This window comes from Polynucleobacter rarus, from assembly GCF_003072505.1.
In the GTDB taxonomy this organism is placed as follows: Bacteria; Pseudomonadota; Gammaproteobacteria; order Burkholderiales; family Burkholderiaceae; genus Polynucleobacter; species Polynucleobacter rarus.
Genome location: NZ_NTGB01000001.1, coordinates 1,534,574 through 1,592,244, shown reverse-complemented (window position 1 = coordinate 1,592,244; position 57,671 = coordinate 1,534,574). Strand labels below are relative to the sequence as shown.

48 protein-coding genes and 3 tRNA genes (1 of these 51 cut by a window edge) are annotated in these 57,671 nt (G+C 38.4%); 32 read left to right on the top strand and 19 right to left on the bottom strand.

The features are described from left to right. Positions 1-304, bottom strand: partial view of an LLM class flavin-dependent oxidoreductase gene (locus tag AOC35_RS07505; protein WP_108646497.1) — the start only. It extends 824 nt beyond the left edge of the window; 304 of the gene's 1,128 nt are visible here — the first part of the coding sequence; its start codon is at positions 302-304; its stop codon lies beyond the left edge, outside the window. A gap of 159 nt (positions 305-463) precedes the next feature. Here AOC35_RS07505 and AOC35_RS07500 point away from each other — a divergent pair, with 159 nt between their 5' ends. The 4 genes from AOC35_RS07500 to ftsB are packed head-to-tail and all read left to right on the top strand — an operon-like array spanning position 464 to position 4,643. After that, positions 464-2,131: a CTP synthase gene (locus tag AOC35_RS07500; protein WP_108646496.1), complete on the top strand. Its 1,668-nt coding sequence runs from the start codon at positions 464-466 to the stop codon at positions 2,129-2,131. Then, positions 2,128-2,982 (top strand): 3-deoxy-8-phosphooctulonate synthase, encoded by an 855-nt coding sequence (kdsA, locus tag AOC35_RS07495; protein ID WP_108646495.1) that lies wholly within the window; start codon positions 2,128-2,130, stop codon positions 2,980-2,982. The genes AOC35_RS07500 and kdsA overlap by 4 nt, the downstream gene beginning before the upstream one ends. A gap of 56 nt (positions 2,983-3,038) precedes the next feature. After that, the gene (gene eno / locus AOC35_RS07490; protein WP_108646494.1) at positions 3,039-4,325 is read left to right on the top strand and encodes a phosphopyruvate hydratase; all 1,287 of its coding nucleotides are present in this window, start codon (positions 3,039-3,041) and stop codon (positions 4,323-4,325) included. A 9-nt stretch (positions 4,326-4,334) separates the two neighbouring features. Next, on the top strand, positions 4,335-4,643 hold the full coding sequence (gene ftsB, locus AOC35_RS07485) for a cell division protein FtsB (protein WP_108646493.1): 309 nt from the start codon (positions 4,335-4,337) through the stop codon (positions 4,641-4,643). Positions 4,644-4,683: 40 nt separating this feature from the next. Here ftsB and hslO read toward each other — a convergent pair whose 3' ends face one another. Further along, positions 4,684-5,700: an Hsp33 family molecular chaperone HslO gene (gene hslO / locus AOC35_RS07480; RefSeq protein ID WP_108646492.1), complete on the bottom strand. Its 1,017-nt coding sequence runs from the start codon at positions 5,698-5,700 to the stop codon at positions 4,684-4,686. Positions 5,701-5,734: 34 nt separating this feature from the next. Here hslO and AOC35_RS07475 point away from each other — a divergent pair, with 34 nt between their 5' ends. The 5 genes from AOC35_RS07475 (at position 5,735) to AOC35_RS07455 (ending at position 9,126) form a co-directional block, all read left to right on the top strand. Then, positions 5,735-7,108 carry a YbfB/YjiJ family MFS transporter gene (locus AOC35_RS07475; RefSeq protein WP_108646491.1) on the top strand — a complete coding sequence of 458 codons (1,374 nt, stop codon included), beginning with the start codon at positions 5,735-5,737 and terminating at the stop codon, positions 7,106-7,108. 8 nt (positions 7,109-7,116) lie between these two features. Beyond that, positions 7,117-8,562, top strand: coding sequence for a glutamate--tRNA ligase (gene gltX, locus AOC35_RS07470; protein ID WP_108646490.1), 1,446 nt, complete (start codon positions 7,117-7,119; stop codon positions 8,560-8,562). A gap of 287 nt (positions 8,563-8,849) precedes the next feature. Further along, positions 8,850-8,925 (top strand) — tRNA-Ala (locus tag AOC35_RS07465). A gap of 36 nt (positions 8,926-8,961) precedes the next feature. Beyond that, positions 8,962-9,037 (top strand) — tRNA-Glu (locus AOC35_RS07460). A 12-nt stretch (positions 9,038-9,049) separates the two neighbouring features. Further along, positions 9,050-9,126 (top strand) — tRNA-Asp (locus tag AOC35_RS07455). A gap of 141 nt (positions 9,127-9,267) precedes the next feature. Here the strand turns inward: AOC35_RS07455 and AOC35_RS07450 are convergent. Beyond that, complete coding sequence (locus tag AOC35_RS07450; protein ID WP_108645456.1) at positions 9,268-10,458, bottom strand: ISL3 family transposase; 1,191 nt, start codon at positions 10,456-10,458, stop codon at positions 9,268-9,270. A 214-nt stretch (positions 10,459-10,672) separates the two neighbouring features. Here AOC35_RS07450 and AOC35_RS07445 point away from each other — a divergent pair, with 214 nt between their 5' ends. The 4 genes from AOC35_RS07445 (at position 10,673) to AOC35_RS15745 (ending at position 12,849) form a co-directional block, all read left to right on the top strand. Next, positions 10,673-11,650: a Bug family tripartite tricarboxylate transporter substrate binding protein gene (locus AOC35_RS07445; RefSeq protein WP_108646489.1), complete on the top strand. Its 978-nt coding sequence runs from the start codon at positions 10,673-10,675 to the stop codon at positions 11,648-11,650. Between the two features lie 294 nt (positions 11,651-11,944). Then, positions 11,945-12,199, top strand: coding sequence for a type II toxin-antitoxin system Phd/YefM family antitoxin (locus AOC35_RS07440; RefSeq protein ID WP_108646488.1), 255 nt, complete (start codon positions 11,945-11,947; stop codon positions 12,197-12,199). Continuing rightward, complete coding sequence (locus AOC35_RS07435) at positions 12,192-12,455, top strand: Txe/YoeB family addiction module toxin (RefSeq protein WP_108646487.1); 264 nt, start codon at positions 12,192-12,194, stop codon at positions 12,453-12,455. Before AOC35_RS07440 ends, AOC35_RS07435 begins: the two co-directional genes overlap by 8 nt. Before the next feature lie 160 nt (positions 12,456-12,615). Continuing rightward, positions 12,616-12,849 (top strand): CopG family antitoxin, encoded by a 234-nt coding sequence (locus AOC35_RS15745; protein ID WP_245898453.1) that lies wholly within the window; start codon positions 12,616-12,618, stop codon positions 12,847-12,849. Between the two features lie 254 nt (positions 12,850-13,103). On the opposite strand, the gene AOC35_RS07425 is transcribed toward AOC35_RS15745, so the two are convergent. Beyond that, complete coding sequence (locus tag AOC35_RS07425; protein ID WP_108646486.1) at positions 13,104-13,598, bottom strand: MOSC domain-containing protein; 495 nt, start codon at positions 13,596-13,598, stop codon at positions 13,104-13,106. Positions 13,599-13,926: 328 nt separating this feature from the next. On the opposite strand from AOC35_RS07425, the gene AOC35_RS07420 reads away from it, so the two are divergent. Then, entirely contained in the window at positions 13,927-14,361 is a 435-nt protein-coding gene (locus tag AOC35_RS07420) for a hypothetical protein (protein WP_108646485.1), read from the top strand. Positions 14,362-14,464: 103 nt separating this feature from the next. Here AOC35_RS07420 and AOC35_RS07415 read toward each other — a convergent pair whose 3' ends face one another. Next, positions 14,465-15,421 (bottom strand): MBL fold metallo-hydrolase, encoded by a 957-nt coding sequence (locus tag AOC35_RS07415; RefSeq protein ID WP_108646484.1) that lies wholly within the window; start codon positions 15,419-15,421, stop codon positions 14,465-14,467. A gap of 239 nt (positions 15,422-15,660) precedes the next feature. On the opposite strand from AOC35_RS07415, the gene AOC35_RS07410 reads away from it, so the two are divergent. Beyond that, positions 15,661-17,334, top strand: a complete 1,674-nt coding sequence (locus AOC35_RS07410; RefSeq protein ID WP_108646483.1) for a formate--tetrahydrofolate ligase — start codon at positions 15,661-15,663, stop codon at positions 17,332-17,334. Between the two features lie 48 nt (positions 17,335-17,382). Beyond that, a complete protein-coding gene (locus tag AOC35_RS07405; RefSeq protein ID WP_108646482.1) occupies positions 17,383-18,135 on the top strand; it encodes an outer membrane protein in 753 nt (250 codons plus the stop codon). Positions 18,136-18,188: 53 nt separating this feature from the next. On the opposite strand, the gene AOC35_RS07400 is transcribed toward AOC35_RS07405, so the two are convergent. Together AOC35_RS07400 and AOC35_RS07395 are read right to left on the bottom strand one after the other, a co-directional pair. Then, positions 18,189-18,962: a nucleotidyl transferase AbiEii/AbiGii toxin family protein gene (locus tag AOC35_RS07400; RefSeq protein ID WP_159077519.1), complete on the bottom strand. Its 774-nt coding sequence runs from the start codon at positions 18,960-18,962 to the stop codon at positions 18,189-18,191. Continuing rightward, positions 18,949-19,755, bottom strand: coding sequence for a DUF6088 family protein (locus AOC35_RS07395; protein WP_108646480.1), 807 nt, complete (start codon positions 19,753-19,755; stop codon positions 18,949-18,951). Before AOC35_RS07395 ends, AOC35_RS07400 begins: the two co-directional genes overlap by 14 nt. 566 nt (positions 19,756-20,321) lie before the next feature. Here AOC35_RS07395 and AOC35_RS07390 point away from each other — a divergent pair. Beyond that, positions 20,322-20,696, top strand: coding sequence for a type II toxin-antitoxin system RelE/ParE family toxin (locus AOC35_RS07390; RefSeq protein WP_108646479.1), 375 nt, complete (start codon positions 20,322-20,324; stop codon positions 20,694-20,696). Positions 20,697-20,699: 3 nt separating this feature from the next. Next, a complete protein-coding gene (locus AOC35_RS07385; RefSeq protein ID WP_108646478.1) occupies positions 20,700-21,032 on the top strand; it encodes a helix-turn-helix domain-containing protein in 333 nt (110 codons plus the stop codon). 154 nt (positions 21,033-21,186) lie between these two features. Here AOC35_RS07385 and AOC35_RS07380 read toward each other — a convergent pair whose 3' ends face one another. From AOC35_RS07380 to AOC35_RS07350, 7 genes are read right to left on the bottom strand one after another with little or no spacing between them, the layout of a single operon-like run. After that, positions 21,187-21,966, bottom strand: coding sequence for an SDR family oxidoreductase (locus tag AOC35_RS07380; RefSeq protein WP_108646477.1), 780 nt, complete (start codon positions 21,964-21,966; stop codon positions 21,187-21,189). Positions 21,967-21,980: 14 nt separating this feature from the next. Next, positions 21,981-22,955 carry a Bug family tripartite tricarboxylate transporter substrate binding protein gene (locus tag AOC35_RS07375; protein ID WP_108646476.1) on the bottom strand — a complete coding sequence of 325 codons (975 nt, stop codon included), beginning with the start codon at positions 22,953-22,955 and terminating at the stop codon, positions 21,981-21,983. A gap of 15 nt (positions 22,956-22,970) precedes the next feature. Beyond that, complete coding sequence (locus AOC35_RS07370) at positions 22,971-23,852, bottom strand: polysaccharide deacetylase family protein (protein ID WP_108646475.1); 882 nt, start codon at positions 23,850-23,852, stop codon at positions 22,971-22,973. Positions 23,853-23,884: 32 nt separating this feature from the next. Beyond that, on the bottom strand, positions 23,885-24,283 hold the full coding sequence (locus tag AOC35_RS07365) for a VOC family protein (RefSeq protein ID WP_108646474.1): 399 nt from the start codon (positions 24,281-24,283) through the stop codon (positions 23,885-23,887). Between the two features lie 12 nt (positions 24,284-24,295). Continuing rightward, a complete protein-coding gene (locus AOC35_RS07360; protein ID WP_108646473.1) occupies positions 24,296-25,183 on the bottom strand; it encodes a fumarylacetoacetate hydrolase family protein in 888 nt (295 codons plus the stop codon). A gap of 52 nt (positions 25,184-25,235) precedes the next feature. Further along, positions 25,236-25,784 (bottom strand): VOC family protein, encoded by a 549-nt coding sequence (locus tag AOC35_RS07355; RefSeq protein ID WP_108646472.1) that lies wholly within the window; start codon positions 25,782-25,784, stop codon positions 25,236-25,238. 5 nt (positions 25,785-25,789) lie between these two features. Continuing rightward, complete coding sequence (locus AOC35_RS07350; protein WP_108646471.1) at positions 25,790-26,764, bottom strand: Bug family tripartite tricarboxylate transporter substrate binding protein; 975 nt, start codon at positions 26,762-26,764, stop codon at positions 25,790-25,792. A gap of 700 nt (positions 26,765-27,464) precedes the next feature. Between AOC35_RS07350 and AOC35_RS07345 the strand changes: the two genes are divergently transcribed. Continuing rightward, positions 27,465-29,147, top strand: coding sequence for a caspase family protein (locus AOC35_RS07345; RefSeq protein WP_108646470.1), 1,683 nt, complete (start codon positions 27,465-27,467; stop codon positions 29,145-29,147). A gap of 64 nt (positions 29,148-29,211) precedes the next feature. Here the strand turns inward: AOC35_RS07345 and AOC35_RS07340 are convergent, their stop codons facing one another. After that, positions 29,212-29,709 (bottom strand): hypothetical protein, encoded by a 498-nt coding sequence (locus tag AOC35_RS07340; protein ID WP_108646469.1) that lies wholly within the window; start codon positions 29,707-29,709, stop codon positions 29,212-29,214. Positions 29,710-30,019: 310 nt separating this feature from the next. On the opposite strand from AOC35_RS07340, the gene AOC35_RS07335 reads away from it, so the two are divergent. The 7 genes from AOC35_RS07335 (at position 30,020) to AOC35_RS07305 (ending at position 43,042) form a co-directional block, all read left to right on the top strand. Next, on the top strand, positions 30,020-30,367 hold the full coding sequence (locus AOC35_RS07335) for a hypothetical protein (RefSeq protein WP_108646468.1): 348 nt from the start codon (positions 30,020-30,022) through the stop codon (positions 30,365-30,367). Between the two features lie 22 nt (positions 30,368-30,389). Further along, the gene (locus AOC35_RS07330; RefSeq protein WP_108646467.1) at positions 30,390-30,785 is read left to right on the top strand and encodes a CFI-box-CTERM domain-containing protein; all 396 of its coding nucleotides are present in this window, start codon (positions 30,390-30,392) and stop codon (positions 30,783-30,785) included. A 102-nt stretch (positions 30,786-30,887) separates the two neighbouring features. Continuing rightward, a complete protein-coding gene (locus tag AOC35_RS07325; protein WP_108646466.1) occupies positions 30,888-34,271 on the top strand; it encodes a toll/interleukin-1 receptor domain-containing protein in 3,384 nt (1,127 codons plus the stop codon). A gap of 115 nt (positions 34,272-34,386) precedes the next feature. Continuing rightward, positions 34,387-34,863, top strand: coding sequence for a hypothetical protein (locus tag AOC35_RS07320; RefSeq protein ID WP_108646465.1), 477 nt, complete (start codon positions 34,387-34,389; stop codon positions 34,861-34,863). 81 nt (positions 34,864-34,944) lie between these two features. Continuing rightward, the gene (locus AOC35_RS07315) at positions 34,945-35,979 is read left to right on the top strand and encodes a toll/interleukin-1 receptor domain-containing protein (protein ID WP_108646464.1); all 1,035 of its coding nucleotides are present in this window, start codon (positions 34,945-34,947) and stop codon (positions 35,977-35,979) included. A 5-nt stretch (positions 35,980-35,984) separates the two neighbouring features. Beyond that, positions 35,985-39,764, top strand: coding sequence for a tetratricopeptide repeat protein (locus AOC35_RS07310; protein ID WP_108646463.1), 3,780 nt, complete (start codon positions 35,985-35,987; stop codon positions 39,762-39,764). A gap of 92 nt (positions 39,765-39,856) precedes the next feature. Continuing rightward, the gene (locus tag AOC35_RS07305) at positions 39,857-43,042 is read left to right on the top strand and encodes a tetratricopeptide repeat protein (protein ID WP_108646462.1); all 3,186 of its coding nucleotides are present in this window, start codon (positions 39,857-39,859) and stop codon (positions 43,040-43,042) included. A 185-nt stretch (positions 43,043-43,227) separates the two neighbouring features. Here AOC35_RS07305 and AOC35_RS07300 read toward each other — a convergent pair. Next, a protein-coding gene (locus AOC35_RS07300) for an IS3 family transposase (protein WP_425440622.1) occupies positions 43,228-44,435 on the bottom strand; the annotation gives its coding sequence in 2 pieces (ribosomal slippage) (positions 43,228-44,126 and positions 44,126-44,435; 1,209 coding nt in all). A 448-nt stretch (positions 44,436-44,883) separates the two neighbouring features. Here AOC35_RS07300 and AOC35_RS07295 point away from each other — a divergent pair. From AOC35_RS07295 to AOC35_RS07280, 4 genes are all read left to right on the top strand, one after another. Continuing rightward, positions 44,884-45,324, top strand: a complete 441-nt coding sequence (locus AOC35_RS07295; protein ID WP_108646460.1) for a hypothetical protein — start codon at positions 44,884-44,886, stop codon at positions 45,322-45,324. Between the two features lie 31 nt (positions 45,325-45,355). Then, the gene (locus AOC35_RS07290) at positions 45,356-46,195 is read left to right on the top strand and encodes an SIR2 family NAD-dependent protein deacylase (RefSeq protein ID WP_108646459.1); all 840 of its coding nucleotides are present in this window, start codon (positions 45,356-45,358) and stop codon (positions 46,193-46,195) included. A gap of 734 nt (positions 46,196-46,929) precedes the next feature. Next, positions 46,930-48,756 carry a hypothetical protein gene (locus tag AOC35_RS07285; RefSeq protein ID WP_108646458.1) on the top strand — a complete coding sequence of 609 codons (1,827 nt, stop codon included), beginning with the start codon at positions 46,930-46,932 and terminating at the stop codon, positions 48,754-48,756. A 300-nt stretch (positions 48,757-49,056) separates the two neighbouring features. After that, positions 49,057-49,620, top strand: a complete 564-nt coding sequence (locus AOC35_RS07280; protein WP_108646457.1) for a hypothetical protein — start codon at positions 49,057-49,059, stop codon at positions 49,618-49,620. 434 nt (positions 49,621-50,054) lie between these two features. Here the strand turns inward: AOC35_RS07280 and AOC35_RS07270 are convergent, their stop codons facing one another. Both AOC35_RS07270 and AOC35_RS07265 read right to left on the bottom strand, forming a co-directional pair. Next, entirely contained in the window at positions 50,055-52,955 is a 2,901-nt protein-coding gene (locus AOC35_RS07270; protein ID WP_108646455.1) for a tetratricopeptide repeat protein, read from the bottom strand. A gap of 35 nt (positions 52,956-52,990) precedes the next feature. Further along, positions 52,991-53,524 carry a TPM domain-containing protein gene (locus AOC35_RS07265; RefSeq protein ID WP_159077518.1) on the bottom strand — a complete coding sequence of 178 codons (534 nt, stop codon included), beginning with the start codon at positions 53,522-53,524 and terminating at the stop codon, positions 52,991-52,993. 214 nt (positions 53,525-53,738) lie between these two features. Here AOC35_RS07265 and AOC35_RS07260 point away from each other — a divergent pair, with 214 nt between their 5' ends. Continuing rightward, the gene (locus AOC35_RS07260) at positions 53,739-54,737 is read left to right on the top strand and encodes a ligand-gated ion channel (protein WP_108646453.1); all 999 of its coding nucleotides are present in this window, start codon (positions 53,739-53,741) and stop codon (positions 54,735-54,737) included. Positions 54,738-54,779: 42 nt separating this feature from the next. Here the strand turns inward: AOC35_RS07260 and AOC35_RS07255 are convergent, their stop codons facing one another. Further along, positions 54,780-56,768, bottom strand: coding sequence for a hypothetical protein (locus tag AOC35_RS07255; RefSeq protein WP_159077517.1), 1,989 nt, complete (start codon positions 56,766-56,768; stop codon positions 54,780-54,782). Between the two features lie 39 nt (positions 56,769-56,807). Here AOC35_RS07255 and AOC35_RS07250 point away from each other — a divergent pair. Beyond that, positions 56,808-57,671 (top strand): hypothetical protein (locus AOC35_RS07250; RefSeq protein WP_159077516.1); only part of this gene is annotated, 864 nt, incomplete at its 3' end.

Here is a 57,671-nt window from a genome sequence, read left to right as displayed (position 1 = left end):
TAAAACGACCTTTTGCCAATCGATCAAACATTGCTGCTTGGGCTGCAATTAAAGTAGGGTGGGCATGGGATAAGTTGGAAGTACCAGTACCTAATTTGATATTTTTCGTTTCAAAAATCAGGGTTGCCAAGAAAATCATACTATTGGTGACATTTTCAGCCTGATCGGTTAAATGTTCACCCACGAACGCGTCGTAAAAGCCTAGTTGGTCTGCAAAAATAATCGTTTGACGATCCTCGTGAAGTGTTTCAGTGCCATCTCGCTCTAACGGATGCAAAGGCATCGTGAAATAACCTAGTCTCATTGTAAGTCCCTAATTTAATATTTAGTTTATTTTATATCAGTAGAAAATTTCTTGAATTTTTTATTGTTGTATCGCATTCTAATGAAAGATCTTGAATTATTTTTAAGTGTTTTTGTTGAGTCGAGTATATAATTCAATATTCATACTAGAGTGTTTTCGATGACCAAATTTGTCTTCGTTACGGGTGGTGTGGTTTCTTCCCTCGGGAAAGGAATTGCAGCCGCTTCATTAGCCGCGATACTTGAGTCTCGCGGCCTAAAAGTCACCCTCCTAAAATTAGACCCTTACATCAACGTTGATCCTGGAACAATGAGTCCATTTCAACATGGAGAGGTTTTTGTTACAGAAGATGGTGCAGAAACTGATCTTGACTTGGGTCATTATGAGCGGTTTATTACAGCCAAAATGCGTAAAAGCAATAATTTCACCACAGGACAAATTTATGATTCGGTGATTCGTAAAGAACGCCGTGGTGAATATCTAGGCAAAACTGTACAAGTGATCCCCCATATCACCAATGAAATTCAGACTTTCATTGAACGCGGTGCCGCTGCTTGCTTTGGTGGTCAAACGGACGTTGCCATTTGCGAAATTGGTGGTACTGTCGGTGATATTGAGTCTTTACCGTTCTTAGAGGCCGCGCGCCAAATGAGTTTGCGCAAGCCTCGGAACGATACTGCCTTTATTCATTTGACTTTAGTGCCATACATTGCAAGTGCTGGTGAGTTAAAAACCAAACCTACGCAACACTCTGTTCAAAAGTTACGTGAAATCGGTATTATTCCGACCGCTTTATTATGTCGAGCTGATCGTTTGATACCTGCAGAAGAGATTTCCAAGATTTCATTATTTGCAAATATGCGCGAAGATGCGGTGATTTCTGTATGGGACGCCGATACGATTTATAAAATTCCTCAGATGCTTCATGAGCAGGGCTTAGATGAGATCATTTGTAATGAACTGAACTTGAACCCGCCACCAGCAGATTTATCAGTCTGGAGTAACTTGGTATATCGCATGGAAAATCCAAAGTACCACATCAATATTGGTATGGTTGGTAAATACATGGATTTAACTGAGTCCTACAAATCTCTAATTGAAGCACTACGTCATGCTGGTATTCACAATGAAACTCAGGTGAATATTCGTTATGTTGATTCTGAACTCTTAGAGCATGGAGATATTGCGAGTATCGAAGGCTTAGATGCTATTTTGGTTCCTGGTGGGTTTGGGGTTAGGGGTACTGAAGGAAAAATTGCAGCAATTTCACATGCCCGTCAACAGAGAATTCCTTATTTGGGAATTTGTTTGGGAATGCAATTAGCTGTCATAGAATTTGCTAGAAATGTAGCAGGCTTTAGAGAGGCAAACAGTACCGAATTTAATTCTGATGTAGAGCATAAGGTGGTTGCCCTGATCACTGAATGGAAAAATAGTGATGGGAAAGTCCAGTTACGTGATGATCAATCTGATCTAGGCGGTACCATGCGCCTTGGTTCTCAAAAGTGCCCCGTGAGCCCGGGTACTTTAGCTAGTGAGATCTATGGCGCAGAAGTGAATGAGCGCCATCGCCATCGCTACGAAGTAAATAATGAATACGTACCCCAGTTAGAAGCGGCAGGCATGATTATTTCTGCTAGAACGCCAACTGAAAATCTGCCCGAGATGATGGAGTTACCTCAATCTCTGCATCCTTGGTTTTTTGGTGTACAGTTTCACCCAGAGTTTACGTCTACTCCGCGCGATGGTCATCCTTTGTTTAGTGCCTTTGTGAAAGCGGCAAAGGCTTATTCGTTTCAAAAAAATCTCAACAAGGAATCGGTATGAAGCTTTGTGGTTTCCCCGTTGGTCTAGAACATCCTTTCTTCTTAATAGCTGGCCCCTGTGTAATTGAGTCCGAACAAATGGCCCTTGAAACGGCTCAAGAACTCAAGCAAATTACTGCTGAGCTCGGTATCCCCTTTATTTACAAATCATCTTTTGACAAAGCAAATCGATCCTCCGGATCATCTTTTCGCGGTCTAGGCATGAGTAAAGGCTTAGATATCCTAGCTTTAGTTAAAGAGAAAATAGGTGTGCCAGTCTTAACTGATGTGCACGAGATGTCTGAAATAACACCTGTTTCGCAAGTGGTTGATGTGTTACAGACACCAGCATTTCTTTGTCGTCAAACTGATTTTATTCATGCTTGTGCAACCAGTGGTAAGCCTGTGAATATCAAAAAAGGGCAATTTTTAGCACCTCACGATATGCTAAATGTGATGAATAAGGCAAGAGCTGCAGCCAAAGCTGCAGGCCTTAGTGAAGATCAATTTATGGCTTGCGAGCGTGGCGTTAGTTTTGGTTATAACAACTTGGTTTCTGATATGCGAAGTTTGGCAATTATGCGCGAGACTAAAGCTCCCGTGGTTTTTGATGCAACACACTCAGTTCAATTACCAGGTGGGCAAGGTACAACGAGTGGCGGACAAAGAGAGTTTGTACCCGTCCTAGCAAGAGCAGCAATGGCTGTAGGTATTAGTGGAATTTTTATGGAAACACACCCTGATCCAGCCAAAGCGATGTCAGATGGCCCTAATGCGGTGCCATTGCATCAAATGAAAACTTTACTTACCGGCCTAAAAGCCATTGATGATTTAGTAAAGCAGTCAAATATGTTTTTAGAAAACGAATTTTAATTAGAGAATGATCTAATTAAATTATGAAGATTTTAATTTAATATAGAGAGCAAATAATGAGTGCAATTGTTGATATTATCGGTCGTGAAATCTTAGACTCCCGTGGCAATCCCACGGTGGAGTGTGATGTCCTTTTAGAGTCTGGTGTTATGGGACGTGCTGCCGTGCCAAGTGGAGCTTCTACTGGTTCAAGAGAAGCGATTGAACTGCGTGATGGTGAACATGGTAGATACCTTGGTAAAGGTGTTCTGAAAGCCGTTGATAACATCAATACAGAAATTGCGGAGTCAATTATGGGCTTAGATGCTTCTGAGCAAGCCTTTTTAGACCGTACTTTAATTGATTTAGACGGTACCGATAATAAAGCAAGACTAGGAGCTAATGCTACCCTAGCCGTTTCAATGGCAGTTGCTAGAGCCTCTGCTGAAGAAGCAGGTTTACCTCTTTATCGTTATTTTGGCGGATCTGGCGCAATGCAAATGCCTGTGCCAATGATGAACATCGTCAACGGTGGTGCGCACGCAAATAATAGTTTAGATATTCAAGAATTTATGATCATGCCAGTTAGCATGACCAACTTTAAAGAAGCTTTGCGTTGTGGTGCTGAAGTGTTTCATAGCCTCAAGAAAATTTTGCATGATAAAAATATGCCAACTTCAGTCGGCGATGAAGGTGGATTTGCGCCAAATTTTGCAAGTAACGAAGAGTGTTTAAATACAGTTCTACAAGCCATTGAAAAAGCTGGCTATCGTCCTGGTGAAGACGTATTACTTGCATTGGACTGTGCAGCTAGTGAATTTTACAAAGACGGCAAATACCATTTAAGCGGTGAAGGTTTACAACTCACCTCATCTGAATTTGCTGACTATTTAGGTAATTTAGCGGACAAATTTCCGATCGTATCAATTGAAGATGGTATGCACGAAGCGGATTGGGATGGATGGTCAACCCTGACGCAAAAACTCGGTAAGAAAATTCAGTTAGTAGGTGATGATCTTTTTGTGACCAATACCAAGATTTTGAAAGAAGGTATTCAAAAAGGAATTGCGAACTCCATCCTCATAAAGATTAATCAAATTGGTACTTTGACGGAAACCTTTGCTGCGATTGAAATGGCGAAGCGCGCCAATTACACCTCGGTAATCTCGCATCGTTCTGGTGAGACTGAAGACAGTACGATTGCTGATATCGCAGTGGGTTTAAATGCAGGTCAAATCAAGACGGGTTCTCTGTCACGTTCTGATCGTATTGCTAAGTACAATCAGTTGATTCGCATTGAAGAAGATTTGGGTGACATTGCTTCCTATCCAGGTCGTTCCGCTTTTTATAATTTAGGTTATTAAGCAAGCTGCATGCGCTATATTGTTTATGGGCTATTTATCTTATTAGTAGCCATTCAATATCCTCTTTGGATTGGTAAAGGTGGTTGGCTGTACGTTTATCAGTTGGACAAAGAGGTAAAGGTGCTTGCAGATTCAAATAAAGAGCTAGAGATTCGTAATGCGAAAATCTCTGGTGATGTGCAAGATTTAAAGCAAGGCACTAAAGGGGTTGAGGAACGTGCCCGTTTAGAGCATGGGATGGTCAAAGACAATGAAATTTTGGTGAAAGTCCTCAAGCCAGATGAGTCTTTACCCCAACCCAATAAAACTGGCAAATAAACTTCATTTAATATCCCTGTTAAGTTAGTCTTAAAAGGGATTAGTGCTTTCCTTGTGGCGGCCTCATTTTATCTACCAGGTTTTCAGCAGCAAATAATTGCTGGCAATCTACCAAATCAAATAGATAAACTTGACCACAAAAATCACAAGTCGTTTCGACTTGTTGTTGTTCTGCCAAAATTTCAGCGACCTCATCTTTACCAAGCATCAACATCATGTTGCCTACTTTTTCACGAGAACATTGGCATGCAAAGTGAACGTGACGAAGTGGAAATCCTCTGACCCCTTGATAATTAGCTTCATCTAGGAACAGGCGTTGCATTAAAACTGTTGGGGGAGTTGATAGCAGCTCTTCATCTTTGACGGTATTGACCATCATCATGACCCGATTCCAGTCTTCTGATAACTCGTCATGATCTATCGGAGTGCTACTTGTTTTACCACCAATATTCGGTAATTTTTGAATCAAAATACCGCCGGCGTGGGTATCGTTACTACTTAACAGAATATGGGTTTCGAGCTGTTCTGAGTAATTCATATAGGCCGTGACAGCTTGTGCAATGGAGGTAATCGGTTTACCCCCAAGCATTAAGGGGACAATCCCTTGATAAGCTTGTTGACCATCTTGTCGGTTTTTTGGATCCAGCGTGATAGCTAATTTACCCTGACCATCGGGGTTGATAAGTTCTGAGAGGGTGGAGTCATCATAAATCATCGCAGGGTCGATATCTTTAGCTAATTTGACGGTAGCGCGGATATCTAAATTCATATTGCATTCGACTACTATTAGACGCACGAGGCCAGTACCTTGTGCCTGAATAATGAGGGTGCCATCAAATTTGAGTGTGGCGCTTAATAAAGCCCCTGCAGCAACCATTTCACCTAAATGTTTTTGAATAATCGGAGGATAGCTTTTACGCTCTAGGATGGTTTGCCAGGCGGTATCTAAAAGTACAATTTCGCCGCGGATTTGGCTTTTTTCAAATAAAAATGTTTGTAAAGTATCAAATTGATCAGAGGCTTTGTTGTTGGCAGTTAATTCAGAGGATGAGGTCATATAAAACGATTCGTGATTTTTAGAAGGTGAATTGATGAACCTTTCATTTCTATCCAGAAAAAGCCAAGGTCAGAAATGTGGGATTCCATTCGCAATATTTGTTATTGTATTGGTAATGCATTTATTCGATCAAAACTCGCCAAAAAATCGCCAAGGTATTCATTCTTATCCCGAAGAACATCCATTACTTACTGCCATCGCATTAGCATTGGGTGCTGCAATCACTCTGGGGATTTCTAGATTTGCCTATGCCCTATTTTTACCCTTAATGCGTTCAGACTTGCACTGGTCTTATTTGACAGCCGGCAACATGAATACTGGTAATGCCATTGGCTACTTTATTGGAGCGATGAGCTCGGCTTGGGCATTTTCTAAAGTAGGGCTGCGACGACCTTTTATCGTGATGTTGTTTTTTTCTATCGTGGTGATGTTTTTGACGGGCTTTGTTGAAAATGCAATAGTTATTTTTATCTTTCGGTTTTTATTAGGTTTTTGTAGCGGCTATATTTTTATCGCCGGCGGGGTACTCGCAACACAATTGAGTAGTCAACATCCTCATCAATCGGGTCTGATTTTAGGGATTTATTATGGAGGGGTAGGCGGCGGTATTCTCCTTTCAAGCCTGCTAGTCAACCCATTTCATGACTGGGCACAAAGCCAGGGATATGTCCATCCTTGGCAGATAGCCTGGATAGGGATGGCCGTCATTAGTTTGATCTTATTTACCCTTTTGATCAAGCCAGTTATTGCAATGTTAGAAGCACCTGAGGTAAGTGTTCTTTCTAAAGAACAAATTCATCCGAGAAGAAGTTTTTGGATTGGTAGTGGTTACTTCTTGTATGGTATTGGGCATGTGGGATACATGACTTTTGTAATCGCAATGCTGAGGGAAATGGGTTTTACTGGCAGTCTCATTAATATGTTTTATGGCTTAATTGGGTTATCGATGATGCTGTCGTCTCGCATATGGGCGAAGATGTTAGAGCGATCAAGGGGTGGGGAGGCGATGGGACTAGTGAATTTAATATTAACGATTGCTTGTTTCATACCAACGATCATGGCATTTTTAGAAAAAAATATTATTGAGAGCGTAGCGCCAAGTTTTTGGAGTCTAATTCTTGTTATGTCTTCTTCGATGTTATTTGGGTCCAGTTTTGTTGTAGCCGTCGCCAGTACAACCGCCTTTGTAAAGCATAATTATCCAAGAAATCAATGGTCGATCGGGATACGATTTTTTACCATCTTATTTGCTACTGGTCAGATTATTGGCCCATTCTTAATAGGCTTTATTGCCGATCATCTTGGTGGATTACGGGTGGGGCTGCTAGTTTCTACAATCATTTTGTTGACAGCTAGTCTTTTGGCATATCGTCAAAAATCATTTGCTAGTAAAAAGAGCATGGGATAATACAAGTTATGACAAATACTACCAATTCAAATCGTGTACGCACCCGTTTTGCACCAAGTCCAACGGGTTTTATTCATTTAGGTAACCTCAGAAGTGCCCTGTATCCTTGGGCTTTTGCAAGGTCACAGCAAGGTGATTTCGTGCTCCGCATTGAAGATACCGATCAAGAGCGCTCTTCCTTAGAAGCGGTTGAAGTGATTATTGAAGGGATGAGTTGGTTGGGTCTTGATGTCGATGAAGGCCCTATTTATCAAATGCAACGGATTGATCGTTACCGTCAAGTGATTAACGAGATGCTTGAAAATGGCCTTGCTTATTATTGTTATATGAGTGAAGCAGAGTTAGATGCCATGCGTGAAAAGCAAATGACGCAAAAACAAAAGCCTCGCTATGATGGTACTTGGCGTCCAGAGCCAGGAAAAACTTTACCGCCTATACCAAGTGACGTGCGTCCTGTTATTCGGTTTAAAAACCCCATAGATGGATCTGTAATTTGGAAAGATGCGGTCAAGGGCGTGATTGAAATTTCGAATCAAGAATTAGATGATCTCGTCATTGCCAGACCAGACGGTACACCGACCTATAATTTTTGCGTCGTCATTGATGATATGGATATGAATATTACCCATGTAATTCGCGGCGATGATCATGTCAACAATACTCCACGGCAAATCAATATCATGCAGGCTCTAGGCGGCACATTACCTATTTACGCTCATTTACCCACAGTACTAAATGAACTTGGTGAAAAAATGAGTAAGCGCAATGGTGCGATGAGTGTGAGAGATTTTCAGAAGGCAGGGTATATGCCCGAAGCAATTTTGAATTATCTGGCGAGATTAGGTTGGTCTCATGGTGATGCGGAGATTTTTACAAAAGAACAATTTATTGCATGGTTTGATTTGGATAGCCTAGGAAAATCTCCAGCCCAGTTCAGCCCTGAAAAACTGATTTGGTTAAATCATCATTACATTGCCCATACAGAGAGTGCTGAATTAGCAAAACGAGTCAAACCTTTTGCAATACTTGAGGGTATTGAGTTTGAAGAGAGCGCAGAGTGTGCAACCAAATCAGGTCCTGACTTTATCAAAGTGGTTGACTTGCTAAAAGGTCGTGCCAATACTCTGGTTGAGATTGCGCAGGGGGCAAAAATGTTTTACGCATCAGCTCCTGTTCATCAATTAGACGGTGAAGAATTCTTGAAAAATGTTCCAGCTACTGTGCATCAGTGCATCAATGATTTAATCGAGCTAATCAAAGCTGGCGATGGTAGTAAAGAGCAAATCGCAGCAGTCATGAAAGAGGTTTTAACTAAACATGGTATTAAAATGCCAATGCTGGCAATGCCGGTACGTTATCTCATGTTTGCAACTACGCAGACCCCTGCGATTGACGCTGTTCTGTCTATCATGGGAATTGAGGAAGTTCAAAAGCGTCTAGGAGTTTTGGCTTAATTGACCTATGGCTTGTTTTGAAAGGATAGGTGGTGTCTACATTACACCTGTTTGAAAAAACTTCAGTATTTTAATAATTTCATTTGCTAATACTCTGCAAAATGGTATAGAATATGAGACTATTCTGAAAGCAGTTAATTAGATTAATGAATTAAAAACGCAGTCTTAATAATTTAGTTTGATGGTGACAAATCAAATTGAAAGTAAAATAAGATTGTGTTGCTAGAAAAATAGCAAAGATTTTGGTTTTAGCCTGTATTGATTTATTTCAGTACTTTTAGAATTACGGGGCTATAGCTCAGCTGGGAGAGCGCTTGCATGGCATGCAAGAGGTCAGCGGTTCGATCCCGCTTAGCTCCACCAGTAGTTGAAAAGATTTTGCAGTACCGTAGTATCTGGGTCCCCATCGTCTAGAGGCCTAGGACATCACCCTTTCACGGTGAGTACGGGGGTTCGAATCCCCCTGGGGACGCCAAGAAGTACAATTGGAGTGGTAGTTCAGTTGGTTAGAATATCGGCCTGTCACGCCGAGGGTCGCGGGTTCGAGTCCCGTCCGCTCCGCCAATTTTTTAATTAAGCCCTTGTAAATCAAGGGCTTTTTTATTGTCTTGAGATTTGACCCTCAACTAGATCCACAAATTCCTTACCAGGCAGATGGAATAAAACTCTTCTGGCTCTTCACCATAATCGGGGGATGAGCATTTATTAAACACGATTAATCACTCCACTCCAACCACACAAAGCCAAGACTCTGAGTCGGTAGTTTTGGAAATTTCTAAAACCAAAAGCTCTTCTAGAAATCATTTCCATTTTAGTATGGAAGCCTTCAGTAATGCCATTGGATTTAGAAAACCGCCACATTCGAACAATAGGTTCTAACCAAGATCGAATGGTGTGTGCAATGACTTTCGCTGGACTTTGTTCAAACTGATCCAGTAATTGAAGGAGTTGTGGCAGGAACTTTTTGGCATGTTTTGCTCGAACGTTTTTGATCAGAAGTAGCGAGTTGAGCTTTTGTTTGGCTTGGTAAAGTGCTTTGAGTATGGGGAATTGTTCGAGGTATCGACGGAGATTGAGCTGCTGTTCTGGGCTGAGATTCCAGTGATGTCTACGCATGAGACTCAGGAGCCCTCGATTTTTTCGACCAACCGGGTCTTGTTGGTTCCAGACTTGCAAGAAATGCTGATTGACGAGTCGGATGACATGAAAACGGTCAGCAACAATCTTGGCTTGAGGAAAGTATTGTTGGACGATCTTACGATAGGTTTCGGAGAGATCCATCACGACGAACTGAACGCGATCGCGGCCCGTTAATTGGCTTAAATAGCGGCGTAAACTGGCTTCTGAGCGACCGAGAACCACATCAAAGACTTTGTGGTTCTTCAAGTCAACGAACGTCGTGGCAAAGCCCTTTTTACGACTAAAGAAATGTTCATCAATCCCCAGAATCCTAGGGCAGTCACGCCCAGATAGCTCTGAGACTCTTCGTTGAATATGGTGTTGGTACCAGCGCTCGACAGTCGCACTGCCGATGTTGTGGGTTAAGGTCAGTTTACGTTGACTAACGCCACCATCATGGGCTTCAAAGACCTCCAGTCGATAAGACTCGGTCGCTCGCAGGCGTGGCCGGATCCCCCGTAGAGGATGCCGAAAATAGTGATTGCACTCTGGGCAATGGTATTTTGGTAGGGCCAAGTGCAGAATCATCAATTGGTTTCCTTGTCGGGTGTGCTTCAACACTCGGTGGTGTGTTGACTTAATCCTTACAGGATGATGTTCACAATAAATACAAGCTGGGCGCATCTTCGGTCGACACCAAACCTCAACATGTTCACTACGTTTGACTTGTTCGATTGAAAGATCAGGCAGACCTAAGATAGAATCTATTTGGGACATGGGTATTACCTCTATTAAAAAAGTTCTTCGAAAAAACTAGTTTAATAAATACCTTTGTCCCCCGTTTATGATGAAGAGCCACTCTTCTTACCTTTTAAGAGCCAAAGGTGTGGGCAAACAAATGAGGTCAGGTCAAAATCTCCATCACTACTAATGAGATAATAATTTAAACAAAATTAAAAAATTAATTAAAAATTAACTTAGGAGAAATCGCATGACTAAAGTCTGCAAACGTAATCTAATGATGTTCTTTTGTATCTTATTTGCGTGTTGTTCTTTAAATGTTTTTGCGCAAACTTTCCCATCGAAGCCAGTACGTTTTATTGTTACATACCCAGCAGGTGGTAGTTCTGATTTAATGGGACGCTTAATGGCCAAGAAATTAAATGATCTTTGGGGTCAACCTATTATTGTTGAAAACAAGAGTGGTGCGGCAGGTTCTATTGGTATGGAATACGCAGCACGTCAACCAGCGGATGGGTATGCTTTTGTACTCGGCAATATTGGACCGGCATTAATTAATCCTTTAATCAGCAAAGTTACCTACAACATGGATAAGGACTTTATTCCAATTGCAATGATTTCTTCGGGTCCTAATGTATTAGTTGTGCCGGCTAATTCACCATATAAAACACTTCAAGATTTGCTCAATGCAGCAAAAGCGAAACCTGATACTTTAAATTTTGGTACAAGTGGACCAGGTAGTATGTCGCATATTGCAACAGAAATGATGATGCGTGAAGCAAATCTTAAAATGACTCATGTGCCCTATAAAGGGGGTGGATTAGCATTGATTGATTTAATGGGTGGGCAAATTGACTTTATCGTTTCAGATGCATTACCTGCAGCAGAGCACATCAAATCAGGGAAAATCCGCCCATTAGCGATTACAAGTACTGCTAGAACTCCATTAGTACCGGGAGTACCAACCTTTTCTGAAGCAGGCTTACCTGGATTTGCCGCCTTATCATGGTGGGGAGTATATCTGCCAACTGGCACACCAAAAGATATTCAGGATAAATACCATGCTGCTTTGGTAAAAATTATGGGTGATCCAGAAATCAAAGAGAGATTTGCGGCTTTAGGTGTTCAAGCGCAAGCAACTAGTATGGATGAATTTAAGTCTTTTCTCAGTGCAGAAAATACTAAGTATTCAAAATTAATTACTGAAAATAAAATCAAGGCTGACTAATAGATTGATTGCTTTTGCTATGTTATCTCCAGTCTGACTAACAACCTAACTCACAAAATACGGTTAGGTTTAAATCGATTAGCAAAGGCAATGGAGTCCTCTATATAAAGGTTATTAAAAGATTTTTTTGGTTTTGGATGTTCTAGCTCCTTACGAGGGGCTTTTTTATTACTTAAATTCTCCCAAAACGTTAGCTCTTCACCATAATCGGGGTGGGGGTTTGCATCAAGTGCGTTTCAACAAGTAAGATACAATGTATACTTGTGCAATATATAAGACAAGTAGGAGCGCTTGATGAGAGTAATTAATTTTTCTGATGCTAGAAACCAATTTAAACAAGTGATAGATCAGGTGGTTGCTGATTGTGATGTAACTATTATTTCTAGAAGAGATGCTGATGACGCTGTTGTCATGTCCTTAGATACTTATAACAGCATGATGGAAACAGTTCATTTGTTAAAGTCTCCAGCAAATGTAAGGCATTTAGAGAAATCCTTAGGCCAATATCGCAAAGGTCAAATTAAAACGAAGGCCTTGGTTGATGCGTAGTAAGTTAGTTTGGACGAATGCTGCCTGGTCAGATTATCTTTACTGGCAAGTGCAAGATAAGAAAACACTCAAACGAATTAATTTACTGATCAAAGATGCAATGAGAGATCCAGAAGATGGGATTGGAAAACCTGAAGCCCTAAAAGAAAATTTATCTGGTTTATGGTCTAGGCGTATTGATGATGTGAATCGATTGATTTATGCAATTGAAATAGATCAATTAGTTATTATTGCATGCCGTTATCATTATGAATAACTTGATAGATGAATATGATTTTTTAACATGGTATTCAAATTCATGAGTAAGCTCATAAAATCTGAGACTTAAGAATAGAGTCTTAAAGCCTAGTATTGGTTTTTTGAACCTGTACTTATTCACGTAGAAAAAATAAATTATCTTTTTTAAAGGAAATACTTTGCATAATAAATATGACTCCACCAATTTTCGTGATAACACCAATGCCTCTAACTTGCAAAGTTCCAAAACAAAAGACAGAAATTTAAAACCAATTCCCAAATTCAATAATGAGGAAAGTGAACGTCAGTTTTGGGAAAGCCCCGAAAATGATGCGACAGAATATTTTGAAGTTGCAAAAATGGTGGTTGTTAATTTCTCGAATTTAAAACCTTCCACGACAAGTATTTCATAACGATCATTTGATAGTTTGTTAGAGGGTATACGACAACGGGCCAACAAAGTTGAAGTGTCATACCAATTATTGATGAAAATCTGGTTGACCGAGAAACTTGGTGAAAGTCTCCGAAACTAAATGTGCCTTATTTTTATTCAGGCATATAAGTGTTTTAGGATCTTATTTTTTGAGCAATTCAGCTGGCAATTATCAAGAACCTAAAAAGGTCACTTGTTGCACTTCTTTTGTTTAGTAACTAGTTTTGGAGACAATCACAGAGTCTCAAGAATGTCTCCAATTGCTATTTCTCCATCGTCCATTATTTGTGCTCTGATACCGCCATTATTTTCATAAGCAATTTGAAAACTCTTTTTGTTAGCTAATTTAGATGGGCGCTCGCAAGGATCACAAAGTTCTACTCCTTTAAATTTGAGCCTACCTAGAAAAAATACTTTACCTACCAAGGCATTTAGTTCATCAGGCAATAAATTCTCAATCACAATATTTCTTCGAGTTTCACTAATATCAAACTCAAGCAAGCCATTTAATTTCAAGTAATGATTAGCAGTATCGATACCCATCTTGGTTATTAAAGTGATATCTCTAATCTTTGGAGGATTCGATTTAGAAAAGGCGCCTAAACGCAATGCATACCTATCACCTTCAATTCCAATCCCTTCAAGTACCTTTACTCTCTCCAATGGCTTCATTGGCAAGCCAGCATTTGGGCAAATATAGATGCGATGGATATAGGGTTTATTTTCCATTTTTTTTAATGATTAGTTATCTGTTAAGTTCACTATAGTCTAAAACTATCTAAAAAAGATTTATCAGTCTCTAAGCTTGTTGCTTCAGTGTGGGGCTTCAAATTCAATTAGTCTTCATGGGTGCTTTCGGACCAAAAAGATGCTCAATAGCATTCACTTTCCAAGACTTCAGATCTAAGTAAACGCTCCCATATTCCACAAAAATCAACAACCAAATATTGCTTAAATTTTCATCAACTATCCCATAGAGAGTGAAGAACGTATTTATCTTCATTTACCTAGGTAATTAGGATATGCTAAATTCAATATTATTTTAGACAAATCAAAAATGGCACAATTTCTCTTTCATGATTACGTTTTCTATCTTTTATATGCTTTAGTGATTTCCCCTAGAGTTAGCCCTTGGGTTTTGGTTTTATTTTTTTTATATATTCAATTAAAACCAAATGGGCCTTGTGATGGAGCCTGGTGTGGGCTCACTGAGACTGTCGAGTACTTATTGTTAATTCCAATCGCTATATTTTTAGGAGCCATCATTTATTTATCGATCAAGGAACAGGGCGGAAAGATAAGAAAATTATTTTTTGAGGGCTACGCCGGATTGAGTTCTTCTCAACAACAAAACTTGAAGGCCAATGAGCCGATTATTTTAAATATTCTGCAACGATTGGCAGTATCTTGGCGATTGGGACTTTTATTTATAAGTTGTCTATGGTTGATAAATAATATCAGTGAAGCAATTAGTCAAATTACTGAAAAATGATCTAGTTAAGTGAAGATCGTGGCAGAAAAAAATCCTGAATTGTCATGTAATTAAGAAAAATTGAAATAAAGCAGCTGAATTTAATGAAAGATTGAAACAATCATCAAAAGTGCATTAAATCTTTTGCTACTTCAATTTCCCCTTTGAAGTACTGAGCAGCTTCAGTCTTGTAACGCGCATAATCATCTTTCGGAATAACCGATGGCAATAAATGCGTCATGATCAGCTTTTTAACGCCAGCTCTGCTAGCCATTTCCCCAACTTGCTTTGGCGTCATATGCTCATCCACCATATGTTTAGTCCAGTCCTCTTTTTGACTTTGGGTTCGTGCTTGCCAAGTACCGTTTTTTTCCATGACCGCAATAACTTCTTCTACTTTACCTACTTCGGCAACAAGAACATCACAGTTTTTAGCCAATTGTTCTACTTCTTTAGATGGACCAGTGTCCCCAGTAAAGACATAGCAAGTATCTTTCGTATCAAATCGATAGGCAAAAGACTGGTGTTTTGTGGCTGCATCTATTGATAAATTGTAGTGTGAGTTTTGTACGGCCGTGACCTTAATATTCTGATCTTGGTAGATGAGTCCAGCTGATTTATCATGGCCAACAAAAACCTTCTCTAAAGGAATAACCTTCCCCTCGGTAACCCTTATTTGAGAATCTTCAGTCATATACTGAATCGCTCCTTTTACTACCGCCTGAGTACCAACTGGTCCATAGACATCAATTGCGGTACGCTTTGCAAATTGCCATGAGTTATCTAAAAAAGTCGCTAGTCCTGCCATATGATCATTGTGTTGATGCGTGATAAAAATTTGATTGACCTTCATAAAACTGATCCCAGTTTCGGCCAACCGACGTGAGACGCCATCACCCATATCGATTAAGTAAGGTTGATCATTTACCACTAACACATTGGAAGATTGAGCACGATCAGCTCTAGGAAGTGGACCACCTGCTGTACCCAAAGTGATTAGTTTAGTTTCATTACTTTGCGCTGAAACCAATCCAGAAGTTAACAATGTTAAAAAAAGGATCATCAGTTTTTTAAGCAACATGTCTAGTAGATCTCCAAATGGTTTTTTATTTTTAATGAATGAAGCCTATCTTAACTTAATTTAAAGCGATGGTCATTGCTGGGCTATAAGTCCAATGTTTTTTGTACTTTAGGTAAAACGCCTTCAATTTTTAGCATCAATTCCTTTTTTAATCAGTCATTTCTTAACTGAGGCTTTTTAGAATGAGATAACATAAAGCTTTTACATTCTCTTATATTGATTAATTAAAGGTCAGTCCGATGTTAAGTGATATTGAAATTGCCCAGCAGGCAAAAATGCTAAAGATTGCTGATATTGCCCAGAACTCTTTAGGCATTCCAGAAGATGAAATAGAGTCTTTTGGCAAGTTCAAGGCAAAAATTTCACTATCGTATTTGAATAGTTTAAAAAGTAAAAAAGATGGTAAATTAATTCTCGTGACCGCGGTTAGTCCAACACCTGCTGGTGAAGGAAAAACAACTACCACTGTGGGTTTGGGAGATGGCCTAAATTACATTGGCAAAAAAGCCATGATCTGTTTGAGAGAGCCATCTCTAGGACCAGTTTTTGGGATTAAGGGTGGTGCAGCGGGCGGTGGTTTAGCGCAAATTGTTCCGATGGAGGATATTAATTTACATTTCACTGGAGACTTCTCTGCGATTGCCTTGGCTCATAATTTACTGGCAGCAATGATCGATAATCATATTCATCATGGCAACGCTCTTGGAATTGATGTGCGTCGTATTCAGTGGAAGCGTGTAGTGGACATGAATGACCGGGCCTTGAGATCCTTAACGGTTGGTTTAGGCGGTGCTCCAAATGGTTATCCGCGTCAGGATGGCTTTGATATAGTGGTGGCATCTGAAGTCATGGCTATTTTTTGCTTGGCTAATTCAATCGAGGATTTGAAGAAGCGCTTAGGGGAAATTGTTGTTGCTTATACGCATGACCAAAAACCTGTTCTAGCAAAAGACCTGAAGGCTCATGGTGCAATGACGGTTCTTTTAAAAGACGCATTAGCTCCTAATTTAGTTCAAACTTTAGAAAATAACCCAGCCTTTGTCCATGGTGGGCCATTTGCCAATATTGCTCATGGTTGTAATTCAGTGATTGCCACGCAGGCTGCTTTAAAGATGGCTGATTATGTGGTGACTGAAGCTGGTTTTGGAGCAGACTTAGGAGCAGAAAAGTTTATTGATATCAAGTGTCGCAAATCTGGACTAATACCGTCAGTCGTAGTGATTGTGGCGACCGTCAAAGCAATGAAATATCATGGCGGTAAAGATTTAGCAAACATCAATGAAGAAGATATTTCTGCATTAGATCTTGGACTCGTGAATTTGGAGCGCCATGTGCAAAACATTACTCAGATTTACAACTTACCCTGCATTGTGTCGATTAATCAATTTACGAGTGACACTCCTGCTGAAATCGAATTAATAGAAAATAGAATGAAGCAGTTAGGCGTGAAGGTTGTATTAGCCTCTCATTGGGCGCAGGGTGGTAAAGGGGCAGCAGATCTAGCTAAATTAGTGGTTGATTTATGTGAAACAGATTCTCAGCAGATGATTTATGTCTATGAAGACGAAGATACTTTATGGGAAAAAATTAACAAAATTGCTAAGAAAGTTTATCGAGCAAGCGAGGTGAATGCTGATCGTGCTGTTAAGGCTCAGATTGATCGTTTGCAAGAGCAGGGCTATGGACACTATCCTGTTTGCGTGGCTAAAACGCAGAGTTCTTTTTCAACTGATCCTAAATCCCGAGGTGCGCCAGATAATCATGTCATTACAGTACGTGAAGTACGCTTAGCTGCAGGTGCAGAATTTATCGTCATGGTATGTGGGGACATCATGACGATGCCAGGTTTACCAAAAGCTCCATCTGCAGAGAAAATAGATTATGTTGATGGCAGAGTGGTGGGATTGTTTTAACTAGATTGCCGCAACCTGTTTAAAAACATGAGCAGATCTTTTAGAATCATGGCAAATCAATATGGTATTCTAAAACCCTATAAAATTTTTGGACTACCTGAAATGAAAAAAGTACAACAATTCTCCTTGGTATTGTGTTTATCTTTGATGGGTGGCGCTTCAGCGCAGTCTGTATTTGAAGGCCCTTTTGTGCAAGGTGCCATTGGTTATACAAATGTTGGAGCTACGTTTAATCAAACTAGTACTCTCTTAAATCAAGTTGGTGTTTATCCCCAAAATTTTTCAACGGATAATTTATCCGTATTAACGGGTAATATTGGCGGCGGATATAACTTCAGAGTTGATCCAAAATGGTTAATAGGTTTGAGTGTTGATTTCATGCCTCTCGTCTCCGGTTCAGCGAATAGTAAAGTTACCACCAATTTACCTGGTATCGCTGTTTCAAATTCGCTAACAGGTTCTTACCAAATGAAGAACCCGCTTAATTTTTCTGTCATACCATCTTACGAGTTGTCTAGAACTCAACTCCTTTATGGAAAAATTGCTCTCTCAACTGCACAGTTAATCTATAGTGATCCGGCTACTCCTGCAACTAATGTCCTTGTTGGTGGGTATACCTTGGGCTTAGGCTACAAGCAAGCCTTAGAAAATCAGTTGTATGTCTTTGCTGAGGGTTTGTATACGAATTTCGTTGACTATACTGCCAACATAAATGGTCCTTATGTAGGGATAGCGAATACAAGTATTACCGTAAAAGCTACAGGATATACGGGCCTAGTTGGCATCGGATATCGATTTTGAAAACTTAAAAAAACAAAAAAATATTTACAGCCTCATTTGTTTGTTGGGGGTTTTTAAGTATTTGTAATTTTTCCGTGCAAAGTCTTGACTAAATTTACTTCGTAGTCATCAACCATTTTTTTGAAGTATTTGTAGATGTCTGTGATTTTGACTTTTAAATGGATGCTAGAAAAACCTTCGTCATTTTTGTCGAGCGGAATAATGCCAGTTACCACGCTTTTAAAGCGCTCTAGATCTTTATCTCTTAAAGGTTGATATGCATTGATAGCCGTAAAGATTTGCTCTATGGAATAGCCGTGATCTCTAGATAAAACTATTAAGTCATAAAGATCACGAAACTTCATTCGTTCATAAATTACAATGCTTTTCATGATAAAAAGTCCATCTACTCCAAGGATGTTGAAACCATCTTGAGAGAAATTTAGTTTTGGCGTTGATTTCAAAAAATCAATTTGTTGTTTGGGTCTGTTACTTTCGTTTCTTGAATGAAATGTAACTTTTGCACCATCAATCAAATAATCATGAATATAGTTGTCTAAATTATCTGAGGTATTGATTTTAAATTGTGATTTTTGCCCAGGCGTAATGAGACTTTGAATTTTCGATCCGCAAGTCTCTAAGTCATTTAACACCGCATCGATTGATTTAGTAGGTAAGACTTGACCAAAGATATTGAAATCCAAATTTTCACTGATTCTATGACCAATTTGAATTGCTAAAGCAGTTCCACCAACCAATGTGAATCCTGTTAGTCGTGGATCATCTTTGAGGCGAGTAAAGATTTTTTGCGTCGACTCGGGCATGAATTCAAGCTTAAGCAGGCACATTTCCTTTTTCTGTTTCCAACTGATTAAAACCCTTGCTAATGTTTTTGAGCATTCTGGCGACGGTAGCATTTGTCATGGGTTCAAACGCGTTTTGCCTAAACACTCTTTTGACTCTGGTAACTCCGTAGTAATGACATAAGCGAACTATATCTTCAAATTTAGGTTTTTCTAGCACTTTACTGATCAATGCGTAATCTTTGATTTGTGGGTTTGACCAATCATATGCTCCCGACAAGCCAATCTTGATTGATTTTCTTTGTTCATTACTTTGCTTAACTGCACTGCGAAGCCAATCAGGGACTAAGGATGTATAAGCTTCAATCTCACTCTCAGACCAATCACCTGTAGCATTCTTGATTTCAATCGTAGTCAGATTCTTTATCCCGCGGTTCCATAATTCAAGCATTATCAACCCCTTTGCTGTTTGCGAAAGCTTGATTTTTCGTTGACTCATACGGCGAAACTGAATCTGATGAGTATCAGTGATTACAGTGCGTGATTGCCCTGAGGTAGGAACCATCATAACCTTTGAACCAGGGGAATTTGGCAGTGCTTGACCTACCTCTTCACCAGTTTTTTTCTGAATTGCATCTGCTAGAGTACTGTTGTTTACGTTACCAGAAACGGTGTAGAAGCCCCTAGCTACGCGTACGATCTCTCTGGCATTTACCATGCGATAAAGTGTTTGATCGATGGATGCACGCGTACCTAAAGAAACAAAATCAGTACTAGAGAAGACTGCCCCTTTAGGCAATTCTGAAATGGTAAAACAAATCTTATTGGAAGTGCTCATGTTAGAAATTATGCCTATTATTCTAATATTATCAATTAATTGATGTGTTCGATGCATACGATTATTAGGACCAATCGCTCATTATTTAATAAGGTTTTCAATTAAGGCTCTTAGGGCTTTTTATAGGGGCAACTACAGTTTAAGTAAAACCCTAAAGGGTAGTATTTTAAAATGTCTAGCCAAGTTTTATTGTTCACTCTTACTAAAACTAAGCTCAATAAATTTATTAATACAACCAATTACAACCATTTTTTGAGTATTTGGTTTCTTGCCTAAAGACGTTCGATTAAAGACTCGCGAAAAGACTCAAACATGATGTGTCTATTAATAAATTCTATGTAACAACTTGTGATTAGATGTTACTTATCGGGAGTTTTAAATTTGTTCTTTTAATCATAGATATTTCTGATGATTTTCATCAATATTGAAATTCTCGAGAATTATTTTCAAGAGTTTTTTAATCAATAAAAATCTAAGTAATAGGTTTAGATCGTAAATCTATCTTTAAATCGAATTGTTTAATAAAACAAGTTTCTTCTTGTATAAATTTTGATACAATTAAATCAATGGTAAACAAACCTAAACAGGTAAACGGATCTAAAAACAAGTTAATAGATTGGCGAGGTTCATCTTTCAAGGACTTAACTGATGAAAAGATTTTTTCATTGAATGCAAAGCGGGAGGCTGGATATCAACTACGTCAAGTTCAAAGAGGATCAGAACCTGATCATTGGAAGTCGTTCAACCAAGTGGGCTCAGGTGCTAATGAAATCATTATAGATTTTGAGGACGGCTGGTATCGTGTTATGTATGTAGCAAAATTCGAAGAAGCTATATATGTTTTGCACTGTTTTAAGAAGAAAACGAATAAAACCTCAAAGAAAGATATTGAGATAGCAATACGAAGATACAAAGATGTGATTTTAGAGCGAGAGGAATAAAAAATGGCTAGACGTACAAAATCCACACATATCACCCCAGCTAGTGGAAATATTTTCGCCGATTTAGGTTTCGAAAAAGAAGAAGCTGAATTATTGTTGGCTGATGCTGATCGTCGCATTAGTGATAAATTGGCAATCAAACTAAACTTGATGGTAGAAATAAATGATTGGATAGAGAAAAAAGACATTATCCAAGAAGATGCTGCAAGAATATTAGGTATCACTCGTCCAAGAGTGTCAGATGTGGTTCAACAAAAAACCGAAAAATTCTCGATAGATGCTTTGGTTGATATGGTCGAAAGAACAGGTAAGCGTGTTGGAATTGCCGTGAACTAAATCTTATTCAATTCAAATTTTTTATATTAGATTTATACCAAAAGCTACAAACCATTGGAATTTAAGGTATTGCCCAATTTAAAAAAATGAATACTAATAAAATATAGGAATTTCACTGGTTCGATAATTCTCATTGAGCTTTGGTGCAAAAAATTTAGACGATACCGCGATAAGATCCACCATCGACTTGGATATTTTGCCCGCTAATAAATGAGGCTTGTTTGCTACACAAGTATGCACAAATATCGCCAAATTCTTCAGTAGTTCCAAAACGTTTTGCAGCAATGCCTAGGGCAATTTTGGCACGTGCTTCATCAAAACTAATATTATCAATTTTGGCTTGACGCTCAGTCATTTGTATTTGACGACCCGTATCGATTCTTTCGGGGAGTAAGTTATTAATGGTGACATTATCCACTGAGACATCTCTTGAAATCGCTTTACATACTGCAGTTAAAGCTGTTCTAGCCGATGTCGACAAGCCTTGATGGGAAAGGGGAGATTTGACCATAGCAGAAGTAATATTAATAATGCGTCCAAATTTTCTTTCTTGCATCCCCGCTAAAACTCCCCGAATCATCAGCACGGGAGCGAGCATATTTGACTCGAATGCTTGAAGATAGTCCTCTCGTCCCCAATCTAAAAACTTGCCAGGAGTAGGGCCAGCATTATTTGTAACGAGGATATCAGCATCAGGACAAGCACTTAACAGTAACTTTCTACCTTCTTCAGTCGTAATATCAGCAACTACACCATGGACCTTATTACCAGTAAGTTTTTTAATTTCATCAACAGTAGATAAAACTGTAGCTTCATTTCTACCATTTATAAAAACCTCTACTCCCTCTTTTGATAATGAGAGCGCGCAAGCCTTGCCAAGACCTTTTGATGACGCACAAATAATTGCTTTTTTACCCGCGATACCTAAGTCCATTCATTTCCCCAGATTTATTCATTCAACGTAACATTTTTTAATACTGCTTCAATTCTTTTCGATTCCGATTTCACAAATTTATCAAAGTCACTAGGATTTCGTCCATCAGCTCGAAACCCTGAAGTGGTTAAAAACTCGATCATCTCTGGATCTTGCAATACATTTTTAATTTCTTGGGCAATTTGTTGAGTGATGGGTTGAGGTGTTTTTGCTGGTGCAAACCATCCCAGCCAAGTACCTGCAATGTTTAAATCTTTTAAACCAGATTCTTGCATCGTTGGCAGATTAGGAAAATCTGGTGAACGCTGAGCATCCGTAAACGCAACTGCACGGACTTTGCCGGAGGAAATAAAAGAGTGCACAATCGTGGGTGGCAGGATCATAAAATCAACTTCACCAGAGGCCACGGCAAGTAATGCAGGGGAGGTGCCTTTGTATGGAATATGCAGCGCGTTTAAACCTGTGTATTCAGTAAATTGTGCCGAAGCCAAATGAAGGGCATTGCCTACCCCCGGTGAGGAATACGAAATCTTATTAGTTTTCCCATAGTTAATGAACTCTTGTAAATTTTTCGCCGGTAAAGCGGAGTTCACTACCATTACATAACCCGTACCCATAGCCAAGTTGGTAATGGGGGCAAAATCTTTAAACACATCGTAGCCCAATTTTTTATTTAAAAGGGGATTGATAATAAATGCTGGCGTAGTGTGTAACAAGGTATAACCGTCCGCTAGCGACCTGGCAACAAATGCAGTAGCAATGGCACCATTTGCACCAGGTTTGTTTTCCACCACAATCGAAGTTTTTAAGCGCTGCTCTAGTTTTTTTGCCATCATCCGAGCCGTCGTATCGGAGGTGCCACCTGCCTCAAAGGGGACAATCAAACGGATTGGCTTGTTGGGATAATTGTCCGCAGCCAAGCCAATTGCAGGTATTAAAAAACTAACCAGAAATAAATAGCTCTTACAGAATTGTTGAAAAGCATTCATTGATGATGTTCTAACTTAGCGGTTGATGCTTTTTAAGAAGTGTTCCACCATTTCAGAGCGGGTACAAACCCAAACATCTGGAGCTTGTGTCGCTATTTCTAAAATACGGTGAAACGCCCCAGCCCCTGCAGGTCTGCCAAATACATGGGCATGAACGGTTGGATCAATTTTGATTGCGCGGGTCTCCCATTTGCGCACATATTCTAGCCAATCTTCAAAAATTTCAACCATGACACGTGGGGGTTGACCATGTCTCATGAACATGGGTAAATCATTCACTTCCATAGTTCCTGGCACTGCCACGATTGAAGTGTCACCGAAATCCACTAGGTAAGGTAAGTCATCATTTAAGGTGTCGCTGTGCCACATATAACCCTCCTGGGCTAGTAATCTGGCAGTACGAACACTCGGAGTACTCCTAGGGCTAATCCAACCCTTGGGCTTAGCACCAATGACGTTAGCGATTAAATCCGTTGTGCGTTTGATATTATCGATCTCTTGTTTTTCATCCAAAAGTGCTGGAATGATATCCATTGCATAAGAGTGGGCAACGATGTCATGACCTAGGCTGGCAATATGCTTGACCTCTTCAGGGTATCTTTCTGCCATGATGCCGCAAACCAAAATAGAGGCTTTCACATGGTGACGCTCAAAAATTTCGAGCACTCGCTCTACACCTCGGCGGTGTCCGTACTCTGCCCAGCCAACCGCATTCAGATCGGGAACTCCACCTTTCAGTGGATTGCCCATAGGTCCAATTCCAGGCCAAGCTCCATCTGACCACCACTCATAGGCCATGCGAAATACTACTCCCATCTTTTTATTGCCTGGCCACATAAAATCTGGCGGTGGATGAATTTCTTTACCACCTGCATGAATATCAAAAGGGTGTGTCATTTACGTCTCCATTTATAGTTTTTTTATTTAATCTAATCTTTAGTTGCCCCGAGCCACGGATTATCAACGACATCAAAAATGACTTTATCAGGACCAATAAATTTGTTTTCTGAATAGCCATGGGCATTTTTAGGCCTTTTTTCAAAGCAACTAGCGCCCATGGACTGTAATTCCTCGGTAACACCATCTAGGTTCTCTACAACAAATCCTAAGTGATGGATACCTCGAAAATCAATCCCGTGACCTTGATCCCAACCAAAGTGCAAAATGGCAAGGCTAATTGTCCCATCACTCAAAAATACGCCATAGGACGTCTCAGGATTAGAAAATTCTTTTCGGCCAACTTCTTCTAATGCAAAAGCTTTTTTATAGAACTCCGCTGTTGCGAAAGGATCTTCCGCCGCAATTGCTATATGTCGAAGCTTGGCCATTTTCCTGAAAAATTACAAAGGTCCAAGAGTAGTCGATTCATCTTCAATCGTATTTCTTAAGATACCAATTTGCTCGATTTCTACTTCAGCAATATCTCCTGGCTTCATGAAGATTGGTGGAGTTCTGGCAAAGCCAACGCCGCCCATCGTGCCTGAAGCAATAATGTCACCTGGTTGAAGTGTGGTCCATTCTGTGATGTATTCAATAATAGCTTGAATTGAATGAATCATTTGTGATGTATTGGCCTTTTGCATCACTTGACCATTGAGTCTCATTTCGATATTCAAATTCATGGGGTCAGCGATTTCATCAGCAGTGACTAACCAAGGACCAATCGCACCCGTTTGTTCAAAGTTTTTACCAGGATTAATTTGACTAGAGTGACGCTGATAATCTCTTAAACAAGCTTCATTCATACAGCTATAACCAAAGATGTAATCTAAAGTTTTATCTTTCGGTACATATCTTCCAGTAGGTTTACCAATCACAATTAACATCTCTGCTTCCCAGTCGAGCATTTGCGAAACCTTTGGTCGCATAATCGGACGAAGATGTCCTGTTAAAGATTCTGGCCAGCGCGCAAAAATCATGGCACGGTCTGGAGCTTTGCGATTGCCAATTGCACGGTTTGCTTCATCCACGTGATCGTGATAATTGAGACCAGCACAAAATATTTTTCCAGGATTTGGTACCACTGGTAGTAGATGTAAACCGTCGTAATCAAAATCACCATCAGATTCTTTAATCATTGACTCAGCTACAGATTGACCATTGCCAGCAATAAAACTAATGATGTCAGGATACAGGCCGCCTAAACGTACACTTAAGTCAATCACACGTTGACCTTTTAAAACACCGTAGTGCGCTTTACCTGCGTGTAAAAATGAAACTAACTTCATGGTTGATTCCCTTGTTTTGAAAAAATAAATTAAGTTGCGTAATTAAGTTGATTTATTGAGCTGCGTTGATACGGTTTGTCATTGCTTTGCGCCAAGTGTCTTGGTCACTAAAAGTGGGGTTGTCCCGAATCAATGCCTCAGTATGAGCATATATCTCCTCATCTGTCTGAGATAAATCGAAAGGTTTACCGTGTGGTTGGGCAACGTGCCATGGTGTATCCATGTAAATCTCTAGGCCATTCCCTTCAGGATCTGCAGAGTAGATGGACCAAGCATTGCCATGGGTAATCGGAGTAATGTTTGTGATGCCATTCTCAATCAGTCTCTTTTCTATACGACGTAGATCATTTAATTCATCGACAAAAAAAGACATTTGAAATACCACACTAGGTCCACTAGCCGGATCTTTACCATCAATTAAAACAAGTTGATGATGGGCATCATCAGTGCCACTCAAGAACAGGATATTACGATTACCAAGTCTTGGAACCTGTCCACGATCGGTCACAATTAAATCAAAGACCGAGGTGTAGAACTTTTCCATTTGTTCTAGATTATCTACATATAAACCAAGATGCTTGATTTGCGGAATTTTAGCCATATTAATTAATCTACTTTCATATTGACAGATTTAGCAACGCTCGCGTACTTCGTAATATCCGATTTAATTTTTTCAGTAAAGTCAGCTGCTTTGAGAGGTAGGGAGTTACACCCCATCTTGCTTAAATTTGCTTGTAACGAATCCGTATTGGCTGCGTCATTTACAGCCTTATAGTAGGCTTCTAAAATTTGCGGGGGAGTATTTGATGATGCTGCTAAGCCATACCAAAAACTTTCGTTAAAGTCCGTTAGACCGCCTTCCACAAAGGTTGGGATATTCGGTAGTTGTGACATACGCTGTGCAGTTGTAACACCGATTGCTTTTAGTCGGCCAGCTTGCACATTAGGGATGATCGTAGCAGGGGTACCAACATAGATAATCGAATCTTGACCACTCATGACGTGAGCAACTGCTGGACCTTCTCCTTTAAACGGAATGTGTGTCATCTTGATACCAGCTTTTGCATTCATCATCTCAATGAGCATATGCGAGAAAGAACCATTACCGCTAGAAGCGCCAAAGACACTTTGCGAGTCTTTCTTTAATGCCGCAATAAAGTCAGGCATATTATTTGCAGGAACTTTAGAACTTGCAATCATGACAAGGGGAACTTCGCAAATGGAACCTAAGGGCTTCAGATCTTTTAAAGGACTATAAGAGAGCTTTTCATAAACAGCTGGATTAATAGCCATTAAGGAGGTATAGACCAAGATTAAATTGTAACCATCCGCTGGGGAGTTCATGAGGACATCAACGCCTAAACCACCATTGATACCAGGTTTATTATCCACAATGACGGGCTGGCCAATTTTTTCAGATAAAGCTTGACCTATGGTTCTGCCGATCGCGTCAGCTCCACCACCGGCTACCTGCGGAATAATTAAACGAACGGGTTTGTTCGGAGTCCAAGGAGCTGTTTGGGCAAAAGAATTGAGTTGTAATAACCCAAGTAAAAATAGAACAACTATTTTATGGTTCATTTTTTGTCTCGTATTTGTAATGTAATTATTTATTTATTATGATACAAATTTTTTTAAATAGGAAACTGTTTTTTGAAGAATCTAAAGATTACCTTATCAAAGTTATTGCAATTAAATCGGTAGATAGTCTGGAAAAATGATCTTTGATGTAAAGATGTGATTCTTCAGATAAATATTTATCAAAATTACAATAAAAAATTAATGCTCCCCATAAAGAGGCAATTCTATGCAGCAAACTTTACTCCATTGATACCAAATTTAGGGCGCTATGAAAATCGACGAAGCTAAGGCGGCAAGCTTAAAAACACAAAGATCTAAAATAATAATATTACGTAGAAGAAATTTGTGGCTTATTTATTCCTATGTGAGATTACATTGCAAATGAATAGATTTAAGTAAGAATATTCTGCGCGATACGGAAACTTCATTCTTTAAGGCAGATTACGGAGCAAGTTTTAAGTCTAAATTGAGTCGTTAACTTAAACATAAGGCTGAAATTTGATTATGGTTTCACAGTTAAGTTCCAAAAAATACACAATTAGTCCATTTTTATGAAATGATATGATGGTGTTTAACTCATGAATTCTGGTACTAACTTAATATCTGCTTACGCGGGTGTAAAAGGCATATATTTTTATAACTTCTAGTGGAGTTTTTCTTTATAAACTCTCTTTTTAATTTGTTTCTCTTTAATTGACTAATGAAAAATATTATTTCAATATTGATATTTCTATTTCTTGGGATTGGATTTGTCTTTGCTGGTGATTATGAAGATGGTGAAAGAGAATTTAATAAGAAGAACTATTCAGAAGCTTTTCGTCTTTTCAAATTATCTGCTGACCAAGGGAATTCACTTGGTCAAAATTATCTAGGGTTTATGTATTTAAGAGGATTTGGTGTTAATCAGAATTATGCAGAAGCTTACCGTCTTTTTAAATTATCCGCAGATCAAGGCAATGCCAGAGGTCAAAATAGCCTTGGGGTTATGTACTCAAATGGCATCATGGTTCCAAAAAACGAAGTAGAAGCTTTTCGTCTTTTTAAATTATCCGCTGATCAGGGCTATGCAAAAGCTCAAAGTAACCTTGGGGCTATGTACTCAAATGGAACTATTGTTGCAAAAAACGATGCAGAAGCTTTTCGTCTATATAAATTATCAGCTGATCAGGGTGAGCCTTATGGAATGATTGGTCTTGGAAATATGTATGAGTTCGGCAATCAGCTCGGAACTGGGATTGAAAGAAACTATACAAAGGCATTCCAACTTTATAAAGCGGCCGAATCTTTATTTGCGGGTAAAGATAATCAAGGGTCGGATGTTGCAACACGAAATTTAATGTATCTTTGTGGCGATTATCAAAAAGCAAGGTATTGTAATCAAGCAAACACAGGGTTAGCCAATAACAACAGGTTCTATCCTGATAATTCAAAACCAATTCTTGAATCGGAAGTTCACACTACAAATACCAATAGTAAAAATCAACTAGATCTGATTCTTCTTCAGGAGGAAAAGAAAAATGAAGCATTAAAAAAGAGGATTGATGAACTAGAGCGAAGCAAAGAAGAAGCATTAGCAATTCAGAATAAGAATGTGACTGAGGAAATTCAAAGATTAAAAGCTGAAGCAGAGGTATTAAAAAAATTAGCACAAACGAATAATCAACCAAAAAAGCCAATCAATTATGGAAAAGCTTTAGTTGCTCATGCTTTGGTAATTGGTAACTCTTCTTATTCTGGAGGTAATTTCATCCCTAATCCAGTTAATGACGCTAAAGCAATCAGCCAAAAACTTAGATCTTTAGGATTTGTTGTAACAGAGGTAACTGATGCAAATCGTACCTCGATGGTTAACTCGCTTTTAAATTTCAACAAAACTGCTGCGAATGCAGATATGACTCTTTTGTTTTATGCTGGACATGGAATGCAATTATCAGGAACTAATTACATGTTACCTATAGACATTAATCTACAGGATGAGTCTCAGGTTTCCTTCCAAGGAGTATCGCTTAACTCAGTAGTTGAACAATATCTTCCGGGTAAAACAAAATTAGTCTTTTTGGATGCTTGTCGTAACAATCCATTTATGAAAGTTTCTAATCGTGGGTTATCGAGGGGACTCGCAGCCCCGATTAACCTAGCTGATGGTACATTGATATCTTATGCTACGAAAGATGGCTCTACTGCGGAAGATGGTAATGGTAAAAACTCACCTTTTACGACGGCTCTTCTTGCTCATTTAGATGATCCTGAAGATATAGCGGTAGTTTTGAGAAAAGTTCGTGAGAATGTTCTACAAATGACAAATAATAAACAGCAACCATGGGAATATGGCGCGCTTACTGGAGGAACTTTAGTTCTATCAGAGTTAAGAAGAAAAAATTAATTCAAGTTCTAATTTTATTACTTTTAACGATGCTGAAAACTTAGTTACATCATAAAAAATTTCTTTATCTGATATTGAAAAAACTTGTAATATCGAAATAAAACTCTCTCTCAAAGGTATATTTTTTTGAGTCACGGTAATTATTTAATGCAGGAATTAATTCACGTCTTCCAGTTTTTTTAATCTCTGCATATTTTGATACTAACTCTCTCCAAACCTCAGGGTCAAAACCTTCAACTTGATAAATGAGTTTATCGAAATTTTTAGTACCTAATGTTATTAGAGATTGTGAATCGGGATTCCATTTAATTCCACTAAATTGTTGGTCTGGCTCAGACTGAATGATCATTTCCTCATAAATTCTTTTTTCAACAAAGAAGCGTTCAACTTCAAGTCCGTTAAATGGAATATTTTGATTTACAGAAGAATCATTTTTTTCAATTACACAAGCTGAAGCTAAATCATATCCCCAGCCGCCTGATATAGGTAGGTCAATTTCAAAATCTTCAAGAATTATTTCTCGAGGAGATTTTGGTGTGTTTAATTGGATTAAAGTTCGCATTTTATTTCGTAAATATCTTTCAAGTTTTCAGAGTGACTAGCTCATAAATATCAGAATTCAAAGTCATGAGATTAACTATCGTTAAAGGGGTGTTATCAATAAAATGGCATTCAATACTTGGATAGTTTTTATAGGTGCCAATAAAAGTTAATGTAATTCAATTGGGATACGATTAAGATTTTTTTACATTCAATTGTTGAGGGTAACGGATTGTGTTCTTTCGCTTTTTAGTGATATGGTAATCAATGGTTTTTATAAGTAATCAGCTTGTTCTTTTTAGTATATTCCAACTTGGTATATGGGGAGATTTATGTATTCACCAGATGTTTTTAAAGAAATAACAAAAAGAGTTGTTCGAATTGGGTTCATTATTGCTTCAGCGGATGGATTAAGTGAAGATGAGAAAAATCATTTGATTAAATTTGCTAAGAAGCGTTCACACCATTTATCTGATCAAGAAATTCATGATGAATTAGCTAACGGCTCTAAAGGAATTGCTTCTTTAACACTAGAAGATATTGCAATCTTAAAAAAACTAACCCATACAGAGCTTGGGAAAGTTTTAAATGAGATTGTTCATCAAGTTTCTGATGAAAAGGGCAATTTAAGCGAGCCTGAAGTAAAGGCTTTAAATGGTGTATGGATGGCTTTAGCTTAATTAATATATAAGGAGAGTTTTTATGGCAACAACATGCACAAATTGCAATTATCCATATTGTCCAAGTGGTGGTACATGCCCAAATTGCGGCGCAAGTACAGGTTGTTTTATCACAACTGCCGTTTGTGAGAATTTAGGTTTAACAGATGATTGCTACGAGTTAATTACCCTAAGATCTTTTAGAGACCGTTATATGACCGCTAGTCAAGATAAGGTGGCATTATTAGAACAGTATTATTCAACTGCACCTTCGATTGTGCATGCAATTGAACATCGTGCTGATCGTAATGCAATTTATACTGAGATTCTTGAGCAATTTATTCAGCCAGCGATCCATTCGATTGAAAGTGGTGCTGACGAAAAAGCAAAAGAAATCTATACAAACATGATGTCTTGGGTTACTCGTAAAGTCAGTTAATGAACTGTTCAATTTGAGTAAGTTAATAAACTCTGCTTACACTGTAAGCAGAGTTTATTATTTAAAAATTAAAATAAAAGCAATACTTAGTATTTATCCAAAATGAATCCCCAACCCTGTCCACAATGTCAATCTTTAGCCGCATTCAGTCCTAAAAGAGAAAAGTATTATTGTGCAGAGTGTGAGGACACTTTTGAGCCGCTAATCCAGAAAATTGATCCCCAAACTATTTTCTTGTCATACGCTCACAAGAGTGAAAGAGAAGAGGATTATGACGTTTCTGAAGAATTAGTTTTACTCGTTAAAGAAGCCCTCGAAAAAGATGGACATACTGTTTGGATTGATAAAGAGGGTATTCAGGGTGGTCATAACTGGCGCGAAAATATTACCCGAGCGATTCTGAGTCATGATCACTTCCTGTCTTTTTTATCTAAACGTTCTGTGCGAGACCCTGGGGTTTGCTTAAATGAGATTGCGATTGCCCGTGATAAAGGTGTGAATTTTCAGACCGTACTCACCGAGCCTGAAGATATAGTGAAACCACCAATTACGGTTACCGATACCCAATGGCATCAATTTGTGGGCTGGAAAGATGTTCACTCAGGAGATAAGACAGCTTGGGATACGTGGTTCGAAGAACGCATGAAAGGTATTCGAGCGCAAATCGAGGACGTAAAAAATGCCAGAGCTCCTGGGGAGCTTACCATACTGAGAAGAGCCCTAGATCCTACGACTTTTTATCAAGATATTGCAAAAAAGACAGAAGGCTTTTTTGGCAGAAAGTGGCTTTTTGATGCCTTTGACCATTGGCTAGACAAAACTAACGACAGAGTCTTTTGGCTAAAAGGAAGTCCTGGTATTGGTAAGAGTGCATTTGCTGCCAAGTTAGTACATCAATCAAATTCCAGAATTATAGGATTTTTTAAGTGTGACTTCCAAGCATTAAAAAGTCCTGAAGAATCCGCTAGAGAGGTGATTTGTACTCTGGCTTATCAATTAGCTTCCAGAATGCCAGATTACCGAGCTAAACTTCTCTATGGACAAGGGGTAAACGATCCAGAGGTGATTCTCAAAAAGACGGCAGATGATCTGTTCCGATTTTTAATTACCGAACCCTTAAATAAGCAAGGCAAGATTGTAGAGGGTCAACGATCAGCCATAGTGATTGATGCTTTAGATGAAGCTGGCAGAAACGATGGCACCAATCCACTCTTAACCCTGATTAAGAAGCATGCTCCAAATCTGCCAGACTGGTTAGGAATAGTAATTACCTCTAGACCAGAGGGGTATATCGTTCAAGAACTAGCAGATATCAAAGCCCAAAGTGTAAGTGGAGATACCCAAGAAAATACAGATGACCTGAAAGAGTACCTGAACCAAGAACTCGACCCAAAAATCGTCGGGGATGAAAGGTCTAAGATCATTAGCCAAATCATTACTAAAAGTGATGGTACGTTCCTGTATATCAGTCAAATTATTAAAGATAAATATGACTTAACTAAACCAGAGCTCTTACCAGATGGCATGAATGGCTACTTTATGGAGAACTTTAGCCGTTACTTTAAGGACGCTAAAGAATATGGCAAGGAGACTGAACCCTTCTTAGAGTTAATGGTGGCTGCTCCAGGTCCTCTACCTCAAGACTTAGGAAAAGATCTCCTTGAGTGGACTGACAGAGATGTAACCCTACAAGTGACAGAACCTATGGGAAGCCTACTTCAAGAAAAAGATGGCGGCCTCATCTTTTTCCATAAATCCTTATCAGATTGGTTACAAGATCCTAAAAGAAGTGGGCGTTATCAAGTGAACCTTGGTGGAGCAAAGAAACTAGGTCATTTTTTATGGAATGAGTTTGAGAAAAATCAGCCTAAAGAAGAGGTTGCAGAAAACGAAGAGAATAATGAGAATAAGGAAGAACAACTATCCATAGAGAAGCCTAAGAGAGTCGAAAGTCCTTGGGAAAAGCAAATCATTGACTGGTTGCCCAAATTATTACCAAGTATAGAGCAATGGCAACAAAGAGACTCTTTAGATGCTTATGCAGATTTCTTGAACGAGTACCTCAAATATCAATATGAACTGATGATCAGGCAGCAACATCTCAAATTAACGGAGATACAGTTTGGGACTGATGCTGCAGATACTGCTAAATCTCTAAATGATCTAGGAAATTTATTAGAGACCCTAGGTCGTTATGATGAAGCGGAGCCTTTATTAAGAAGAGCTCTCGCCATTAGAGAAAAAGTATTAGGTCCTGAGCATCCTGATACAGCAAAGTCTCTCGATAACTTAGGATACTTATTAGGCACTCTAGGTCGTTATCATGAGGCGGAGCTTTTACACAACAGAGCTCTCGCAATTAGTGAAAAAGTATTTGGTCCTGAACATCCTGATACAGCAAGTTTTCTCAATAACTTGGGAAACTTATTAACTAATTTAGGTCGCTATGAAGAGGCGGAACCTTTATACAAGAGATCACAAGCAATTAATGAAAAAGTATTAGGCCCTGAGCATCCTAGTACTGGAGCTAATGTCAATAATTTAGGACTCTTATTAACCAAACTAGGTCGCTATGAAGAGGCGGAGCCTTTACTTAAAAGAGCACTGTTACTGACTGAAAAAGTATTAGGCTCTGATCATCCTGATACAACAATTTGTTTCAAGAACTTGGGAAACTTATTAACTAATTTAGGTCGCTATGAAGAGGCGGAGCCTTTACTTAAAAGAGCACTGTTACTGACTGAAAAAGTATTAGGCTCTGATCATCCTGATACAGCAAGTTATCTTAATAGCTTAGGATATTTATTAACTAACCTAGGTCGTAATAATGAGGCGGAGCCTTTATTTCGCAGAGCACTCGCGATTAGTGAAAAAGTATTAGGTCCTGATCATCCTGATACAGCAAATTATCTTAATAGCTTAGGATATTTATTAACTAACCTAGGTCGTAATAATGAGGCGGAGTCTTTGTTTAGAAAAGCACTGGCTATCAGGGAGAAAGTCTTTGGGCCAAAGAATAGCTCAGTTGGTAATACCTTATTTGGCCTTGCTAAGTGCTTAATAGAGCAAAACCGTATTGACGAGTATAAAGAATCTTATTTGAGAGAAATTGAGATGGTTAAAAAAATTGAAAGGATTGAAAGTACATCTTTAATGACTACTTTTAGTACTTTTGGTGCATCCTTAAGAAATGCTATTCGATTAGATGAGGTTGCCCCTTCTTTGGAGAAGGCGTTGGATTTGGCTGAGAAATGTCAAGTAACTACTGGAAATGAAATAAATACAGATCTCTATGCTCTTGGACGAGTCAGACTCTTGCATGCTCGTTATCAAGAATCTGAAGTATTATTTTTGCGTTGCCTAGAAATTGGGGATTTTATCGGAAATCAAGAAGTTAAAGACATGATTAAAGAACGATTAGTTGAACTTTATCAAGCTTGGGGAAGGCCTGAAGAAGCTGACAAACATAAAGACAAAGAAGCCTGAAGAAATTGCAAAGTACCAAACTGGCAATTGATATTACGGATAAGTCTTAGAAACTCGAGCTAGTCCTTAATTCAGGAGTAAAGGACTGAATTAATTATTTATTAAGGTGATAGAAATGGATCAATATGAAATTGATGAGATTTTAAGAATAAATAAATTTGAACTGGCAGGTGAGATATTGATTGAAGAAAAATATTTTGGACCATCTCCAAAGTTTTCTTTATTTGATGAGTATAAAACTGGCAACAAATCTAAATTTAAAGGCTGGGTATATTTATGGGTTCATATTGTTAACAACAACTATTCGAATATTTGTTATGTTGGAAAAGCTGGGGGTGCAATAAAAGATAGGTGTAATCAGCATATCGGTGGTGCCAGACCTGGCTCTTCTGGTTCGCAAAAGGGCAGAAAAAATGCCCAGCGCATTAAAGACTGTGTTGAAGATGGTGGGAGGATGGAAATATTTGTTAGGAAGTCTGCTGATGGAAATCTATTAGGGGAGACGAATATCTGCCTTTGTGAATCTGAGGAAAGGGCAATGATACAAAAACTTAGGCGGCTTGGCGCAGAATTATGGAATAAAGATAAATAATTTTTCTTAATGAATTGGATAAAATTTCTATTCGAATAATAAGGTGAGAAAAAGAAACTTAAAAGGTTACTAACTATCAAAATGATTTCAGCGTATCATTTAAAAATTAAAGACTTTAATGGAAAAATATCTACTTTAGAAATTTGTGTGGGTGATATTCTTTCATTCAAGTCAGATGAACAAGTTGATCTTTTATGTTTATCAGCATTTCTCGAGGATTATTATCCAATGCCCGGGACTGTTGTTTGGGGATTATCAAATCTTGGAGTGGATGTATCTCGAGTCGCATCAGATAAGCATAGAGATTGGAGACGGAACTGGCAATCTTGGATCTCTAAGCCTTTAAATAAAAAAGATTTACCAATAAACCGTATTCTTTGTTTTGAGCACGAAGGAGTAGAAGAACCTTCTAATGTTGTAGGTAATATTTTTCGATCTATTAGTGAATTAGTACTTGAAACACCTAATAAAACTATGAAAAATATTCGACTCCCGTTGTTATCCACGGGAAATCAAGGCTTTGATAAGTCTTTAATGTTAGAGGCTATTATTCGTCAGGCTTATGTTCATTTGCGCGCAGGTTTGCCAGTAGATAAGATTCAATTAGTACTTTGGCCAAGTGACCCAGAAATTTATAAATTGCTTATTGAACTCGGGATTCTAATTGAAAAGATTAAATCAGAGTGGGCCTTAATGAAAATATCTAAAGCCCCTAGGTATGATTATTTTGTTAGTTATCGTCGACATGACAGTGCTTTTGTCAATGAGGTCATAGATCAAATTCGAATTAAAGAACCCCAGGCAAGTTTTTTTGTAGATGAAAATGTATTGGAGGATGGTTCTTTTTGGAAGCCTCAATTAATTACTGGACTATATGAATCTCAAAAAGCCATTTGTTTTATTTCAGACTCCTACGTTACTTCTGTTGAGTGTATGGATGAATTCCATGCTGCTTTGTGCTGTAGTCAATATCGCCCAAATTTTATGAAGCCCCTTTTATGCCTTGCTCCAAATAATTTAGATAAATTACCAAAATCTATACAGAGAGTTCAATTAATTAATGCCTTATGTCCTCCTCAATCAACCAATAATCTCGTGGATATTATTTCCTCTTAGTAGATATGCAAAATCGCTCCGTCCGAATCTTCCTATCGTCTACCTTCCGTGACTACGGTGAAGAGCGAGACTTATTAGTTCGTAAAGTCTTTCCGAATCTGCGTGCTAAGCTTAAAGATCGTTTTGTTGAATTAGTGGATGTCGATTTGCGCTGGGGGATTACCGTTCAGCAAGCAGAGAGAGGTGAAGTACTTCCTATTTGTTTGGCGGAAATTGATCGCGCTAGACCCTATTTTGTTGGGATGCTAGGCGATCGTTATGGATGGATTCCTCCCAAAGACGCTTATGCCCCTGATTTAGTCGAGCGACAGCCTTGGCTAAATGACCACCGTGGTGGTAAAAGTGTGACCGAACTGGAGATGCTCCATGGAGTACTCAACAACCCCAAGATGGCAGGCCGAGCTCTTTTTTATTTTAGGTCGTCAAGTTACGCAAAACAAAAAGGTGGTGACTACTTACCTGAGTCCCCAGCTGATCATGCGCGTCAGCAAAAACTGAAAGAGCGCATTAGCCAACATTGCTTTCCGGTGGTACGTTATCGAGATCCCGAAGCCTTTGCCAAGCGACTAGAAAAAGACCTTTGGAAGCTTTTAGATATTGAGTTCCCTGCCACCGGTGTGCCAGACGCCTATGCCCGAGAAGGACTAAAACATGAAGCATACGCTGCTCCTCGAAGAAGGCTTTACCTTGGGGGCGAGAAGTACCTAACTGCCTTAAGTGCAGCAATCACTAAAAAGCAAAGTAAAGTTCTTATTGAAGGCTCCTCCGGAGGGGGGAAGAGTGCGCTACTAGCGAATTGGTTACAAAGCTACCGTACCAAATACCCCAAGCATCTTCTCTTTGAGTATTACTTAGGAGCGAGCACCGACTCAGCAGATCCAGTGGTTTTAGTAAGACGCTTAATTGAGACAATCAAACGAGTCACTGGCAGTAGTGAAGAGATTGCTGGCGATCCTCAAAAGCTGTATGACAGTATCCCCACATGGTTAGCTACTGCAACTAGTTATGCTGGAAAACGTAAAACTCAATGGATTTTAGCTATTGACTCTTTAAACAGTCTGAATGATTTAAGAGATTTACGCTGGCTACCTGAGTTCTTGCCACCGAACATTTCCCTCATCATCTCTTCTCTCCCAGGGGAGGTTAAAGAGGCGCTACTAACGAAAGTTAGCAATTTGCCAAACTCCTCTAAAAAGGAGCAGTGGCATTCCCTATTAGTTAAACCGTTAACTAGTTTAGAGCGTAAGAAGCTTCTCATTACTTACTTAGCCAATTACAACAAGACCTTAGCCCCAGATCTTATTAAGCAAGCCTTAGCCCATCCCCTCTCGAATAACCCCCTCTTTTTAAGAACTCTAGCTGAAGAGCTAAGACTGTTTGGAGTCCATGAAGAGCTGCAAAAACGCTTAAAGCATTACCTCACCAGTAAAACGATTGATGATCTGTTTGAGAGGGTTCTCAAACGTGTTGAAGGGGATAATGGCAAGGAAAAAGTTCAATCAGCGATGCAGGCCATCTGGGCTTCAAGAGCAGGCTTGACAGAAAAAGAGATACTCGCTATCGTAAAACTCAAACCCGCCACCTGGGCTCCAATCCGAAATGCTCTAGATGAATGCTTACTTGAGTCGAATGGAAAGATTGCTTTTGCGCATGACTATATGCGCAAAGCAGTGAAAGACCGATATCTTAAAACTAAGTTACTCGAAAAAAAAGCTCACATTGGTCTAGCAAAATATTTCCAAAAACAACCTGCTGACGCTAGAAGAGTACAAGAAAAGCCCTATCAGTTGAGAGAGGCGCAGGAGTGGGAGAGCTTGAAGAGCTGTTTGGTAGGCTATGAGTTTTTTATGAAGCTTTATGAGCATCAAGGAGTTGCTGAGCTTTTTGAGCACTGGCTTACAGTAGAGGAGCATCTATCTGGACGAATGGAGAGTTACTTAGCGAAGAGATGGGTGATTTGGAGACAAAGTTTCAATGTAACAGAAGAGCGCATTGCTTCTGATGCTGTAGTTGACTTACTTCATTACTCAGGACGTCTTACAAATTTTGCAGTACGTCTTGCGCGAAGAGGTCTTGAGCTTGCCCGAAATGATAAAGCGGTAGCACGCACAGATCTTATTAATTACATCAATTTAATGGCGGTCATACATAAGGATCGTGGTGAGTATTTCAGCGCAGAGCCTCTATATATTGAGGCCTTAAAGCTGTCACAAGATCTTTCTCGTAATAACCCTGAAAGTCTTGCTAATCGCTTGAACAATCTTGCTGTTTTTTATAGACATACCGGTCGTTTAGATGATGCTGAGCAGTATTATCGAAAATCTTTAATGATCTCTACATCCATTTTTGGAAGCAATAGTAAGTCAGTTGCAATTACTCTTAGTAATTTGACGCCTATTCTTAGGCAGTCTGGTAGATTAAAAGAGGCGCTAGAATGCATAGATTGCTCTATTGCAATATTTAAGCGTCTATATGGTATTGAAGATCCAGGCCTTATTACCATCTTGAGTAATCGTGGGCAAGTACTCAAATCTATGCGTCGAGATCAAGATGCAGAGAATACTTTTCGGTTTGCGCTTGAGCTTAGTAAAAAACTCTTAGGTCGCCATCATACTACGGTAGCGCTTGTTTTAAGAAACTTGGCTAATCTTGTTCAAGATGATGATCCTGCCCGTGCAATTCAATTTGCTCTTGAGGCCCTTAATATTAGCCGCTTAACTTTGCCCGCTATTCACCCTGATGTAGGGACCTCCTTAGAAGTTCTTGGCGACTGTTTAATTGAGGAAGTTAGATTAAATGAAGCGCAATCCCTCTATGAAGAAGCGCTTGTGATTTATGTGAAATTAAGCTTGAAAGATGACGAAGCGGGTATACTTAATAAATTAGGTCTTCTTGCTCATAATTCTGGGCAATATGATTTGGCAGAAAAACACTATCAAACCGCCCTTAAAAAACTCGATGAAATTAGGCAAAGTAGCTCCCGAAAGGCGCTTACTATTTCTAATAATATTGCGATGCTTTTCAAAGAGAGAGGGGAGTTGCCAAGCGCCCTTGAAATGTCTATGCGGGTACTAAAGTTGACCCAGAAGCTATACCCAGAATTACCTGTCAAATTGGCTGGCGCTATTCATAATGTTGCTAGCATCCTTGAGGAATCAGGCAGTCAAGAGGAAGCAATTCGCTATTACAAAAGGGCGATTAAGTTATTAGAAAAGTCGGTGGGGAAGACACATTTTGAGCTTGTCGATACTCTTGTAAATCTCGGAACTTTAATGGCCGAAACTGGGAAGTTGCAAGATGGTAAAATTCAGTTACAGCGCGCGAGGAAAATTACTGAGGATCGATTTGGCGTTAATCATCAGCGCACGGGAATTATTCTTTACCATCTTGGGGGTATTCTCGCAGAGGAGGGTAAGGCAGATGAGGCCCTGGAAGTTTTAACTACTGAGATAAGTATTGCCGAGAAGGTAGAAGGGGAAAATAGTGATTCCGTTCGTTTAAGTTTACGCCATTTGGGGATGATATTGAGAAGCCTGGGAATGCTGGCAGAGTCTGAGAGATACCTTATCCGCGCTTTGGATGTATCTAGAACAGTCCATGGTCGTCATTCGTCAGAAACCGCCTCTGAACTGAGTGCTTTAGGTCAGTTGAGAATCGAGCAGGGGCGTCTTAAGGAAGCTAGGGTCTTTTTAGAGGATGGTCTGAGCTTGTTAAATTCTGACCCGAATGCTGACCCAGAGGATATCGCTAGTATCCAGAAGAGATTATCTATAGCGCTTAATTGACTTGGCTGTTCATTACCGTCCAAATACATACTAGGCCGAATATAGAACGAACTTCTGCCTGAACCAAGCCCTATTAATAAAATAATTATTTAATGACAACTGCTTCATGCCCACAATGTTCTGAGTTAGCGACTTTTAGTAAGAAGCGTAGCCAGTTTTATTGCTCTGAGTGTGAGCTGGTCTTTAATCCTCCCGCTACTCAAATCGAGCCCCAAACTATTTTCTTAAGCTACGCCCATAAAAGTGAGCGGGAAGAAGACTATGACGTATCAGAAGAGCTAGTTTGGCTGATTAAAGACGAGTTGGAAAAAGATGGTCATCGGGTATGGATTGATCAAGAGGGTATTACGGCAGGTGCACAGTGGCGAGATCTGATCACAAGTGCAATTTTGGGTCATACCCATTTTTTATCCTTCCTTTCTAAACGATCGGTACGAGACCCTGGCGTTTGCTTGAATGAAATCGCCATTGCCTTAGGCAGTGGTCGCCAAATCCAAACTTTGCTAACTGAAAGTGAGGAGGCAGTTCGCCAACCCTTAACGATCAGCCATTTGCAGTGGCATCATTTTGCCGACTGGAAGGTAATCAAAGATGGGCAAAAGACTGGGCCTAAGGGTGAAAGTTGGGATGCCTGGTTTGGTAAACACATGTCGTTCATCCGTGAGAACCTGTCTAATACTCAGCATCAAAAGGTGGCTGGCGATCTGCAGCGTCTTAAAGATATCTTGGAACCCAGAACCTTTGAGGCTGACATCATTAAAAGCATTGAAGGTTTTTATGGCCGTAAGTGGCTTTTTGATGCTTGTGAACAATGGCTCAATACCTCAACTAACCGGCTCTTTTGGCTCAAGGGGAGTCCTGGTATCGGCAAAAGTTCTTTTGTTGCAAAGCTAGTGCATCAATCAAACTCAGCCATCGTTGGATTTTTTAAATGCGAGTTTCAGGGTAGTAAATCACCAGAAGAGTCAGCTAGTGAGTGCATCCGAACCTTGGCGTATCAACTGGCCGCTCGCTTGCCAGATTACCGGACTAAGCTACTCTACCAGCAGTTAATCAATAAAGACAAGATTTGTAAGAAGACGGCAGATGACCTGTTTACTTATCTAATTACCGAACCCTTAAATACTTCTGGCAAGATCCCAGAGGCAACTCGCTTGGCACTCGCGATTGATGCGCTAGATGAGGCAGGACGCAATGATGGTACCAATGCGCTAGCCGACCTGATTCATAAGCATGCCGAAAAGTTGCCGCCTTGGCTAGGCATTATTGTGACCTCAAGGCCAGAGCCTTATTTAGAGCAGCAGTTAGGTAAGTTTGAATCGACTCCGATCGAGGGTGGCACAGAGCAAAACCTACAAGACTTAAGAGACTACTTAAATAAGAAGCTTGATCCATCGATGGGAGAATCTCAACGCACCACCATCATCGATCAAGTGATCGAAAAAAGTGGTGGCACCTTCTTGTACATCAAGCTCATTGAGAAAGACAAAACCTTAGATTTAGCCAAGCCTGAAACCTTACCTAAAGGTATTGATGATGTCTTCATGCGTGACTTTAAACGCTACTTCCCTAATCCCAAGGAATATGGACAAGAAGCGGAGCCGTTCTTAAGGCTGATGGCAGTAGCGCTAGGCCCGTTGCCAGTAGATTTAGCAAAAGACCTACTAGCTTGGACTAGTCGCGATATCACCACTAAGGTAACTCAACCACTAGGCAGCCTGTTGCAGGAGAAAAATGGAGGACTTGTTTTCTTCCATAAATCTATTTCGGACTGGTTGCAAGATCAAAAGCGTAGCGGTCTTTATCGGGTTAACGATACTGGAGCCATAGAATTAGGCAATTTCTTGTGGAGGGAATTTGAAAAATTTGAAAACTCTAAGTGGCAAAGTCAAGTATTGGGCTGGCTACCTCCTTTATTACTCAGCACGGAATACTGGGATGATAGATCGTCTTTACAAAAGTTTGCACAATTTTTAGAAAAAAATATTCGATTCGTCGAGGTGTTTCAAGTTCTTCAAAGACAATTAAGCTTATCTGAGTCTGCCGATGGTTTGATTTCTAAGGCATATGCAATTAGTTGTAAAAATTACGGGGTTGCATGTACTAGATTAGCAAAATATTCAGAGGCTGTGTCATTTTATAGACAGTCTCTGCAGGCGCTTGAAAATGTTTACGGAACATCCTCCCCCAATCTTTGTGAAGTTCTTATTAATCTTGCAAACTGTTTGAAAGATAAGGGCGATTATGCAGAGGTGGAGCTACTATTCAAACGATCTCTAGAAATATGTAGGGTAAAAAATCTTGCCGATAATTATGAGGCTGGTGAATCTCTTCATGGATTAGCAATGCTTTATTGGACCCAAGGAAACTTGACCCAAGCACTTGGAACCTTAAATAAAACCTATGATGTTTTTAAAGGGGTATTTGGTGAGGATGATATAAAAACCATTGACGTACTCAATAGCATCGCGACCCTTACCTGGACTTCTGGGAAGTATCTTGAAGCCATTCCGTTATATGCCAAAGTATTAAAGAGCTATGAGCGAATATTACCTCAAGAACACCCAAAAATAGCAAGAACATTAAATAATTGGGGAATACTAACAAGTGATCAAGGTGAGTATTATCAAGCACAAGATATGTATAAACGAGCGCTATTAATTTTTGAAAAGTGTTACGGAGACATTCATCCCTGTATTGCTATGGTTATAACAAACTTAGCTAATCTAATTGTTAAATTAAATGGGTGTACCGAAGAGGCTGAATCCCTTTATAAGAGAGCGCTTGAAATTAGAACAATAGTATCTGGGCCAGATCATATGGAAACAGCAGGCGCTATGAATAGTCTTGCTAACCTGCTTTTTAGTCGTTTGTTTCTAGATGATGCAGAAATGTTGTTTAGAAACTCACTAAAAATATATGAGGCAATATTTGGAGAGATGCATGCAGATACCGCTCTCGCTTTAAATAATTTAGCAAATCTTTTGAAGGCCAAGGGGGCTTATGCTGAGGCAGAAAGTCTATATACAAGATCATACATGGCATGTAAAAATAGTTTGGGTGAAAATCACCCAAGAACTCTTATGGCTCAATATAGTCTAAGTACGGTAGTGGCCAAAAATCTAGATCTAGATTTAAAAAATGACTTGGAGTATCAAAGATTAATATATGAGGTTGCCGCAGTCTGTGGTGAAAATCATCCGAATACGATAGTAATGAAGAATGGGCTGGATTTTTTGCTTGAAAATAGGTGCTTCGTTCGAGATTCTTATATCTAATTTAGAAGTGTAGCCATTTGAGATCATGATAAGTCTAATGCTTGAGTTGACTGTAACTTACGGGTCAATTCTAGCCCTTAAACCCTTAAAATTTCCTATTTTGGATGGCAATAGTTGACTCAAAAGATGACTGTCACTATTAATTGACTGTTCTAGTGCCGTTGTAGTTGCCCCTATAAAACCGATCATAGTGCCGCTGCTACTTCCCGAATAAATTCTCTCGGAGATTTCAGTTTTAATCCTTTGTGAGGATGATTTTCATTGTAATCATTAAACCAGTCATTGAGACATCCAATCACTGTTGTTGCATCCGGACGATCATTAATATAAGCATAATCCCGCTTAAACGTTTTAACAAATGCTTCTGCCATGCCATTCGATTGAGGGCTTCTGACTGGCGTAAAACACAAGATTAAACCCAGTTGTTTACCAAACTCCATCGTTTCTTTCGCTGTATAAGCAGAGCCGTTATCCGTTAACCACTGCACCGGATGTGGTGTTTGATATTGACCAAAACGCTGTTCTACACTCATCAACATTAAGTTTCGAATGGTCTCACCCGTAAAGCCTCCTGTCGTTGCTTCCCATGCAATGACTTCTCGATCACAGGTATCCAATACAAATGTAACCCGAACCACTTCTTGGTTCCAACAACGAATCTCAAAGCCATCCGAACACCAACGTGAGTTGGATCGTAAGGTAATTACTTTCCCCTCGTGGATCCTCTCGGGCATCGGTTTGCCCGTGTGTCTGGTTAATAACAGATTGTTTTGCTTCATGAGTCGATAGACTTTTTTATGATTAAAAACGGGTAATCCTGAACTTTTACGGAGGCGGTTGAGTAAAGCTCCAATCCGACGATAACCATAAGTCGGCCTTTGATCGACTAAAGTACGGATTTGAGGCAACACCTCCGCATCGCTCGTCATTTGATAGTTACTGCGTGCCTTAGGAGTCTCTTTCATCCTTTGGCTTAAATGCGATCTAGATATGCCGAGTGTTTGTGCAATCATTTTCATAGAGTGTCGTCCTCGGGCAACGAGGGCAACTGCGAGATCAGTTTTTTTTGGCGAGCCAAATCTACGGCATCCTTCAAGATCTCATTCTCTAAGGTTTTTTTACCCAATACTCTTTCTAATTCACGAATACGCTGCTTCAGTTCCTTCACTTCAGCAGCAGCTACTACCTCATCATCTACCGCAATCGCTTTTTTTCCGCCTTCAGCCATACGATTTCTCCAAAGAAATAACAGACTAGGAGAAATACCATACTTTCGTGCAATATGCGAGACTGAAATGCCTGGTTGGTTGGTTTCTTGCACACAACGAATCTTTTGTTCTACTGAAAAACGCCTTCTTCTCTGGACTTCCGTTACAACATGAATTGTTTCCATTTTCTTTCCTTAAACATAGTCATATGACTAGGCTTACGCCTAGTCGTTTACTTTAAAAACTATGTTCGGTTGAAATAGGGGCTATTACAGCCGTGAAGTTAAAAAATGAGCGGATAAACCAAAGTGTTTTAAGAGTCTTGAAGTCCTGTAATCACGCTGGATTTAGTAAGCAAGTAAGCCATGCCCCAGCAATAACTAACTAGATTAAGTATTTTGTACTTTTAAAGAGACTCCAGAGCTTTATCAGTTCAGTACGCAACTCACAGTAAGAACCCTTTATAACTTACTCGTATAAATTAAAATGTTCTTGACGAAGTTTGAGGTGAAGAACTCCTCTCAATGAGAAAATTCTACTTCTAAATCCAGTTAGCCTGCGGGGGGATTACCTTCTCATAATAGTTTTTATCGTTTTTTTTCACTAAAATGAATTTTTAAATGGGAATAATAGATGCCTTTGCTAATAGAAAACATTGATGTAATTGCAAGAAAAAAACAACGAGATGTTCTGTGGATATCCTTTCTTGAATCAGAAGATAGTTTGCTTTCAGAAAATAATGAACAATCTGCAACAAGCTTTGAGCAAAATATCAAGTTCAAAAAAAGAAAAATCAATCAGCAATCTAGAGAACGAGTAATTGCTTGGTTAGACGAGCATCGTATTGACTGGGAGCTTACTGGGCCCCTTGCCAATCGTAATGTAATGATGCCATACCAAGGTGATATTTATGTGGACCTGCCATATGATCAAAACTTAGCCGCTTATCGAGATTTGGAATGGTTTCTTGAGAATCCGGATATAAAACAGCGTTTACCTGATGTTAAATTTTGGGTGTGCTCTTTGGAGTTGGCAATGCGTAATAAAAAGAACTCTGATTGGGATGAGTTTTAAAATATTCAACAAAGTAAGGTAGGTGTGGGACATGATTAAGCATACAAATCAACAATCAATTAAGCGTGCCGCACTTATGATTTCGGATGCTGACGGATTAATCATTACCGCTGGTGCTGGTATTGGAGTTGACTCCGGATTACCAGACTTCCGAGGAAATCAAGGATTTTGGCAGGCCTATCCGGCTTTGGCTAATAAACAAATCGACTTCATGTCAATGGCTAATCCTCAATCATTTCGAAAAAACCCTAATTTAGCGTGGGGATTTTATGGACATCGTTTAGCGCTTTATCGCGAGACTATACCCCATGTAGGCTTTAGAATTTTAAAGACTTTGGGAGAAACTTTATCTGGTGGTACTTTTGTTGTGACTAGTAACGTGGATGGTCAGTTTCAAAAAGCTGGTTTCTCAGAAAAGGGTATTTTAGAAATCCATGGCTCAATACATTTGTGCCAGTGTATTGAGCCATGTAAAGAAGATATTTGGTCAGCTGCAGGCTTGAATCCAGAAGTAGATGAGTCTAGTTGCCAATGGTTAGGCCCTTTACCGGCATGTTCTCATTGTCAATCAATTGCCAGGCCTAATATTTTAATGTTCAGGGATTCAGAATGGTTAGAGGGCCATTTTTTAGAGCAAGAGTCTAATTGGAATATGTGGCGCAAGGTCGTGAAACGACCTGTTGTGATCGAATTAGGTGCTGGTATTGATATTCCTTCAATCAGATATTTTAGTGAGCGTCAAGAATCTCCTTTAATTCGGATCAATCCACGGGATGATGTTTTGTCAAAAGTGAATGTAGGAGTTTCCATATCGATGGGAGCTAAAGATGCATTAATTGCAATTGCTCAGGAGCTAGATTTAAATTTCTAAAATGCACAAAAAAGTAATTTTTTACCCAGTACAATTGTAACCAGGAAATTCCATACTATAGTTGCACCACTTTTTGTTGATTAAACAAATGAAGTGTTTTGTCTAGTTCGGATTGAATATGTTTTTTGAACAGCTAATAAGTCCCACTGTAATATCACCAATTAGTTCAGAACCTACCTTTAGGAACTGATCTTTGATAGAGAAGTCTTGCAAACATCCATTCGTAGCACGATTGATTTTTAGAATAATGCCTGCAGGAGGGCTTGCAAGAGCAAGTAGTCCATACTATGACATGGTTAGTATTCTGGAAATCTAGCCTCGACAGTAATACCCCCTAAAAGTAAACCATTAGTTTAAGCTTAGTAAGGTAGGGTGATATGGCTTAACAAAAAAATCGTTACCGTGTGGTCTATTGACGACCATGAGTGTAATATTTTCTGCTATTCTTACGCAAAACAACTTACTAAAAAAAATAAATCAAGCATGGGTTTATCAATATCATTCGGATTACAAGAGGTATTGACCAAAGGGATACTTTGCAACACAATGGATAAATATAATCATCAAGGTCCAAACTTAGCATTGATTGGTTTTAACCCGAAATAGCGACTGGTCATGGCTACTTAACTTACTTTACTTTTGAATTCTGTTATTAATGGCGAGACTAGCAATTTAGAAATTACACCTAAAACTAAAAGTAGAATTCCAATTTTAATAGCAACAATAAACTAAACATGACTAAAACTGAACATACCAAAGGAACATTCTTGTTGACTTCATTTGTTGAGGAGTGGTGCCAAGAAGTTGACTGTAAAGAGACGATAGAATTCAATGAAGAGAAGAAAACTTCTAGACTTTCCACAAACTATGAAGTGGATGACCATATGTGTCAGCTATTTATTGAAGTAGAAGAAATAATGTCTTTAGTTACTGTTTTTTTATATACCGATTTGGTTGTGGAAGATTCGAAAATACAAGCTGCTTTGGAATTTGTTAATCGTATCAATAATGAACTAGTGATGGGTAGATTAGCTGTTGAGACAGGTGAGCGTTTTCAATTCAAGTATGCGGTTGATGTGGAGGGGGGGGGCATATTTAATCTCAGAATGCTGTCCAATATGGTTTCATTTGCAGGTGATTGTATTCAAAAAAACTACCAGGAGATGAAGCTCATTGTTGGTGAGGCTCAACCAGTTGAATTGGAAGACCTTTCAACAACCTATAATTGGAGTCAAATAGAAGGACATCAAAGACTTAAGCAATGGTCTGAAAATTTAGAAAATGCTTATAAAAAAGATGCGACCCTTGAACGATGGAATTTGATTGGTAAGGCGGCGGTTATCATTAACGGAGATCCAGTCGATTTCACAACAGATGTCATTCGAACCATTGCAAAACATAGCAAAATGAATTGTATGATTGTGGAAAACAAAAATACACTTTTATTACCCAGTTTGAGTGAGCTTAAAAAATATGCTCCGTTAATAGTATATTTACAACCAGGTAGATGGCGTCGAGATATCAGAGAATTTGAGCATGAAACGGAAGAGGAAACCAAAAAATACAAAGAGATTCAGAAACGTATCAAGAAGTATGTTGCGGACTTTTCAATAAAAGAGCCTGTAATCTTCATAACAGCTACCAGAAGTCAGGATGATATCTTGCAGGACTTACAAGAAATTGGTGCATTTGATTTATTGATGTCCTTGCCTGAAAAATCCTTCAAACTAGTAGGTGAAGAGTTTGTTGAAAAAATAGGAAGAGATATTTGTGGTTCATCTTTAACAAGTTCCTATGGAAAGATAGGACATTTACTGCGTTCATATGCAAAGCCGAGAATCGACCTAACTGCTTTGGCTTTGCAAAGAAGGCATTTCCAAGAAAATAGAAAGCTTGAATACCTCGATTTAGTGGATTTAGAAATCCATCAAATGGTCTTCGAGGGACTAAATCAAGAGCCAAACAAAAAAATAAAATTACACACTGCTTATCATGAGGCAGGGCACTCTTTGATTTCGGTATTGGAGTCAGATGGATTTAATGTACCCGATTACACATCCATACTACCTGGCGCATCAGGCTTTGCTGGGGTGTCTGTGCAGTCCACGGGTTATTACTTACTAAAAGGAAATGAGTGGACCTTTGATGATTACCGTAAGCAAATACGGGTAGCTTTAGCAGGTAGAGTTGCTGAAGAAATTATCTCTGGTCCAGAGGGGGTTTCAGATGGTGCCGGGAGTGATTTAGCAAACGCTACCAATTGTTGTCTGAGCATGTTTGCATCCTGTGGCTTTTCTTCTGAAATGCATTTACCTAATCAAGCTGAGGTAAACTTGTCTGTTACGACTGATATTATGATGACACCTTCACAATCAGCCCATGTTGAGAAACTTACAAGAGATTTTTTGGCTCAGGAGTATCGAGTCGTGAGGGAAAAACTGAATAACCATAGAAATGTTCTTGACGAGATTGCCTCTCGGTTAATGAGTGATCCTATTGTCGACCAGGACGAGTTATCACAAATATGCTTAAGATATAACCTTAAAGTTCATAAACAGTAGGACTTATTTATTAAATCATTGTAGATTTGTTTTTATTATATGAATTCATGAATATTGGGCACACGATTCTTGAAATGACAACGCTATTGTGAAGGGATATTAATTCTATTTAGTACCTCTAGATGAATAAATGGTTAGGGTACATTAAAGATGAACTTTTAAAAATCAGGATAATTATTTCAAATACTTGAATTATTCCGCATTTGTGCCTTAGCATCTTTTACTTAAATCGAACTCCTAGGGATTAAGGTTTATCGGATTAGTCGATTTTAAATTTGATAAGAATATATGAGTTAAAAAATGACAAACTTAGACGAAAGTAAAATCTCGCTAAAAATTGACTCAGTCGAAATAGTGGCAAAAATTTACCGAGGTACTAAAACTTTCAAGATTTTATATGAAATGCCATTTAATATTAGTATTATAGTCTTTGATCCACCTTATTTTGCGATTGATTTGTTTAATAAGCGTTTAGAGATTGAACGGCAATCCAATAAATGGACAATGGATGATCAAAATCAAAATTATGTTTATATTAACTTTAATAAAGCAAAACAATTTTTCAACGAAATAGAAAAAATAAAGTTTAAATTTAAAAAAATTAAACCTAAATTATTAGATTTAGAAGAAAAAATTATTCAGTCTAAATTAGAGTTAAAAACTTATAAGTCTTCTCAAAAATCATTATTTCTAAAAGGTGAATTAAGCCAACAAGATTTCCAGAGAAATCTGAAATGTTTAAATATTAAAATATCCAAAGCTCAATCAGAGTTGTTTTTTGCTCAATCTGATTTCATCAGAAATAATGTTCCAAATCACAACATATTTTTAGCCTCTGAAATAATACAGCTTATCGATTTTTAAAAGTAGTCTTTGATCTTGCCCTAAAGGAAGGTTTAAAAGATTCAAGGTAAGTAAAGTGAATATCTAAAACCTCATGTTGCATACGCATAAAAGTCCCATTTCTACTTCTTGAAAAAAAATGATCTTTTACCTGAATGAGGTTCATTTCATCTTCTAATGATGATCTGGAATTTTAAGACTTTAGTCTAACTCTAGTTTGTTGGGTTAATTTTTCATAGAAGTACTTTAGGTGTTTTTTAATCATCAATTTTATTTTTAATTTGAAGAGAAGCAGTATGCTTAAGTCCAAGCCAATTAATGGGGGGATTACCAAAGTTGCGGTTATCAGAATCAGTCTACTAAAGTTGCTAGGAAAGGTTCTATGCCATTTAAGAATAGCTTTTAGTTTAAAAACCAACATTGAGCTCTGAAGTTGTATGTCTTTATCAACTGTATTAATCCAAATCGAAATTATAGAGAGGAAAATTGACTCCAATGATGAGCGATTTTCTACTTTTAACTAAATTGTAAAGTTCATTCGCCTTATCTTGTTGATTTATATTTTCATATAAATTAGCAAGACGATACATCGTACTGTTTGTGCGATAGTTTTCTTCGTCAAAAAGACGGACTCTTATTTTCAAGGCTTTTTGGTAGAATGTTTCAGCAATTTCATAATCACCAAACAAAGAATACATATTGGCAATATTTTGAAAACTTTGTGCAGTATCTGGATGGGAGTCACCAAGTATTTTGATACGAGTTTCTAAGACCTGCTTAAAAAAATGAAAAGCCTCTTCTTGTTGATTCATTTGACTCAAAATAGCCGCATAGTTATTTAACTGTCTGAGATAACTTGGATGTTCCTCCCCAACATTTTCTTTAAAAAACTTTAAGGCTTTTAAACAGTAGATCTCCGCCTCATCAAATCGCAGTAAATCATTGAGTAATATTGCTAAATGATTAAAGCTTGAAGCTGTATTTGGGGCATTGTCCCCAAGAACTTCCTGGTAAATTTTCAATGAGTACCGAATATACTTTTCAGCTTCTTCGAGTTCGCCTTTGTAAGTCAATACAGAGCCTAATCCTACTAGCGTATTTGCTAAATCTAAATTTATTTCAGAAGATATGTCATTTGATACTTGAATATCCTTCTCATATTCCTTGATACATTCCCTGTAAATTATCTCCGCTTGATCTAAAAAAGCAATCTTATGATAAAGATCTGCTAAGAGCGCCTTTGACCTCAGGAGTCCCATAGAATATAAATTATTAGACTCAATTTTGAGAGAAATAACATTTTTTAAGATAACTTCACATTCTTTGTAGTTTGCTAAATCCATCAATAAGCGAGCACTTTTTTCAAGCGCATCAATGAATTCATCCCCTTGACCACTTGCATTTTCAATCAAAACTAGTTCTCTTCTACAGAAATCTAGTGCTGTGGAGTACTTTAGTTTTTTTTCAAAAAGGATACCAACCTCACTTAATTTGGAGGAGTTATTCCAAGTAGATGTGAACTGAATAAGGGCAGGAAGCCAGTTCAGAATTAAATCAATCCAACGGGTATTTTTGATATTTTCATATTCAGCCAAAAGGAAGTTTCCAAGATTTGCTGCACCACTCGTTTCCACCAAGTAAGGACCACTCCTTTTTGAATCTTGTAACCAATCTGATATTGACTTATGGAAAAAAACGTAGCCTTTTTTGTCTTGGATCAAGCTTCCAAGTGGCTGAGTGACTCGAGTGGAAATCTCCCTGAAGGTCCAACCTAAAACTTGGTGCGCTAAATCAGGTGGAAGAGGACCTGGTGCTGCAGCCATCAGACGTAAAAAGGGTTCCACATATCGACCATAATCTTCTTGATTTGGAAAGTAGCGTTTGAAATCGCGCATGAAGATATCATCAATGCCATTGGGTAATCCATCTGGACTTGAAAAGCTGAGACCTGGGTCCTTTTCTATTAATTTAAGATACAGAAAAATTCCGCCACTTTTTTCAATAATTTGTTGAATGATTTCGGAACGTTTGGGTTCTAAAATCAGGGGGTCTAATTGTTCTTGCAGGTAATCTTTTATGTCTTGCAAATTTTTGTCAGTTCCGCCTTCAATCAGAGTAGCTTCAAACCTATTAAATTGTTGTTCAAGATAGGGCTCTGGTCTTGATGTAAAGATAATTCCTAGCCATGGAGGTAAGTTATCTACATGCTTGTACATCAGGTCAGCTAGAGCATTTGTGCCGTCATTTCGACCAGCCTCATCCAGAGCATCAATCACGATTGCTAGTCTTGTAGCCTCAGGTATCTTACCAAGAACATTGAGTGGTTCTGTAATTAAAAAGGTGAAGAGATCATCTGAACTTTTCTTTTCAATTTTTTCTTTATCGATTAATTGTTGGTAGAGGAGCTTTAAACGATAATCCGGTAGACGAGTGGCTAATTGGTAGGCGAGGGTACGGATACATTCACTAGCAGATACCTCTGGAGATTTATTTCCTTGAAACTCACACTTAAAAAAACCAATGATGGCAGAGTTTGATTGGTGGACTAATTTTGCAGCGAAGGCACTTTTACCGATGCCTGGAGAGCCTTTAAGCCAAAAAAGACGATTTTTTGAATGATTGAGCCAGTGGTTACATTCTTCAAAAAGCCAGCGACGACCATAAAAACCCTCAATCTTTGCGATGATTTCTGCTTCAAAGGATTTAGGTTCTAGGATATCTTTAAGGCGTTGAAGATCTCCAGCAACTTTGATTTTCTCAATATCAGAGAGATTCTCTCGAATGTGTTGCATTCTTTGTCCAAACCAAGTCTCCCAGTTTTCACCATTGGGACCTGTTTGAAGTCCATCTTTGATGGCTTTCCAATCCTGAAATTCATGCCACTGAATATGGCTAATCGTTAGGGGTTGGAATACTGAGCCTTCGCTTTCTGTCAGAAGTGTTTGGATTTGCTTACCGTTTCCTAAAGCAATTGCTATTTCATTAAGACAAACCCCAGGCTCACGCACTGATCTTTTGGATAAAAATGACAAAAAATGGTTATGACAGAGGATTGCGCTTGTAATGTGCTCACGCCACTGTGTTCCAGATCGAATGCCTTCTTGATCAATCCAAACTGTGTGACCGTCCTTATCAAGTTCTTTTTTGATAAGCCAGACCAATTCCTCACTGATGTCATAGTCCTCTTTACGTTCACTTTTGTGAGCATAACTTAAGAATATTGTTTGAGGCTCAATTATTGTGATGGGTAAAGACTCAAATTCTTCTTCACACTCCGGACAAATATAGAGATTACGTTTTTTTAAAAAAATGAATTCAGTTACTTTTATACAATTTGGGCAGGGACGAAGAAACATAAGGATGAAGAATAATTAGTTGATGATTTCTTTAATTAAATAAGCAACTTTGAATTAACTTCCTGAGAACTTTTTAAACGACTATTAGTAACAACTGAAATGATATTTTTTACAACAATTAAAATGCCTCCGAAAATATCATTATTTTTAAAATTAGGTATTGCTGTTTGAATAATAAGTGAGCAGACTTCATTTGTTAATTTAGCTTCAAGTCCATAACCCACCTCAATTCTCATCTTGTGGTCATCCTTCGCAACAAGAAAAAGTACTCCATCATTGATGCCTTTTCTACCTAATTTCCACTCTTTCACAACTCGCATAGAGAATTGATCAATTGTTTCTGGGCCAGTGCTTGGAATGAGAAGGATTGCAAATTGGACACCATTAAAATTTTGTAAATTCTCTAACTTACTTTCAAGATCAAGGATTTGATTTGAATTTAGGGTAGCCGTTAAGTCAGTAACTATTCTTGTTAGTCGGGGTACTGCAATTACTTTATTTGTGATTTGCGAATTATTCCCAACTTGAATAATTGAGTTGACATTATTTTTAAGATGATTATTAAACAAAAAAGCCTCACCAACAATGAAGTTCTTTTGATTGGTGAAGACCTTGTTAATAAATAGCTGCGTACAATTAACCACTAACGTGATTAATGTGAAAAAAACAAAGAAAAGTAATTTAATGTGCACAATAATATATTAATCTAATTTGCAACCATACTAAAGTTAATAAATATTAATATTAACCCCTAAATAATTAAGATTAGGAAGTAACGTATCGATGAAACTAACTAAACACCTTGTTTTTTTAATTTGTAGTGCTTTATTACTTTCTTTTATTTCGGTAAACGCAAAGACTATTCCTCTCGAAAAACCGAATGTCAAAATAGGACTTTATCCAAAGCGTATTTACGATATCAGCTTTAAGGATCAGAAGTATTCAGTTGACTTTACATTGTGGTTTAGATGGGAAGATGACAACATCATGCCTCAGAAAAGTTTTAAGGTTCGTAATGGAAAACTTGATGGCTTAGACCTTGTTTGGGAAGGAAAAATTACTGACCAATTAACTCAGAAATTAGTGAATTTTGCGGTAGTAAATGTATCTGCTACTTTCACTGATGTCTGGGATATAAGAAACTATCCATTTGATCATCAAAACCTCAAAATTCAAATTGAAGAAGATCGAGATGAAACAGATGTCTTAACCTACGAAGTTGATATTCGGAATATGTCTAAAAATATTAACTATCCAATATCTGGTTGGAAAATCAATGGGATAAATTATTTTGTTACTAATTATCAGTTTGACACTAATTTTGGTAACACTTCCGAGGAGGATGAGTTCTCCACCGTTTCAAGTAGATTTGAATATGGAATTGAAATCCAACACGAAAATACATTTTCAACTGTTAAGTACATCTTCACCCCTTTTTTGATTTTAATTATTTTATATTTTGGTAAATTTATGAGGATTACTGAGAATGATACTGATAGAGTTAATTTAGGTATTACTGCTTTATTTGCTGCGATTGCAGTGCATTTTGTGATTGCGGATAAATTACCTGACTCTAATGGTTTTTCATTGGTAGAAAAAATTGTCTTGCTGACTATCTTTATGGCGAGCTGGTATAGTGCGCTCACTTTTTATGCCATTCATTGTCATCGAGATTTAAAGGATGATGCTCTAGAGCAAAAAATGGAGAAAATCAATTTCACAGGGATTCTTTTAGCCATTATTTGTGTGGTGATGACGGTGGGCTATTTTTTACTGACATAGATAGTTCATAGAGTAACTAACAACGTAATTCATGAAATATACTTAACCTCCAGTTGGGTTTTCTAACTCCATTTCGGAATTGGAAATATACCAAATGGATCCTTCATCAAGAGCTGAGATACCTAAATTTCGGTATACATTTTGCTTCTTAATAATGATTTCTTTTGGTTTAAGTGCAAAATCAGAAGTAGGGTTATTTTTTGAAAGAAGTTCAATATCTTTAATTTGCTCATAACTTGATTTTGCATGCTTAAACATCGTGAAAGACATGCGATATTTGCTTACCTCTTGCCTAAATAATTTAGTCCGAATATAAAGACTAATCAAACCTCCGATTAAAAGAAATGACAACTTACAACCTTCGACAACCTTTTCAAATTCACCAACAACATTCATAAATTGTGCAACAGGATAATTTGTAAGAATAAACAAAATTACAAATGAATATAAAAATATTTTTTGTAAGCCTTCAAAAAGGTCTAATTGAATGACGGAACTCTTAATTGGACCCTTCATATATGCCTGTATGCATTGAATAAAGTTATCTACTTCTTCTAATTTTTTATCTTTAAAGTAGGATGTTTGTTTATCAATCCACTCAATTTCAAGTTGATCTAATTGATTAGATATTTTTTCTGAATGTGAAGTTGGATTGTTCAATCGAAAATGAACGCCTTCTGGATTTATTTCCCAATCTTTTTTATGTTTAAAGTCAATGGCCCAGATAGTTCTGATTACCCGCCTTACCCAGGTGGCTTTACCTATTGCAGTAACAAGAAAGAAATCGGCAGGCACGTCCTTAATGCCAGTTCTTATCCAAAAAGATTGTGTTCTTAATGCTTCGCAAATTGCTCGATAACTTTCGTAAAGTTCTTTATTTTTAGCTCGTAGATTTAAGCGCCAACAAACAAAAACAATGGTCGGAAAAATAAGTTTCAAAAAATGTTTTAAAAGTGGAAATAATTCGTAAATACCGGATTCTTCAATCCACCCTTCAAAACCTTCCAAGCAAACCGCAAGTATTGCAAAACGAAAAATTAGGCTGACATTAAATGAATAATTTCCTTGATATTTAATGGCTAGGGCGTCAGTGAGTTTAAACATCATGCCCGTCAGATATTTTTCTTGGCTGACCGCCGCAGGATCTTCTTTGAGTTGTTTTTCACAATTCTCATTGAGCTCTTCAATGTTAGCCGCTATTTCATCTTTTTCTAAACTTTTACCCTGCCATTTATAACTTTGTTTTTTAAACCAAGAAGGTGATTTAGTTTCATAAAATCCAACTGCATACCTTGCCTCATCGCCCTGTCCACGGCTGTATTCTTGAATTGTTGGGGTTATGAAGACTTCGTCATCTTCCTTTGTAAAAACAGGTAGAGCCTTCTCAGTAGATTTTCGAACTTTGATTAGATATAGGATGCCTTGTTCAGAGCTTCGCACATTGGAAGATTTGGTATCAAGGAGATTGGTACACCCTCGTTTGCGATAATTAATAATTTCTTGGGTACCACCCTTTTTAGGGAGTTCTTTATTGTCATTAGTTAAGGCGAAAAGTAAATGTGAGTTTAGGGCAACATATTCGCCAACTTCTAAATACGCCTGATTTTGCTCATTTTCAGTTAAAAGCTTTTCCTCATTAAGTGTAATTACACCAATTGTTTTATGGTGATTTTTTAATTGATGAAAAAGATATTGTTGATCAAGCTCAATCGAAGTTAGGTAATCGGCCTCAGAAAATGGCAAGACAACTTGCAAGAAAAGATTGTTATCTGCCTCTAAAGCAACTTTGGCTGCAGCAGTATCTGCTCCTTGCGCCAAAGGGCTGATAAAAACAAATGGTGAGAGTGGAAATCTACTTCGGTAGTGCCTAATCGTTTTTGATATAGCTTCAGTAGCACGTGTTAGGTCTTCTTCTAAAATATATCGATGACCTGTAATTCCAAAGGTAATAGGCACAAGATGTCGTTGGTTTTCCCAATTTTTTGATTTCATGCTTAACCATTCAAAATAATTTGTTAGTATATTAATCAAGAATATAAAAATATATTACCTTAAAATTAGAATTGCCTCATGTTAATGAATTACAAAAAATATACTCTTGCATGTCGCCACTGTTCTGAAAAGGCATTATTTCCTCCTCGCATTTGTGAATCTTGTGGTGCTGTTAAAACATTTGCTCAAAAAGAGGCTATTAGGACTAACCATTCTGAATTAAGTATTGAGTTTGGCCCATCACACCTCACTTGTAGTTCTTGCTTTAAGAACTTTTCAGAAGAATTTTTTCCTATGATTTACAAAAAATGTAAATTTTGTGGTCAAGATGATTTAGATTGGTATTGCGAGGAAGATGGCACTTGGGCCTCTGATTACAATGATGAACAAAAAGAGGGTACTTGGTTAACGGGTAACTTTGAGGGGTTTTTTGAAGAAAAAAATGACTCATCAATAACATCATCTAAAGAAAATACTTTAGCAATCTATCAATCTAAGTTAACGAATGTAAAAAGGGTCAATCACCCTCAGCTTAGACAGAATGGCGAGATCAAACCTAAGCAATTTGAAATTATTAATGATTTAGAAGTATTTGTTGGTTCTAATAAGGCTTTAAGGCTTAATTTAAAAGATGTTCGCTTACATTATTGGAAAATTATTAGTAGTTATGATGCACGAGATCCAAAAAGTCATTATTTTGGGAAGATTTACGGAACACTTTTTGGTAGGCTAATGCAGCCTGAGATTCCCAAAGAACCCGAAGAGTTAGCTGACCCATTGGCTAATTTAGATATTGTGAGAAATAAGGGTATTGACAATGAAGTAAATAGGGGAGTAGAAAATAGTCTGACTGATGGAAACTTAAAGCCTGATGCGGTAATTCAGAGCGATTCTAAAAAGGATTCTTCAACCCCAACCCCAACCCCAACCCCAACCCCAACC

What these genes read in the sequence shown, in the direction of transcription:
- AOC35_RS07500 (WP_108646496.1), top strand. Translation starts at nt 464, where the DNA reads ATGACCAAATTTGTCTTCGTTACGGGTGGTGTGGTTTCTTCCCTCGGG.
- kdsA (WP_108646495.1), top strand. Translation starts at nt 2,128, where the DNA reads ATGAAGCTTTGTGGTTTCCCCGTTGGTCTAGAACATCCTTTCTTCTTA.
- eno (WP_108646494.1), top strand. Translation starts at nt 3,039, where the DNA reads ATGAGTGCAATTGTTGATATTATCGGTCGTGAAATCTTAGACTCCCGT.
- ftsB (WP_108646493.1), top strand. Translation starts at nt 4,335, where the DNA reads ATGCGCTATATTGTTTATGGGCTATTTATCTTATTAGTAGCCATTCAA.
- hslO (WP_108646492.1), bottom strand. Translation starts at nt 5,700, where the DNA reads ATGACCTCATCCTCTGAATTAACTGCCAACAACAAAGCCTCTGATCAA.
- AOC35_RS07475 (WP_108646491.1), top strand. Translation starts at nt 5,735, where the DNA reads ATGAACCTTTCATTTCTATCCAGAAAAAGCCAAGGTCAGAAATGTGGG.
- gltX (WP_108646490.1), top strand. Translation starts at nt 7,117, where the DNA reads ATGACAAATACTACCAATTCAAATCGTGTACGCACCCGTTTTGCACCA.
- AOC35_RS07450 (WP_108645456.1), bottom strand. Translation starts at nt 10,458, where the DNA reads ATGTCCCAAATAGATTCTATCTTAGGTCTGCCTGATCTTTCAATCGAA.
- AOC35_RS07445 (WP_108646489.1), top strand. Translation starts at nt 10,673, where the DNA reads ATGACTAAAGTCTGCAAACGTAATCTAATGATGTTCTTTTGTATCTTA.
- AOC35_RS07440 (WP_108646488.1), top strand. Translation starts at nt 11,945, where the DNA reads ATGAGAGTAATTAATTTTTCTGATGCTAGAAACCAATTTAAACAAGTG.
- AOC35_RS07435 (WP_108646487.1), top strand. Translation starts at nt 12,192, where the DNA reads ATGCGTAGTAAGTTAGTTTGGACGAATGCTGCCTGGTCAGATTATCTT.
- AOC35_RS07425 (WP_108646486.1), bottom strand. Translation starts at nt 13,598, where the DNA reads ATGGAAAATAAACCCTATATCCATCGCATCTATATTTGCCCAAATGCT.
- AOC35_RS07420 (WP_108646485.1), top strand. Translation starts at nt 13,927, where the DNA reads ATGGCACAATTTCTCTTTCATGATTACGTTTTCTATCTTTTATATGCT.
- AOC35_RS07415 (WP_108646484.1), bottom strand. Translation starts at nt 15,421, where the DNA reads ATGTTGCTTAAAAAACTGATGATCCTTTTTTTAACATTGTTAACTTCT.
- AOC35_RS07410 (WP_108646483.1), top strand. Translation starts at nt 15,661, where the DNA reads ATGTTAAGTGATATTGAAATTGCCCAGCAGGCAAAAATGCTAAAGATT.
- AOC35_RS07405 (WP_108646482.1), top strand. Translation starts at nt 17,383, where the DNA reads ATGGCAAATCAATATGGTATTCTAAAACCCTATAAAATTTTTGGACTA.
- AOC35_RS07400 (WP_159077519.1), bottom strand. Translation starts at nt 18,962, where the DNA reads ATGTGCCTGCTTAAGCTTGAATTCATGCCCGAGTCGACGCAAAAAATC.
- AOC35_RS07395 (WP_108646480.1), bottom strand. Translation starts at nt 19,755, where the DNA reads ATGAGCACTTCCAATAAGATTTGTTTTACCATTTCAGAATTGCCTAAA.
- AOC35_RS07390 (WP_108646479.1), top strand. Translation starts at nt 20,322, where the DNA reads ATGGTAAACAAACCTAAACAGGTAAACGGATCTAAAAACAAGTTAATA.
- AOC35_RS07385 (WP_108646478.1), top strand. Translation starts at nt 20,700, where the DNA reads ATGGCTAGACGTACAAAATCCACACATATCACCCCAGCTAGTGGAAAT.
- AOC35_RS07380 (WP_108646477.1), bottom strand. Translation starts at nt 21,966, where the DNA reads ATGGACTTAGGTATCGCGGGTAAAAAAGCAATTATTTGTGCGTCATCA.
- AOC35_RS07375 (WP_108646476.1), bottom strand. Translation starts at nt 22,955, where the DNA reads ATGAATGCTTTTCAACAATTCTGTAAGAGCTATTTATTTCTGGTTAGT.
- AOC35_RS07370 (WP_108646475.1), bottom strand. Translation starts at nt 23,852, where the DNA reads ATGACACACCCTTTTGATATTCATGCAGGTGGTAAAGAAATTCATCCA.
- AOC35_RS07365 (WP_108646474.1), bottom strand. Translation starts at nt 24,283, where the DNA reads ATGGCCAAGCTTCGACATATAGCAATTGCGGCGGAAGATCCTTTCGCA.
- AOC35_RS07360 (WP_108646473.1), bottom strand. Translation starts at nt 25,183, where the DNA reads ATGAAGTTAGTTTCATTTTTACACGCAGGTAAAGCGCACTACGGTGTT.
- AOC35_RS07355 (WP_108646472.1), bottom strand. Translation starts at nt 25,784, where the DNA reads ATGGCTAAAATTCCGCAAATCAAGCATCTTGGTTTATATGTAGATAAT.
- AOC35_RS07350 (WP_108646471.1), bottom strand. Translation starts at nt 26,764, where the DNA reads ATGAACCATAAAATAGTTGTTCTATTTTTACTTGGGTTATTACAACTC.
- AOC35_RS07345 (WP_108646470.1), top strand. Translation starts at nt 27,465, where the DNA reads ATGAAAAATATTATTTCAATATTGATATTTCTATTTCTTGGGATTGGA.
- AOC35_RS07340 (WP_108646469.1), bottom strand. Translation starts at nt 29,709, where the DNA reads ATGCGAACTTTAATCCAATTAAACACACCAAAATCTCCTCGAGAAATA.
- AOC35_RS07335 (WP_108646468.1), top strand. Translation starts at nt 30,020, where the DNA reads ATGTATTCACCAGATGTTTTTAAAGAAATAACAAAAAGAGTTGTTCGA.
- AOC35_RS07330 (WP_108646467.1), top strand. Translation starts at nt 30,390, where the DNA reads ATGGCAACAACATGCACAAATTGCAATTATCCATATTGTCCAAGTGGT.
- AOC35_RS07325 (WP_108646466.1), top strand. Translation starts at nt 30,888, where the DNA reads ATGAATCCCCAACCCTGTCCACAATGTCAATCTTTAGCCGCATTCAGT.
- AOC35_RS07320 (WP_108646465.1), top strand. Translation starts at nt 34,387, where the DNA reads ATGGATCAATATGAAATTGATGAGATTTTAAGAATAAATAAATTTGAA.
- AOC35_RS07315 (WP_108646464.1), top strand. Translation starts at nt 34,945, where the DNA reads ATGATTTCAGCGTATCATTTAAAAATTAAAGACTTTAATGGAAAAATA.
- AOC35_RS07310 (WP_108646463.1), top strand. Translation starts at nt 35,985, where the DNA reads ATGCAAAATCGCTCCGTCCGAATCTTCCTATCGTCTACCTTCCGTGAC.
- AOC35_RS07305 (WP_108646462.1), top strand. Translation starts at nt 39,857, where the DNA reads ATGACAACTGCTTCATGCCCACAATGTTCTGAGTTAGCGACTTTTAGT.
- AOC35_RS07295 (WP_108646460.1), top strand. Translation starts at nt 44,884, where the DNA reads ATGCCTTTGCTAATAGAAAACATTGATGTAATTGCAAGAAAAAAACAA.
- AOC35_RS07290 (WP_108646459.1), top strand. Translation starts at nt 45,356, where the DNA reads ATGATTAAGCATACAAATCAACAATCAATTAAGCGTGCCGCACTTATG.
- AOC35_RS07285 (WP_108646458.1), top strand. Translation starts at nt 46,930, where the DNA reads ATGACTAAAACTGAACATACCAAAGGAACATTCTTGTTGACTTCATTT.
- AOC35_RS07280 (WP_108646457.1), top strand. Translation starts at nt 49,057, where the DNA reads ATGACAAACTTAGACGAAAGTAAAATCTCGCTAAAAATTGACTCAGTC.
- AOC35_RS07270 (WP_108646455.1), bottom strand. Translation starts at nt 52,955, where the DNA reads ATGTTTCTTCGTCCCTGCCCAAATTGTATAAAAGTAACTGAATTCATT.
- AOC35_RS07260 (WP_108646453.1), top strand. Translation starts at nt 53,739, where the DNA reads ATGAAACTAACTAAACACCTTGTTTTTTTAATTTGTAGTGCTTTATTA.